The organism is Streptomyces sp. HmicA12 (genome assembly GCF_000373565.1).
Taxonomy (GTDB): Bacteria; Actinomycetota; Actinomycetes; order Streptomycetales; family Streptomycetaceae; genus Streptomyces.
The window spans coordinates 1-55,803 of sequence record NZ_KB891806.1 but is presented as its reverse complement, the minus strand read 5'-3'; the positions used below and the strand labels follow the sequence as shown (position 1 = coordinate 55,803).

Below are 55,803 nucleotides of genomic sequence, written 5' to 3'. Positions count from 1 at the left end.
GGCTGCCGCTCCACGAGCCCGCGCCCCTCCAGGCGGTCCACGATCCCCGTGATGTTCGACGGCTCGCACTTCAGGCGCTGGGCGATCTGCCGCATCGGCAGCGGCTCCAGCGTCAGCAGGCCGAGCACCCGCGCCTGCGCCCCGGTCAGCCCGTGCCGCGCGGCGGCCTCCTCGTACTCCTGGTGGTAACGCGCGACGACGGACCCGATCAGCTCGACGACTTCGAGCGTGAGGGGGTCCATACGGCGGGTACGCGGAGCATTCATGGGAACCAGCGTACCCATTTACTTGACATCCTGAAATATTCAGACGCATGGTTGTTTCAGGTACTGAAATACTTCCCGACGTGCGAAGGATCACCGCATGACCGCCGACACCCCCCAGATCCCCGCCACCGGCCGCGAGTGGGCCCTGCTCAGCCGCCCGGTCGGCTGGCCGAAGCCCGAGGACTTCGAGCTGCGTGAGGCCCCGGTGGTCGAGCCGGGCCCCGGCCAGGTCCTGGTCAAGAACCTGTACGTCTCGGTCGACCCGTACATGCGCGGCCGCATGTCGGCGGCGAAGTCGTACGTCGCCCCGTACGAGCTGGGCAAGGCCATGCAGGCCGGCGCCGTCGGCGTCGTCATCGCCTCGAACGACGAGGGTGTCGCGGCCGGCGACCACGTCCTGCACTTCTTCGGCTGGCGCGAGTACGCGACCTTCGACGCCAAGCAGGCCGTCAAGGTCGACCCGGACGCCGCACCCCTGTCCACGTACCTCGGCGTGCTCGGCATGACCGGCCTCACCGCCTACGCGGGCCTGCTGCGCACCCTCGCCTTCAAGGAGGGCGACAGCGTCTTCGTCTCCGGCGCGGCCGGTGCGGTCGGCGGCCAGGTCGGCCAGATCGCCAAGCTCAAGGGCGCCTCGCGGGTGATCGGCTCGGCCGGCTCCGACGAGAAGGTGAAGCTCCTGATCGAGGAGTACGGCTTCGACGCGGCCTTCAACTACAAGACGGGCGACGTCCACACCCTCCTGAAGGAGGCGGCCCCCGACGGCATCGACGTCTACTTCGACAACGTCGGCGGCGACCACCTGGAGGCCGCCATCGCCCGCCTGAACCGCGACGGCCGCATCGCCGTCTGCGGCGCGATCTCCGTCTACAACAACACCGAGCCGGCCCCCGGCCCGCGCAACCTCTCCCGCCTGATCCAGACCCGCGGCCGCATCGAGGGCTTCCTCGTCGGCGACCACTACGACCTGCAGCCGCAGTTCGTGCAGGAGGTCGGTGGCTGGGTCCGCTCCGGCGAGCTCAAGTACCGCGAGACCGTCGTCGAGGGCATCGAGAACAACCTGGAGGCGTTCCTCGGGGTCCTGCGCGGGGACAACACGGGCAAGATGGTCGTCAAGCTCTGACGTCCCGCGTTCTTGCCGGGTGGCCCTCGTCCTCTGTGACGGGGGCCACTTTCGTTCCCCCGCGCATTCGATACGCTGCTTCCATCTAACGGATGAAGTTTTCCGCATTCTGAAACCAGGGAGCCGGTCATGGCCATCACGCAGTCCGACGTCGTCTACACCGCCGTAGCCACCGCCGAGAACGGCCGCGACGGCCGTGTCGCCACCGACGACGGCAAGCTCGACGTCGTCGTCAACCCGCCCAAGGAGCAGGGCGGCTCGGGCGCGGGCACCAACCCGGAGCAGCTCTTCGCGGCCGGTTACAGCGCCTGCTTCCAGGGCGCGCTGGCCGTCGTCGCCCGCCAGGAGGGCGCCGACGTCGCCGGCTCGACCGTCACCGCGAAGGTCGGCATCGGCAAGAACGACGAGGGCTTCGGCCTCATCGTCGAGATCTCGGCGTCGATCCCGAACGTGGACCAGGCCACCGCCAAGGACCTGATCGAGAAGGCCCACCAGGTCTGCCCGTACTCCAAGGCGACCCGCGGCAACATCACGGTCACGCTCTCGGTCTGATCCTTATTCGTGCCTCGGCCCGTCCCGTAAGGTTTGCGCCATGCGTGATCTCGGGGCGGGCTTCGGCTATTTGATGAAGGGGCAGCGCTGGGTTGCCCAGCACGGCAAGCAGTACGGGTGGGGCCTGTTGCCGGGCCTGATCACCCTCGTCCTGTACGTCGCGGCGCTGGTCTGTCTGGCCGTGTGGGGCGGCGACTTCATCTCGTGGGCGACGCCGTTCGCCGACGACTGGACGTCCCCCTGGCAGGGCCTGTTCCGCGGCCTGCTGACCGTGGTCCTCTTCGCCCTGGCCCTGCTCCTCGCGGTCCTGACCTTCACCGCGGTCACGCTCCTGATCGGCCAGCCCTTCTACGAGTCCCTCTCCGAGGAGGTCGACCGGACGGAGGGCGACGGCGAGGTCCCCGAGTCGGGCCTCCCGCTCTGGCGCGAACTGTGGATCTCGGCCCGCGACAGCCTGCGCATCCTGGTCCGGGCGGGCGTGTGGGGCGTCCTTCTCTTCGCCCTCGGCTTCATCCCGTTCGTCGGCCAGACCGTCGTCCCGGTCATCGGCTTCTTCGTGACCGGCTTCTTCCTCACGGAGGAGCTGACGGCGGTGGCCCTCCAGCGGCGCGACGTCCAACTCCGCGACCGTCTGGCCCTGTTGAGGTCGAGGAAGGGCCTGGCGTGGGGCTTCGGCGCCCCGCTGGCGGTTTCGTTCCTGGTCCCGTTCGTGGCGGTGTTCCTGATGCCGGGAGCCGTGGCGGGGGCGACGCTGATGGTGCGGGAGCTGGAGGGGCCTTCGGGGGGAGCGGCGCCGGAAGCGCGGGCGGCGGCGGACGGCGCGCCCTCGGCGCCCGACCGCAATGAGGCGGGCGCGCCCCCGCACGGAGCCTCTTGGTGAAAGCGCTGAACCTCGGGGTCCTGTTCGCCATCGAACTGATCGCGCTCGGCGCCGTGGCCGGCTACGGCTTCACCCGCGACGTACCGACCCCGCTGTCCCTGCTCCTCGGCTTCGCCGGTCTCGCCGTGATGATCGCCGCCTGGGCCCTCTTCGGCTCCCCGAAGGCACCCCGCAAAGCCCGCGGAGCGAGCCGCGTCGCCTTCGAACTGGTCTGGTTCGGCGCGGGAGTCGCGGCCCTGGCCCTGTGCGGCGCGTACCTCTGGGCGGCCGCCTTCGCCGCTCTCTGCGTGGTGAGCAAGACGCTCGCGGTGGCCTGGGAGCAGTAACTAGCCTTCCCCGCCGAGCAGTTCCAGGAAGTCCCGGAACGCCCCCGGCATGTCCACCGACTCCGGGTCGAGCAGCCACTGGTACTGCAGCCCGTCCATCACCGCGACCAGCAAGGGCGCGGCCCGCTCCGGCGTGAGCCCGCCCGGCAGCCGCTCCCCGTACTCGGCGCGCAGCACCTGAGACATCGACTCCCGTACGCCCATGTAGCGCTCGGTGAAGAACTCCCGCGCCGGATGCCCCTCGGTCACCGACTCCCCGAGCAGCGCCGAGAAGGTCTGCACGATGCCGGGCCGCATCGCGTTGTACTCCACCAGCGAGCCCAGCAGATCGAGCCGCCACTGGCTGTCCGGCACCGCGTCCCACTGGTCCCGCTCCTCCAGGACGGCGACGAGCAGCGCCTCCTTCGTCGGGAAGTGGTGCAGCAGCCCCTGCTGGGTGAGGCCCACGCGCTCGGCGACGGCCGCGAGGCTCGCGCCCCGGTACCCCCGCTCGGCGATCACTTCCAGCGCGGCGCGCAGGATCTCCGCCCGCCGCTCCCCGCTCCGTGTGCTTCTGGTGCCGCTGCTCATGCGGTCACCGTACGACATGGTCAGGGCACCCCAGGGCGTCATTTATAACGCCAAGATAACGAAACCTACCGCTTTACAGGTAACGCGTGCAGGATGGAGGTGCTCAGACTTGATGAACCTCGACGAGGAGGTGCCGGCATGGCGCGCAAGGCGGATGGCGACGAGAGGGCCCAGGCCCGCGAGACGGCGGTCGAGGCCGCGCTCGGCAAGCTCGACCTGGACACCAAGGCCCGGCTGCTCGGAGGCCAGGACATGTGGTCGCTGCCGGAGATCCCCGAGATCGGCCTGAAGTCCCTGGTCATGTCGGACGGCCCGATCGGTGTGCGCGGCGTGCGCTGGACCGCCGACGACCCGTCGATCGCCCTGCCGTCGCCGACCGCGCTCGCCGCGACCTGGGACCCCGCGCTCGCCCGCCGGGCCGGCGCCCTGCTCGCCCAGGAGGCCCGCCGCAAGGGCGTCCACGTGCTGCTCGCCCCGACCGTGAACCTGCACCGCTCCCCGCTCGGCGGCCGCCACTTCGAGGCGTACAGCGAGGACCCCTGCCTGACCGGCGCCATCGGCACCGGCTACGTCCAGGGCGTGCAGTCCGGCGGCGTCGGCACCACGGTGAAGCACTTCGTCGCCAACGACGCCGAGACCGACCGCTTCACGGTCAACAACATCGTGTCCCAGCGGGCCCTGCGCGAGCTGTACCTGGCGCCCTTCGAGGCCATCGTCGAGAACGCCCACCCCTGGGGCATCATGACCGCCTACAACCAGGTCAACGGCGTGACGATGACCGAGCACCGCTACCTGGTGAACGAGGTCCTGCGCGGCGAATGGGGCTTCGACGGCATCAACGTCTCCGACTGGATGGCCGCCCGCTCGACCGTGGGCGACATCAAGGGCGGCATGGACATCGCGATGCCCGGCCCGCAGACCGTCTACGGCCCGGCCCTGGCGGCAGCCGTCCGCGCGGGCGAGGTCGAGGAGTCCGTGGTCGACGACGCCGTGCGCAACGTCCTGCGGCTCGCCGCCCGCGTGGGCGTCCTCGACGGCGCCGAACCCGTCGTCACCGACCCGCCCCAGGACATCGACGGAGAAGCCCTGGCCCGCGAGGTGGCCCGCCGCGCCTTCGTCCTCGTACGGAACTCGGGCGTACTGCCCCTGCGCCCGGACGCCGAGGTCGCCCTCGCCGGCGCCGCCGCCCGCGACGCCCGCGTCCTCGGCGGAGGCTCCGCCACCGTCTTCCCGGCGCGCATCGTCTCCCCGCTCGACGGCCTGAGCGCCGCGTTCTCGTCGCTGACCTACGCCGTCGGAGCCGACCCGAGCGACGAACTCGCCCCCGCCGACAAGGGATTCGAGCTCCGCGCGATCTGCCGCGACGCCGACGGGAACGTCATCGGCGAGGGCTCGCTCCCCAACGGCCAGGTCCAGTGGCTCGGCGACGACCTGCCCGAGGGCGCCACCCACGAGGCCCTGCACAGCATCGAGGTCAAGGGCACCTACACCCCGCGCGAGAGCGGCGACCACGCCTTCGGTACCCGGGGACTCGGCGCCTTCACGCTCACCGTCGACGGCACCGTCCTCTACGACGGCGTCCAGGCCATGGGCGACGAGGCCGACCCCTTCGAGGCGTTCTTCGGCGCCCCGCTGGAGCGCGGCAAGGTCACGCTCACCGAGGGCCGACCGGTCGAGGTCTCCCTCCTGCACCCGCTCGACAAGACCTTCGCGATGCCGCTCCCCGCCGTGATGTTCAGCCTCGTGCACCTCGGCCCGCGCCGCGACGCGGACGCACTGATCGCCGAGGCCGTCGAGGCCGCCCGCGGCGCCGAGGCAGCCGTCGTCGTGGTGGCGACGACCGAGCGCGTCGAGTCGGAGGGCTTCGACCGCACCGACCTGCGACTGCCCGGCCGCCAGGACGACCTGGTGCGCGCCGTCGCCGCCGTCAACCCGCACACGATCGTGGTCGTCAACTCCGGCTCCCCGGTGGAACTCCCGTGGCGCGACGACGTGGCGGCCGTACTGCTGAGCTGGTTCCCCGGGCAGGAGGGCGGCGACGCCCTCGCCGACGTCCTCACCGGCGCCGACGAACCCGGCGGCCGACTGCCCACCACCTGGGGCTCGCTCGCCGACGCCCCCGTCACCGGAGTCACCCCGGCCGACGGCGAACTCGCCTACACCGAAGGCGTGTTCATCGGCTACCGCGCCTGGGACAAGTCCGGCGCCACCCCCGCCTACCCCTTCGGCCACGGCCTCGGCTACACCGACTGGACGTACGAGTCGATCGAGGTCGACGGCACCACGGCGACGGTCCGCGTCCGCAACACGGGGGAACGCTCCGGCCGCGAGGTCGTCCAGCTCTACCTGGCGCCCACGGACTCCTCCGCGCCCGACGCGGCCCGCCCGGCGCGCTGGCTGGCCGGCTTCGCCGGAGTGAGCGCGGCCCCCGGCGAGACGGCCGAAGCGGTGATCGAACTCCCGCGCCGGGCCTTCGAGATCTGGGACGAGACCGCGAACTCCTGGGCGCACCAACCGGGTTCGTACGAGCTGACGGCCGGCCGCTCGCTCACCGACGGCCGCGTCAGCGAGACGATCGTCGCCTGACGATCCCCTCGAACCGGGGGCGGCGGCACCTGACCCCGCCGCCCCCACGGTCTTCTCCGGGCAGCTACGGCCGGGTGCCGAACCCGTACACCGTCTGCGACCGGTACACCTCACCGGGCCGCAGCACGGTGGACGGGAACTCCGGCCGGTTCGGCGAGTCCGGGAAGTGCTGCGTCTCCAGGGCGATCCCGTCACCGGGCGCGAACGGCAACGACGCGTCGAAGTGGTCCGACGTGTAGAGCTGCAGCCCCGGCTCCGTCGTGGCCACGCTCAACACCCGCCCGGACGCCGGGTCGTACAGCTCGGCGGCCTCCACGGCCGTCTCGCCGACGCCCTTGTCGAGCACGTAGTTGTGGTCGTAGCCGGGCCCGACCTTCCGGCTCTCCCGGAAGTCGAACGACGTCCCGGCCACCTCCCGCAGCTCCCCGGTCGGAATCAGGGTCTCGTCCACGAGGGTCACGCGCCCGGCGTCGATCCGCACCTCGTGCCCGCCCGCCGCGTTCCCGGACCCGGCGCCGCCCAGGTTCCAGTACGTGTGGTTGGTCAGGTTCACGATCGTCGGGGCGTCGGTGACCGCCTCGTACGAGATCCGCAGCGAGCCACCCGCCTCCAGGGCGTACGTCACCGCCACCTCGAGCCGGCCGGGGAACCCCTCCTCGCCGTCCGGCGAGACCCGGCTCAGCCGCACCCCGAACTCGCCGACGGCCTCGGCCGCCCACACCCGCTTGTCGAAACCGAGCTCACCGCCGTGCAGCGAGTTCGGGTCGTTGTTCCGCGCGAGACGGTAGGAGTCGCCGTCGAGCGTGAACGTGCCCTCGGCGATCCGGTTCGCGTACCGCCCGACCAACGCCCCCAGATAAGGCTCGGGATGGGCGAGATACCCGTCCAGGTCCGGGAATCCGAGCACGACGTCGGCGACGCCGCCCTCCCGGTCGGGCACCTCGACCGACTGCACGATGCCGCCGTACGTCAGGACGCGTACCCGCACCCCGTCCCGTTCGAGGACCCAGCGGTGGACGTCGATACGGTCGGTGCCGCCTGCTGTGTCGGGCAGGGTGCCGAAGAGTTCACTGCGCATGATCGAGACCCTACGCCCGCCCTCTCGGCCCTCAGCCGACAGGCTCCTTCGCGGTCACTCCGCGATACGCGATCTCCGCGAGCCGGGCCTGCCCGTTCTTGCTCGGATGGAACCAGTCCCAGTGGCTCAACTGGTCCGTCCCGAACCGGTACCCGAAGACGGCGCCCCCGTCGTACCGACACCGCTTGTCGTCGGCGCACACGTCCTTGAGCACCTTGTTGTACGCCTCCACCCGCTCCTGCACGGAGTCCCGCCGAGCGGTGGCCGCGGCGTCCACGTCATCGGGATCCGCCAGCATCGACGAGCAGATCCCCAGCTTCCACACCTGCTTGCCCAGCGGGTTCTCCCGCCCCTCGGACCACAGCCGCTTCAGGTCCGGGATGCTCATCACGTACACCTGCGCCTTGGGCGCCTCACGCCGCAACTGCCGCAGGGACTCCTCGAAGTCGGCCCGGAAGCCGTCGACGGACGTCATGGTCTCGGCGTTGCCCCGGCAGGCGTCGTTGGCCCCGATCATCACGGTCACCAGGCCCGGCCGCACGGCCCCCGCCTGCTCCATCTGCCGCGGCAGATCGGCCATCCGCGCCCCGGTCCGCGCGTGGTTCCAACTGTGCGTCTGCGCCCGGCTCTTGCCGAGCAGCCGCACAGCGAGACTGTCGACGCTCTTGTCGGACCCCGTCGCCCACGACACCTCGGGACAGTCGGACAGCACCGTGCACGCGTCGAACCCGCGCGTGATCGAGTCGCCCACCGCGGCAACCGACCGCGGACTCGTGTCCCACGTCGGAGTGGGCTTCGGCGACGGCTTCGCGGCGGACGTGGAGCCCGCGGGGCCGGGGGAGTTGTCACCGGAGGCGTCACACGCCGTGAGCCCCGCGACACCGAGCACGGCCGCCGTCACCGCGGCCACAGCGCCCCGAACGGCGGTTGACCGGTGGCTTCGCTTCCGCATCCCGTGGTCCCTCCATCGCCAACTGTCACCCGGCACCGATCAACCTGACGCCGTACGAGGGGTCTGGGTTGCGCCCCGCCGGGTGAAACGTCGGCGTTTGTGTGTCCCGGGACCGACAGTACGTCACACTCCTTGCACCGCTGCGCGATAGCCTCGCCCCGGGGTCCCCGGTCGACCCAGTGAGACCCCGCTGTACCGGTTCCGCTAAATTACAACACGTCAGATGTGTCCCTTTTTGTCTGGAGCTTCTCGGTCCGGGCGGAGGGAAGAAGGCTCGGCACGGGCGCGAGGCCGCTGGGGAAGGCGAACCTCGACCCACACTGGAGGTCCCGGTGACGACACGTGGAGTTCTGTACGTGCACTCCGCACCCCGCGCGCTGTGCCCGCACGTCGAATGGGCGGTCGCGGGCGTGATGGGCGCGCGCGTCAGCCTCGACTGGATCAGGCAGCCCGCTGCCCCGGGCACCTGGAGATCGGAATTCTCCTGGCGCGGCGAGGCGGGCACGGCCGCGAAACTCGCCTCCGCGCTGCGCGGCTGGCAGCTGCTGCGCTTCGAGGTGACGGCCGAACCCTGCGCGGCCGCCGAGGGCGAGCGCTACAGCGCCACGCCCGAACTCGGCATCTTCCACGCCGTCACCGGCATCCACGGCGACATCCTCGTCCCGGAGGACCGCCTGCGCGCCGCCCTGGCCCGCTCCCAGGCCGGCGAGGTCCACCTGGAATCAGAACTCGCCAAACTCCTCGGCAAGCCCTGGGACGACGAACTGGAGCCTTTCCGGTACGCGGGCGAGGGCGCTCCGGTCCGCTGGCTGCACCAGGTGGTGTGAGAGCCGCCCCGTAGGGGCGCGGGGAACTGCGCGATCAGCCACACGCGACCCGCACCCGCGAAACGGCACCACACCGCACCCGCCGAGGCGATACGAGAGTGGGCCCCACCCGGACATCCGGAGGGGGCCCACTTCCAGTTCAGCGGAGCGGCAGAGCGCGTCAGACCGTCCTGAAGGCCAGGACGACGTTGTGCCCACCGAACCCGAACGAGTCGTTCAGCGCGGCGATCCGGCCCTCGACGGGCAGCTTCCGGGCCTCACCACGGACGATGTCCGCGGCGGCCTCGGCCTCGGGGTCGAGGTTCTCCACGTTGATGGTCGGGGGAGCGACGCGGTGGTACAGCGCGAGCACCGACGCCACGGTCTCGACGCCACCGGCGCCACCGAGCAGGTGCCCGGTCATCGACTTGGTCGCGGAGACGGCGATGTGGTCGGTGTCGTCACCGAACACCTTGCGCAGCGCCTTCAGCTCGGCCACGTCACCGGCCGGCGTCGACGTCGCGTGCGCGTTCACGTGCACGACCTCGGCCGGGTCCAGGTCGGTGCTGTCCAGCAGGTTCTGCAGGGCGTGCGCGATCCCGCGGCCACCCGGCTCCGGCTGCACGATGTCGTGACTGTCGGCGGAGATGCCCTGGCCGACCGCCTCCGCGTAGACGCGGGCACCACGCGCGGCGGCGTGCTCGGCGGACTCCAGGACGATGACGCCGGCGCCCTCACCGAGGACGAAGCCGTCCCGTGCGGTGTCGTAGGGGCGGGATGCACCCTGCGGGTCGTCGTTGTTCTTGGACATCGCCATCATGTTGCCGAACGCGGCGATGGGCAGCGGGTGGATGGCCGCCTCGGTGCCACCGCAGACGACGACGTCGGCGCGGCCGGAGCGGATCATCTCGATGCCGTAGCCGATGGCCTCGGCGCCCGACGCGCAGGCGGAGACCGGCGTGTGCACACCGGCACGGGCGCCCACGAGAAGGCCCACGTTGGCCGACGGGCCGTTGGGCATCAGCATCGGAACGGTGTGCGGGGAGACGCGGCGGACGCCCTTCTCCTTCAGCACGTCGTACTGGTCGAGGAGCGTGGTCACGCCGCCGATGCCGGACGCGATGACGGCGCCCAGACGGTCGGGGTCGACACCGGCCTCCTCGTCGCCCGCCTTGCCGGCGAAACCGGCGTCGGCCCAGGCTTCCTTGGCGGCGATCAGCGCGAACTGAGCGGAGCGGTCCAGCTTGCGGGCCTGCGGGCGAGGAATGACCTCGCTCGGGTCCACGGCGGCCGGTGCCGCGATGCGGACCGCCTGCTCGGCGGCCCACTCCTGCTCGAGGGGCTTGACACCGGAACGTCCGGCGACCAGGCCCTCCCAGGTGGTTGTCGCGTCGCCACCCAGCGGTGAGGTTGCGCCGATACCGGTGACGACCACGGTGCGATTGGTCGGGCTCACAGGAATTCTTTCTCCAACGGATGCGAGGGATTCAGCGGCGCCACCGCCGGGTGGCGGAGCGACTGACCTTAAGGTCTGAGGCTTGTGGCTCAGGCCTGGTGGTCGAGGATGTACTTCGTGGCGTCGCCGACGGTCTTGAGGTTCTTGACGTCGTCGTCCGGGATCTTGACGTCGAAGCGCTCTTCGGCGGCGACGACGACCTCGACCATGGACAGCGAGTCGACGTCCAGGTCATCGGTGAAGGACTTGTCCAGCTGGACGTCCTCGGTGGGGATCCCGGCGATCTCGTTGACGATCTCGGCGAGACCGGCGACGATCTCTTCCTGAGTGGCGGCCATTGTGGCGCTCCTTCGGTGTGTTTCCAGAGGGTGTGGCGGTACCTGTCCGAACCAGGTGATCCGGACGGGATGCCTAGGGGAGGGTAACGACCGTGGCGGCGTACACGAGACCCGCCCCGAAGCCGATGACGAGCGCGGTGTCGCCGCTCTTCGCCTCACCGGTCGCCAGAAGCCGCTCCATCGCGAGCGGAATCGAGGCGGCCGAGGTGTTGCCGGTGGTGCGCACATCGCGGGCGACCGTGACGTGCTCCGGCAGTTTCAGAGTCTTCACCATCGAGTCGATGATCCGCTCGTTGGCCTGGTGGGGAATGAAGACATCCAGGTCGTCCGGGGTGATCCCGGCCGCGTCCAGCGCCTGCTGGGCGACCTTCGCCATCTCGAACACGGCCCAGCGGAACACCGCCTGGCCCTCCTGCGTGATCGCAGGGAACTTGACGTTGCCCTCGGAGTCCAAGGGCAGGTGCTCGACATCGCCGACGCGGTACTTGTCCCACGGCACGGTCTGCTTGATGGTGCCGGCCTTGTCGCCCTCGGAGCCCCACACGGTCGGGCCGATCGCGGGCTCCTGGGCCGGGCCGACGACCACGGCACCGGCGCCGTCACCGAACAGGAAGGCCGTCGCGCGGTCCTCCAGGTCGGTCAGGTCGGAGAGCCGCTCCACGCCGATGACGAGCACGTACTCGGCGCTGCCCTCGACGATCATGCCCTTGGCGAGCGTCAGGCCGTAGCCAAAGCCCGCGCAACCGGCGGAGATGTCGAACGCGGCGGCCTTCTGCGTCCCCAGCTTGTCCGCGATCTCCGTCGCGATGGCCGGCGTCTGCGCGAAGTGCGAGACGGTCGACACGACCACGGCACCGATCTGCTCGGCCGCGATGCCCGCGTCGGCAATGGCCTTGCCGGACGCCTCGATCGACATCATGGCCACGGTCTCTTCGTCGCCGGCCCAGTGCCGGGTGGAGATGCCGGAGCGCGAACGGATCCACTCGTCGGACGAGTCGATCTTCTCGAGGATCACCTCGTTCGGCACGACCCGGGTCGGCCGGTAACCGCCGACGCCGAGGATGCGCGCGTACGGGGCACCCTTACTGGGCTTGATCTTCGACATGCTGCTCGGATCTCCTTCTCAGGCCGTGTGCTCGGCGATCAGGGCGCGGGCTGCGTCGAGGTCGTCGGGGGTCTTCAGTGCGAGCGTCTTGACGCCGGGCAGGGCGCGCTTGGCGAGGCCGGTGAGGGTGCCGCCCGGGCACACCTCGATGAGCGCGGTGACGCCGAGCTCCTGGAACGTCTCCATGCACAGGTCCCAGCGGACCGGGTTCGCGACCTGGCCCACCAGTCGGGAGACGACCTCGGCGCCGGTCGCGACGGCCCTGCCGTCCTTGTTCGAGACGTACGTGACCGTGGGGTCGGCCGGGGCCAGCTCCTTGGCGGCCTCCTCCAGCTTCGCCACGGCGGGGGCCATGTGCGCGGTGTGGAAGGCACCGGCCACCTTCAGCGGCACCACGCGGCGCACACCCTCGGGCTTGTCGGCCTCGAGCGCGGCCAGCTCCTCGAGCGTGCCGGCGGCCACGATCTGGCCCGAGCCGTTCACGTTCGCCGGGGTCAGGCCCAGCTTCTCCAGGTGCGGCACGGTGATCTCGGGGTCGCCGCCGAGCAGCGCCGACATGCCGGTCTCGGTGATCGCGGCGGCCTCGGCCATGGCCAGCCCCCGCTTGCGCACGAGCGTCAGAGCGGCGGTGTCGTCGAGCACACCCGCGAAGGAGGCCGCGGTGATCTCACCGACGCTGTGCCCCGCGACAGCGCCCGGCGTGACGTCGCCGAGAGCGGAGGCGGAGAGGATCCCGGCCGCGACCAGCAGCGGCTGGGCGACGGAGGTGTCACGGATCGCGTCCGCGTCACCGTGCGTGCCGTAGTGGGCAAGGTCGAGTCCGATGGCGTCGGACCACGCGGCGACGCGGTCGGCGGCACCGGGGAGGTCGAGCCAGGGAGTCAGGAAGCCGGGCGTCTGGGCGCCTTGGCCGGGAGCGACGAGTACGAGCACTCTCACACTCTCTCTTGGGGACGGGTCGGGCCGCCCGTGGGGACAGGGACGAAGAACCGAAGGGGGAATTGTAGACCCCCGACAAAAGCCTACGACTGGGGATCTCCGTCGGCCAGGCGCCCCAGGATCAGCGCGATGCGCAGGGTGAAAGCCGAGCGGACATCAGATGGCGACCATCCGGTGACGTCGGTCACACGTCGGAGCCGGTAGCGGACGGTGTTCGGGTGTACGAAGAGCATCCGTGCCGCGCCTTCGAGGCTGCTCGCCTGCTCCAGATACACGCTGAGCGTCTCCAGAAGCGCCGAGCCCGCTTCCTCCAGTGGTCTGTAGATCTCCTCCACCAACTGCTCCCGCGCGGAAGGGTCGCTCGCGATCGCGCGCTCCGGAAGGAGATCGTCCGCCAGAACCGGACGGGGAGCGTCCTGCCAGGCCCCGCACGCCTTGAGGCCGGCGGCCGCGGCCTGCGCGGACCGGGTGGCGGCGAGCAGATCGGGCACGACGGGGCCCGCGACCACGGGCCCGGCCGCGAACGGGCCGATCAGCGACTTCGCCACGGCCAGCGGATTGTCGCTGCCACCCGCGATGACGACGAGCCGGTCACCGAGCACACCGGTCAGCACCTGGAGCTTGGCATGGCGCGAGGCCCGCCGGATCGCCTCGACGGTGAGTTCGCTGTCCCCGTCGGGAGCCGTGCCGAGCACGACGCACACGTGCTCGGGGGAGTTCCAGCCGAGGGCCGCGGCCCGGCTGACGGCGCCCTCGTCGGCCTCTCCGGACAGCACGGCATTGACGACCAGCGATTCGAGCCGCGCGTCCCAGGCGCCCCGCGCCTCCGCCGCCTGTGCGTACACCTGGGCGGTCGCGAAGGCGATCTCCCGCGCGTACACGAGCAGCGCCTCCCGCAACACGCTCTCGTCGCCCGGCGCCGCCACCTCGTCGATGGCGGACTCCATGACCTCGATCGTGGTCCGCACCATCTCCACGGTCTGGCGCAGCGTGATCGCCCGCGTCAGCTCCCGCGGCGCGGTGCCGAACACGTCCGTCGAGATCGCCTGCGGGGCGTCGGGGTGCCGGAACCACTCGGTGAACGCGGCGATACCCGCCTGCGCCACCAGACCGATCCACGACCGGTTCTCCGGCGGCATGGCCCGGTACCAGGGCAGCGTCTCGTCCATGCGCGTGATCGCCTGCGCCGCGAGCGCCCCGGATGACTTCTCCAGGCGCTTCAGGGTCGCCGAATGCGGGTGCGGGATCGCATGGACGCCCGGGTGGCGGTCCGCTGGTTCATTCGCTGAGGGCTGCGCTGATTCCGATTGGGGCACGGGGACAAGACTGCCTTATCGGGACGGCTCAGCGGAGTGGTGGGTCCGACCTGCCGGGGGTGGAAGGCCGGAAACCACGGCTACGGTGGAGCGCGTGATTGATGTACGTCGCTCCGGCGACCGCTATCCCGGTGGCGAGCCAGGCGCCGGGATCGAGTCCCGCCACGCGTTTTCCTTCGGCCCTCACTACGACCCGGACAATCTTCGATTCGGCGCGATCCTTGCCTGCAACGAGGAGCACCTCGTCCCGGGCGCGGGCTTCGACGAACACCCGCACAGTCACACCGAGATCATCACCTGGGTCGTCACCGGCGAGCTCACCCACCGGGACTCCGCCGGCCACACCTCCGTCGTGCGCCCCGGCGACGTCCAGCGCCTCAGCTCCGGCGGCGGGGTCCGTCACGTGGAACGCAACGACGGCACCGAGCCCCTCACCTTCATCCAGATGTGGCTGGCCCCCCGCGACCCCGGCGGAGACCCCGCGTACGAGGTGGTGCACGGCATCGCCGACTCGACCCCGTACGACGTCCCCGCGGCGGGCGCCATGCTCCACGTACGGCGCCTGGCGACGGGCGAACGGGCCGAGCTGCCGACCGCGCAGTACGTCTACCTGCACGTGGTGCGAGGTGAAGTGCGGCTCGGGGACGTGGAGTTGGCGCCGGGTGATGCCGCTCGGATCGCCGGGGAGACGGGCCTCGAGGTGCTGGCCGGCGCGGAGGCGCACCTGTTGATCTGGGAGATGAACGACTGACCCCGGGGCGCGCCGCCCTCGGCCTTCGGTCAGATCTCCGCTCGCACCGCGTCGGTGAACGGCGGCCACACTTCGGCCGCCCACGGCCCGAACGCCCGGTCCGTCAGCGCCACGCAGGCCGCCTCGGCATCCGGGTCCACCCACAGGAACGTCCCGGACTGGCCGAAGTGCCCGAACGTCCGCGGCGACGACGAACTCCCCGTCCAGTGCGGCGACTTGTGGTCCCGGATCTCGAACCCGAGCCCCCAGTCGTTCGGGTTCTGGTGCCCGTACCCCGGCAGTACGCCCTTCGTCCCCGGGTACTGCACGGTCATCGCCTCGGCCACCGTGCGCGGGTCGAGCAGCCGCGGCGCCTGCACCTCCGCGGCGAACCGCACCAGGTCGTCCACCGTCGACACCCCGTCCTTGGCGGGCGAGCCGTCCAGGGTGGTCGCGGTCATTCCCAGCGGCTCGAGCACGGCCTGCCGCAGGTACTCGGCGAACGGAATGTCCGTCGCCTTCGCGATGTGGTCCCCGAGCACCTCGAAGCCGGCGTTCGAGTACAGCCGGCGCGCTCCGGGTTCCGACGTCGTCCTGTGCTCGTCGAAGGCGAGCCCGCTGGTGTGAGCCAGCAGGTGCCGCACCGTCGACCCCTCGGGGCCGGCCGGTTCATCGAGCTCGACCGCCCCCTCCTCGTAGGCGACGAGTGCCGCATAGGCCGCCAACGGCTTGGTCACCGAGGCCAGCGGGAAACGGTGGGCCGTGGGTCCATGCGTCCCGAGCACCGTGCCGTCCGCACGGACGACGGCTGCGGCGGCGGTCGGGACCGGCCAGTTCTCGATCAAGGCGAGGCTCTGCATGCCTACGAGCCTAATTCCTCCGCACGAACGCCCGTGAGGCGTCCAGAGCCCGGCGCTGGGTCCGGTGCCGGTGCCGGTGCCGGTGCCGGTGGTGCGGGGCGGCAGAGCGTGGGCGCCTAGAGCGTCAGCCTCATCGAGGGCGCCGCGCTACGGTCGAAGCCGAGGGAGGCGTAGAGCGGCTCGCCGTCCGCCGTCGCGTGCAGATCGACCCGGCGGACGTCGCGCTCCTTGTACCAGGCGAGCAGTGCCTCCATGCAGGCACGTGAGTAGCCCTGCCGCCGGTGGCCCGGATCGGTGCACACGTTGAAGATGTGGCCCGAGGTGCCGGAAGGGTTTCCCGGGCTGCCCAGGCTGCGCTGGATCACTCCGGCCGCGCAGGCCGCGAGCCCGCCGGAGCCGCTCGGATCGTCGACCACGAACGCCGTCAACTCGCCCTCCTGGTCGGCGAGATGGGTCCGCAGCGATGAGAGCGCCGACTGCTGCCAGCTGACGTCGTCGCTCGGGTTCATCGAGTCGAGCATGATCTTGCGCAGGCGCACCAGTTCCTCGGCGTCCCCAAGGACCGCACGGCGTACAACAGTCATGATCGGCACCGTAGTGAGGGTGCCGTCGGGCTGTCGTCCGGATTTCCGCACGATCTGCTTGCCTGGAGTGCACTCCAAGGTTCTAGCGTGGAGCCCATGACGGTGATGGAGACCACGCCCGCACCCACCCAGGCCAAGGTCGACGCCTGTATCGCGGCCCCCGAAGTGCATCCGCGTCCCGACGGCCAGGACCGCTACACCATCAGCGAGGTCGCGGCCTTCACCGGACTGACCGCGCACACCCTGCGCTGGTACGAGCGGATCGGCCTGATGCCGGACATCGACCGTTCGCACACCGGCCAGCGTCGCTACAGCAACCACGACTTGGACTGGCTCGCCTTCGTCAACAAGCTCCGGCTCACCGGCATGCCGGTGGCCGACATGGTCCGCTACGCCGAGCTCGTGCGCCTGGGCGAGGAGACCTTCGACGAGCGCAGGGAACTCCTCGAATCGACCCGCCGCGACGTGCTGCATCGGATGGCCGAGCTCCAGGACACCCTGGCCGTGCTGGACCACAAGATCAATTTCTATGCGGGCGCCCGCACGGCGTCGGAGAGGGCGTGAAGCGCATGAGCAGCACGGACAGCGCGCAGCAGGCGGGTAAGCAGCAGCGCATTTCCACTGTTGAGTTGGGAAGCAACGGGCCCGTGGTGGGCGTGCAGGGCCTCGGCTGCATGGGAATGAGCTGGGCCTACGGTCCGACGGACGCCGACGAGGCCCGGGCCACCCTGGAGCGGGCCCTGGAACTCGGCGTCACCTTGTACGACACCGCCGACGCGTACGGTGCCGGTGAGAACGAGCGGTTCCTTGCTCCTTTCGTCAAGGCGCATCGTGACGAGATCGTCCTGGCTACCAAGTTCGCCATCGGAGTCGATCCGAGCGCCCCCTACAAGCGCGTCATCAACAACGACCCCGCCTACATCCGGACCTGCATCGACGCCAGCCTTCAGCGCCTGGGCGTCGACTCGGTCGACCTGTACTACATGCACCGCCGCGACCCGAAGGCGCCGATCGAGGAGACGGTCGGTGCCATGGCGGAGCTCGTCGCCGCCGGCAAGGTCAAGCACCTCGGCCTCAGTGAGGTCACCGCCGACGAACTGCGTGCCGCACAGGCCGTCCACCCGATCGCGGCCGTCCAGTCGGAGTGGTCCCTGTTCAGCCGCGACATCGAGCGGTCGGTGGTGCCCACCGCCGCCGAACTGGGCGTCGGGCTCGTGCCCTACTCCCCGCTCGGCCGAGGCTTTCTCACCGGCGCCTTCGTCAGTGCCGACAAGGAGTTGTCCGAGGACGACTTCCGCCGCCAGCAGCCCCGGTTCACGGGGGACAACGCCGCCGCCAACGCGGCCCTCCTCGAACCGGTCCGCCGGATCGCCGACGCACGAGGGGCCTCCCTCGGCCAGATCGCTCTGGCCTGGGCGCAGCACCGGGCCGAGGCGTTCGGCCTCGCCGTCGTTCCGATCCCCGGCACCCGCAAGCGCAGCCGTATCGAGGAGAACACCGCGGCGACCCACATCGCCCTCACCGAGGAAGAGCTGGCGCTGCTGGAGCCGATCGCCGCCCAGGTGTCCGGTGACCGCTACGCCGACATGGCCTTCACGTCGGCGGGCCGCGAGTAGCCGAGCATCCGATGCCCCGGTGACCGGCCACCGCCCCCGGACGGAGTCTGCGCCGTGTCCTCCCCGCCACGGCCGTCCGTCCGTGGCGGGGACGGCCTGCCCGGGCCCTCATGCCAGCCCCAGAGCGAACACGGCGAACCCTGCGGCGAGCACCCCGGCCAGTGCCCGACGGCCCCGACGTGCGCGCTTCCACGGTGATTCGAGGCCCCGTGCGTACCGGCCTATCAGGAGGAGCGACGTCGCGAACAGCGGCAGCCACACGAGCCGGGCCACCACCCAGCCGAGCGTGTCCGGTGCCGTGGTGAGCCCTGGTACCGCACCGGCGAAAGACGCGGGTATCGCCGCCGTGAGCATCGCTGTCTGATGCCAGCACAGGATCGTCATCGCCGACAGGTTGATGACCACGACCGGCGCCCACAGCGCGGGCCGGCGGAGCGCCCTGCCGATGCGGTCGCGGAGCAATATCGCGGCGCCGCTCTGCGCGGCCGCCAGGGCGAGAACGAGCAGCGACGGCGGATGCGAGTTCGTCCGCGCCTCGCCCGGCACCCCGACCATCGACGCCGGGTAGTGGAAGGCGAACAGCAACGCCGCGAACAGGGCCGACCCGCCGACCAGCAGCACCCAGGCCCCTCGCCGACCGAGCCTCTTCTCGCCCCAGCTGATGCCGAGTTGGTAGGCGAACATCCAGCCAGGCAGCAGATTCAGCAGACTCAGCCACGACGGCATGGTGGACTCAAAGGGTCCGTACCGCAGGAAGTCGACGACAGCGACCGAGGCGAGCAGCGGCGCAGCCGCCCACGCCCCGAGCCGCCGCGCGGCCCGTACGCACCAGGGCGTGAGCGCGGTGATCACCCCGTAGACGCCGACGAACCACAGTGGCTGTATCACCAGCGTGGATCCGGTGTGCAGGGTCGGCCAGGGCACCGCGAGAGCGTGGAGCACCGGAATCGCTGCAGCCCATATGGCCGTCACGCCCAGCACCGGGCGCCCAAGGCGGGCGAGTCTGCCCCGCAGCCATGCGGCGCTCGACGTACCGCGCTCCTGAGCCCGGCGGTAGGAAAGAACCGATGCGTATCCACCGACGAGAAAGAAGACGCCGAGCATCTGCAGCACCCAGCTCAGCGGCGCGAAGAAACCGAAGGCGGACAACGGGCTCGCGTTGTGGAGGGCGCCCTGCGAGTCCAGGGTGAAGCCGCCGAGGAGCCAGTGGCCGGTCGGCACGGCGAGCAGTGCCAGAGCCCTCAGCCCGTCCACCGCCCGGTCGCGGTGAGCCGGAGTCCTGGCGTCGATCGTGGCAACGGCCGAGGATGCGGAAGCCCGTAGGGAAGCGAGAGTCATGACGAAGCTCCGATCGCAATGTCGGTGAAGGCGCGCAGCGAGTCCGTGCCGGGCGCGAAATAGCCGGTGTGACCCTCGGCCAGCTCGGCCGGTACCCGACGGGCACCGAAGGCGGGGGCGGTGGGGTCGGCGCCGTGCCCCAGGCCGAACAACTCGACGTTCGGCACCTTGGCGATCCAGTCGCTGTCGTCCCGCGCTGCCCACACCCGCGCCCGGGTGTGCAGGTCGGCCACGCTGTCCGCGCGCAGACCGGGGGAGCCGAACACCACCAGATCGGCCGCGAGCAACCTAGACGAGGCGAGCCCGCACACCACCGACCCGTAGCTGTGGCAGAACACGGCCGGCTTCGGCGTGCCCGCCGCCGTGAGCCCCTGCACGAAGCGGGCCAGTCGGGGCGCTCCCGCCTCGGCCAGCCGCCCCGTGGCCGCATCGGGCCCCAGGCCCACCGGCGTGGTGTAGCCGGCCCACGCCACCACCGCCGTGCGCGCACCCGCCGCCCGGTACAGAGACTCGGCCATACCGGCGGGAGTCCCGTAGACATCCCTGGTCCGATCGAACGAATCCAGGTCGATGTCCGAGCCCGGAACGATCACCGAGACGTGTCGGGACCTGGCCAAGTCGCCGTACACCTCGGCGATTTGGCCCCGGCCGCGAGGGTCGAAGAGGAGTATGCGGCGTTCGGGCTCGAGCAGTTCGGAACAGCGCTCCACGCGAGTGCGGGCTGTCTCCCGCTCCAGCTCGGTGCGCGTCGCATCCTCCGCGACAGCGCGGGCACGCGCCCGCTCGATCCGCAGCGCGATCGCGTTCGCCTCGTATCGCAGAGCGATCGGCGCACCGTCCAGGTTGCCGACGACCGACGGATGTCGAACGGCAAGCTGGTGCTGCTCGGCCGCGCTCAACCTGCCGAAGAAGGAGGCGACTTGATCCGGGCGGTCCGTCGCCGGATCAGGAAGCCCGATGCCCAGCGAATCATCGGCGCGCCACGACGCGGTGCCCGGAGGCGGGCCGGTGAGCGGACGCTGCTCATGCCCCGACGCCCACCCCGCGGTACCTGCGATCACCGTCGTCGCGAGTGCTGCGGCGACCACGGTGCGCCGACCGCGTCGCTTCCAAGAGCCCAGGCCCATTACCCGTCTCCCCTCCGTCTGTTGGCTTGACGAAGGGAAGGTAAGGAGCCGGCCGGGGGCGGCACGTCACACCACGGAGCCAAGTCGGAGGTGATACCCGGGTATCAGTGACGGATACCGCAGTAGGGGGTCACGGTGACGCACGGTCGCTCAGCTGCCAGGACGGCCTGATACTTCGGGAGTTGGTCATGGTGCGGTGCGGGCCCGACCGGCCGCTCGTACAAAGAGGCGTACTACTTCGGGAGGGGAGTCACTGCCGACCGGGCGTGACGAGGCCCGACTCGTACGCGAAGATCACGGCTTGAGCCCGGTCGCGCAGCCCCAACTTGGCCAGCACGCGACCGATGTGAGTCTTCACGGTCTGCTCCGCCAGGACCAGCTTCTGCGCGATCTCCTGATTGGACAGGCCCCGAGCGATCAGCTCCAGGACCTCGAGTTCGCGCGGAGTCAGGCTCTTGAGCTGCGGCGAGCGGTCCTTGCGCGCCGGCCTGGTCTTCGCGAAGTCCTCGATGAGGCGCTTCGTGACGGTCGGCGCGAGCAGCGCCTCGCCCGCCGCGATCACCCGGACCGCGGCGATCAGATCGGTGGGCGGTGCGTCTTTCAGCAGGAAGCCGGAAGCGCCCGCCTGCAACGCGGCATAGACATAGTCGTCCACGTCGAATGTCGTGAGCATCAGGACCTTGGGCCGGTGCACCACACCGGGCGGAGGATCCAGCAGCTCCCGGGTCGCGGCAAGCCCGTCCATCTCCGGCATCCGCACATCCATGAGGACCACGTCGGGATGGGTAGAGCGGCTGACCTCGACCCCCTGCTTTCCGTCCGGGGCCTCGCCCACGACGTCGATGTCGCTCTGTGCAGCCAGCAGCGCGGCGAAACCGGCCCGCACCATGCTCTGGTCGTCGACGATGATCACGCGGATGGTCATGCGTGCCGAATTCCTTTACGCCGTGGGGGAGTCGGGCTCGGTCAGCGGGAGCCGGGCCGCGACGCGGAAACCTCCGTCGGGCAGCGGGCCCACGTCCAACGTGCCGCCGACCAACCGTACGCGCTCGCTCATCCCCACGAGCCCGTGTCCCGTACCACTGGACTCCAGTGGGGACACCGGCTCCCGGGCCGGGCCGTTGACCACGAGCACCAGAAGCGCGTCGTCCTCCAGCCCGATCGAGATCTCTGCCCGTGCACCGGGAGCATGCCGCACCACATTCGCCAGCGCCTCCTGCACGATGCGGTAGGCCGACAGGTCCACCGCCGGTGACACATCGGCCAGTTCACGGACCAGCGACAGCTCGGGATAGGACAGATCCGTGGGTACACCGCCCCGTATCGTCGCCTCCACCAGCTGCCGCAGCTGCGCGAGACCCGGCTGGGGGGTCAGGTCACCCTGCGCCTCCTCGCTGCGCAGGACCGCGAGCAGGCGTCGCATCTCGGTCAGTGACTCGCGGGCGCCCGCGGCGATGGACGCGAATTCGCCCCGCACCTCGCCCGTCAGGCCCGGCAGACGGTACGGAGCGGAGTCCGCCTGGACAGTGATCACCGACATGTGATGGGCGACGACATCGTGCAACTCACGGGCGATCCTCGCCCGTTCCTCGAGCAGCGTGCGGCGAGTCCGCTCGGCCTCGCTGATCGTCTCCTGCTCGACGAGTCTGCGCTGGGCCTCGCCGCGCTCACGCAGCAAGGCGCCCAGCAACAGCACTCCACCGCTCAGGACGATGAGCAGCACCCCGGTGTCCTGGCTCGTCTCGTCCCGGAAGAGACCGACGGCGATGCTGGCGACGACGGTGACCAGCCAGATCCCGATGAGAGCGCGACGGCTCTCGCGCAGCGCCAGGGCGATGCACAGCACGAGATACCCCACGACCACTGTGGGAGTCCAGGGCGAAGGATGGTGTGCGTCCCCCTGGAACAGCGGGATCGTCCCCAGCACATCGGCGACGATCATGATGTACCAGGCGGTCAGAGGACGGGTGACCGCGAGGAGCAGCGGCGCCGCCTGGGCGACGCCGATCGCGCCCGCGAGGCCGCCGCTCACCCCGTAGTCGTTCGACAGCACCTGGGTGGTGACCGGGATCAGGACGATCGTGAAGCCGAGCGCGATCAGATACGGAAGCGCGCGCATCCAGCGCTTGGGCGCCTGAGAGAACAACGGCTCCGTCCGGCCGCCGCCCAGGGCGACCCCGAGCCCCGAACCAACCGACACCAGCCGGTCGCCCGTGTCGCGCAGGCGGCCGCGCATCCATCCGGGCGCACGCCGGGAACCCGTCGGCCCGGAGTCGTCGTCCGGGGAGCGGGGCGTCTGGTCGGGGGAGCTCGGTTCAGTGCTCATGGCCAGTTCAGCGTAGGCAACAGTCCTGGCTCATGACGTCATACCGTGGTGCTCACCGCGCTTAGTACTCAGGTATCACCAGCACGCGCAGTGCCTGGCTGTCACAGCTCCGCGAGCAGTTCGGCCTTCTTCGTAGAGAACTCCGAGTCCGTGACCAGCCCGGCTTGATGCAGTTCGCCGAGGTGCCGGATCCGGTCGGCGATGTCCGCCGGGTCGCGGCGCCCGGGCGACACCGCCCCGGCAGGCAGCTGCCCCGACGACGGCGCGGGGCTTGTCGTGCGGACGGCGGCCAGCACCGAGGCGGCGAACGGCAGCGACTCGTGCACCGGACCATAACCGAGTCCGAAGACGACCGCGGCCGGATCTTGGTCGGCCTGCCCGGGCTGTTCCCCGACCACGTCACGGTGCAGGAGCCGCAGATGTCCCTCGAACAGTTCGGGCGAGCGCCACTCGACGCCGCTCAGATCGCCGACCGGGAACGTCTTGTCCCCGGCCTTCCACTTGGCGGACGACGCTCCGGTCCAGAACCAGCGGAAGGAGACCGAGGAGCCGTCGAAGGAAGCCTTCCCGTCGTACGCCTTGAACTGGAGGGGGGCCTCGGGCGGCGCCACCAGATAGCCCTCGGTCCGCCGGTCCTCCTCGGCGACGAGCTGACCGCGCAATTCGTCCGCGTAGTACTCGGCGAGAGTCTCCCGGTCGGCGGGCAGTACGAGGCGGTAGGGGTCGCTGCTCTCCTTGAGCTGCCCGGCCGCGGCGTCCATCAGCGGATCCGCGCCCGGTCTCGGCACGGCGTGCAGCACCACAGTCCCGCGCTTCCCGGGAGTGAGGGTCACCGCCGCGATCGCTTCCAGCGGGATGTGGCGTTCGCCGAGCGCCTGAAGGAGCTTCGGCGTGCGGATCCCCCGTTCGAAGCGGATGCGCACGGAGTCGGTCTCGAACTCCCAGGCGGCATGAAATCCGGCCAGTACGTCACCCATGCGGCTCATCGTATGCGGCACGCGCGCCTCCGTCGCCTGTTGCGTCGGACCACTGTTTCGCCGTTCTCTACGCGCGTCAGGTGGAGCCGCTGCCGGAAAATCCCTCCCGGCAGTCCTGATCCGCGTCGGCGCACCGCACCGATCGGTACGAGCCAGTCCCGATCTTGGCGAAGTTGCTGAGACTCTCGGTGCCCGGTTCGAAGTAGCCCGTGTGCCCCTTGGCGGCGCCCGCTGAGACAACCCGCGAACCGAAGCCGGAGGAGACCGGGTCGGCACCATGACCGAGCCCACCCACCTCCATGTAGGGCACGTCCTGGATCCAGTCGTCCTTGTCGCGAGTGGCCCACACGCGCGCGTGTGTGTGCAGGCCCGCAGCGCTCTGGGCACGCATCCCGGGACTGCCGGCCACCGTGATGTCACTGACTCGCGACGGCAGGTCGCGCGCCGCGACACCACAGACGACGGAGCCGTAGCTGTGGCAGTACAGGGCGACGGGCGAGCTGCCGGGCAGACCGCGCAGCATGGCGTTGAGCCGGACCGAGCCGTCGTCCGCGCGCATCGCCGTGGCCGCGTCCACGCCTAGCCCCACGGGAGCCGTGTAGTCGGCCCACGCGATCACCGCGGCGTGCGTGTGCGGGCTCGCGGTGCGTTCCGCGGCGTACAGCGAGCGTGCCATGCCGACAGGAGCGGAGTACTTGCGGAAGGTGCGCTGGAAGGTCAGCACATTCGTGTCGACGCCCGGCACCACGACCGAGACGCGCTGCGCCGTGTCGAGATCACCGAACACCTCGGCCACCCGGCCGGTGCCCATGGGATCGAAAGCGAGGATCTTGCGATGGGGATCGTCGAGGAGCGCGAAACGCTGCATACGTTGCTTCGCGTCGGCGTGCCCGACGGAGGACAGCCGATTGTCGTGAGTGCGCTGCTGCTCGACTGCGCGAGCCTGCTCCAGAGCGATGCGATTCGCGCGATAGCGCAGCTCTACAGGCGCTCCGTTCATGTTGCCGACCGCGAGCGGATAGCGGTCGGCGAGCCGACTTCGCTGGTGCGGGGTCAACGAGGCGAAGAAGTGCCCGAGCCGGGTGGGGGAGCCGTCGGGGTCGGGCAGCACGTGTCCGTTTATCCGGCCGTGCTCCCATGCGGTGAGAGCGGTCTGGAGCGGCGAGGTGACGCCCCGCTGGTGACGCACCGCGGTCCAGCCGGTGGTCGCCAGCATGACGAACACGACGGCCAGCGCAAGCAGAGCGCGCCAGACGTTCAGTTGGGGGGATGAGTCGAAGGAAGTCACTGCGGGACACCCTAGGAGAAGCGCGCGAGGCTCCGTACCACGGGTGAGGCAGATCACGTTTTCCGAGGTGTATTTGGGTAAAAGCGGACGTAGTTGGGGTCAAATCATCACGCTGTGTAGGGAGGCGAAGCGCCCCACGCGCGCGGGAGTGCGACCGGCGTCACATCGCCGCGCTCGCACGCTCCTCAGGTGTGATCGCGACGCCACCGCTCACCGAGCGACGGGTTCAGATGATCGAGGTACGTCTCCGTGAGGGCCCGGATCGAGTCGACGCTGGCGTCCTCGCCCGCGCCCCACAGGCGTCCGGTCAGCCGCATCACGCCGCTGAACGCGGCCACGGCGACGCGCGGACGCAGATCGCCGTCCACGTCGACGCCCTCGCGTTCGGCGATGACGTGCGCGATCTCCTCCTCCAGTTCGATGGAGCGGCGCAGATGCACGGCCAGCAGGGAAGGCGTCGACTCGATCATTTGGTAGGTGCGCATGTGGAGTTCGACCGGAATGACCTCCTCCACGGAGCGGCTCAGTGCGTCCCACGTGCCGAGGACCGTGTGGCGCAGGGCCTCGAACGGGCTCTCCTCCGCGGGCCGTTCACGCAGGGCGGAGACGAAACGGCCCTCCACCATGTGCTGCACCGCGAAGGCGGCCTCCTCCTTGTTCGCGAAGTACCGGAAGAAGGTGCGCTGTGAGACCTCGCAGGCCTCGACGATCTCGTCGACCGTCGTCCGGTCGAACCCTTGAGTCGTGAAGAGCTCGAGTGCCGAGCGCAGCAAAGCGTTTCGTGTGCGTTGCTTCTTGAGTTCACGCAGGTTCAATTGGGCGGCCATGGTCCTCTTTCTAGCCGTTTGTGCAGCTCAGCATAGTGTGAGCGAGGTGACAGTTACCGACTTGTGAAATGCTTTGTCAACTGTCAGGAGCTGTCACTAGCCTCGAACGTATGACTAGTCAGATCACTGTCGACAAGGCGGACCGGGTCCCGGAGCCCGAGCCTGCCCCGGCATCGGCCAAGGGGTTCCGCGGCCACCCTTGGTTGACCCTCTTCTCTGTCGCGATCGGCGTGATGATGGTTGCCCTCGACGGCACCATCGTCGCCATCGCCAACCCGGCCATTCAGAAGGACCTCGGCGCGAGCTTCGCCGACGTCCAGTGGATCACCAACGGCTACTTCCTCGCCCTCGCGGTCACACTGATCACCGCGGGCAAGCTCGGCGACCGGTTCGGCCACCGGCAGACCTTCCTCATAGGCGTGGTCGGCTTCGCCGCCGCCTCGGGGGCCATCGGCCTGTCCGACAGCATCGCCCTCGTCATCACTTTCCGTGTGTTCCAGGGGCTGTTCGGTGCGCTGCTGATGCCGGCGGCGCTCGGCCTGCTGCGTGCCACGTTCCCCGCCGAGAAGCTGAACATGGCCATCGGTATCTGGGGCATGGTGATCGGCGCGTCGACCGCGGGCGGTCCCATCCTCGGTGGCCTGCTCGTCCAGCACGTCAGCTGGCAGTCCGTCTTCTTCATCAACGTGCCCGTCGGCGTCGTCGCCCTCGTGCTCGGGCTCGTCATCCTTCTCGACCACCGCGCCGCGAACGCGCCGCGCTCCTTCGACATCCTCGGCATCGCGCTGCTGTCCGGCGCGATGTTCTGCCTCGTCTGGGCCCTCATCAAGGCGCCGGCGTGGGGCTGGGGCGACGGCATGACGTGGACGTTCATCGGCGTGGCGGTGCTGTGCTTCGCGCTCTTCGCGCTCTGGGAGACCCGGGTCTCCGAACCGCTCATCCCGCTGGCGCTCTTCCGCTCCGTGCCGCTGTCGGCCGGTGTGATCCTGATGGTCCTCATGGCCATCGCGTTCATGGGCGGTCTGTTCTTCGTCACCTTCTACCTGCAGAACGTGCACGGCATGAGCCCGGTCGACAGCGGGCTTCACCTGCTGCCGCTGACCGGCATGATGATCGTCGCCTCCCCGCTGGCGGGCGCGATGATCACGAAGGTCGGTCCGCGCATTCCGCTCGCCGGCGGTATGGCGTGCACCGCCATCGCGATGTACGGGATGTCCACGCTCGAGTCGGGCACCGGCAGCGGCATCATGTCCGTCTGGTTCGGTCTGCTCGGCCTCGGCCTCGCGCCGGTGATGGTGGGCGCCACCGAGGTCATCGTGGGCAACGCCCCGATGGAGCTGTCCGGCGTCGCCGGCGGACTCCAGCAGGCCGCGATGCAGATCGGCGGCAGCCTCGGCACCGCCGTGCTCGGCGCCGTGATGGCGTCGAAGGTGGACAACGACCTGGCCGGCAACTGGGCCGACGCCGGTCTTCCGCCGCTCACCTCCGCTCAGTCGGCCCAGGCGTCGGAGGCCGTCCAGGTGGGAGTCGCCCCGGTTCCGCCGCAGACGCCGGCTGCCATCGCGGGGAAGATCACGGACGTCGCCCACGACACGTTCATCTCCGGCATGAGCCTGGCCTGCCTGGTCGCCGCGGGTGTCGCGGTCGTCGCCGTCCTCGTCGCGATGCTGACCAAGCGGGGCGAGAACGCGGAGGCGGCAGCGGGCGCCGCGCACATCTGACGCCCTTCGCCGTGCACGAGGTGGTGAAACCGCCTGTGTGGGGGAAGCCCTCGGGAACTTTCCGGGGGCTTTCGCTTATCCGGGTGACGTCCCTCGACAGCCCTTCCCGGAACCGGATCTTCCGGGCCAGAGTGTGAGGCAAGCGATCAGTCGCGAACGCAACTGGTCGATACGACACGGGGGTTGAAGCACATGCGCACGTCCATGATCACCAAGATGGCCACCGCCGCGTTCGCCGTGGTGGCACTCACGCCCGGCCTTGCCGCCGGAGCCGCGCCGCCGACGCTGGGCGACTGCGCGGCCGGAGAGCTCTGTCTTTGGACCAAGACGGGGTTCAAGGGGTCCCGCCACACCTATGAACTGGCCGGGACCGACATCGAGAGCTGCGTCGCGCTGCCGGAGGGGAGCAGCGCGGCGTCCCTCGCCAATCGCACAGGCCGCCCCGTCACCACGTATCAGTCCGCTGAGTGTGCGGAGACCGGGGAGTTCCAGACGTATCCCGGCAGTGGCACGTGGGAGCCCGAATCTCCCTATCGTGCGCGGGCGTTCAAGATCTGGGAGAGATAGCGGAGCGCCGGGTGCGGTAGACGCTCACAAGCGGGGTACCCGAATCATTGCCCGAGTCCGGACGACCTCAGGGAGTGATGATGGCGGGCTTCGGACACACCACGCGCAAACACCCTCGTTCACGTGGCCGCGCATGGTCACGGAGCGGGCCGGACCGCGCGTCGCTCGGAATCATCGGCCTCATCTGCGCGATCGCCGGGTTCTTCATCCTGCAGATCGTGCTCGGACCGGTCGCCGTCGTCTGCGGCTGGCTGGCCATGGGCCGTCGTTGGACCGGCACCCAGTCGATGCCGGCCCTGGTCGCGGTCGTGCTCGGTGCGATCGACACTCTGCTCGCGATTGTCTGGCTGGCCTCAGCGGCCGGCCCCAGCGCGGGAGGAATGTTCTGAGCGCGAGAGTGTGACCGTTCCGAGCGGTCAATTCCAGGCGGCCCCGGGCGAGTTCCCGGGGCCGCCCACCGAAGCGGCCGCACCGCGGTCGGGCGGCGTCACGTATGTCTGCCCCGCGCTCTCACCCGCGTCTGTCCCCATACGTGGGGACATCGCGACCGGCGCGCCCGAGATCTCTCCCGCCGACGAGCGCTTCTGACTACCGCGAAAACCACGGGCTGCCCGATGCGTGCGACTGTCTGAATGCCCCGCCGGCTGCCGCGGAGGCATGGGGGGCCCAGTCATCCAGGCGTCCCAGGAGCCGCTGCCTGTTCGGGGACTTCCGGCTGACCAGGAGTCACGAGCGGTCTCGGTGACCCCGGTTGTGTGGACGCCCTTGGCTGTTCGGAATCCTCTGGTCGCCCAGGTACCTTCAGCCGCCCGGAAATTTTCGGTTGTCCGGACGCCTCCGGCGGTGCAGATACCGCTGGGGTGCTGAGTACGTCAGAGCGACCACGCGCGTCTGATCGGCCGGCTGGCTCCGATGGGCCAGGGGCGTCCGACCGGCCGACTGGTTCCGATGGACCATGCGCGTCCGACTGACCGTGTACCCCCGACTGACCGGGCACCCCCGGCAGTCGGGACACCCCAGATGCCTCGGGCCCCGGTCCGGCTCCTGGCCCCGGTCCGGCTCCTGGCCCCGGTCCGGCTCCTGGCCCCTGTCCGGGTCCGGATCCGACCCCGGACTCAGGCCATGGCCCGAGCGGCCCGGGCTCCGACCCGGGCCGGCCCGACAGCACTGCCACCTGGGCCCGGAGCGCCCGTACCTCGTGTGTGAGCGCCTCGATGGCCTCCGTCTGACGGCGTTCTTCCGCGTCGTCCTTCTCGAACCGGGAGATGAACCATGCCGCGATATTGGCGGTGACCACACCGAGCAGCGCGATGCCAGACAGCATCAGACCCACCGCGAGCACCCGGCCCATGCCGGTCGTGGGTGCGTGATCGCCGTAGCCGACCGTCGTCATGGTGGTGAACGACCACCACACGGCGTCGCCCAGCGTCTTGATGTTGCCGTTCGGGGAGTCCCGCTCCACGGAGAGGACCGCCAGTGAGCCGAACATCAACAGGCCCACCACGGCCCCGGCGACATACGTCGTGAGCTTTACCTGCTCGGCCATCCGGGCCCGGCGGCCGACCAGGAGCAGTGTCGACACCACACGCAGCAGCCGCAGAGGCTGCGCCAGGGGGAGCACCACGGCAAGGAGGTCGAGGGGGTGCGAACGTACGAAGTGTTTACGGTCCTGCGCGAGGAAGAGACGGACGATGTAGTCGAGGGCGAACGCGCCCCACACCACCCACTCCACGACCGCACACGTGTCGTTGACCGCGCGCGAGGCGTCCGGTCGGACGATGGGCACCGCGTAGGCGACGGCGAAAGCCAGGGCCAGGGCGAACAGCGGGCGATGCGTGTGCTGTTCCCATCGGGTCTGTGCCGGTTGCTCCTTCATGCGCGCATCGTAGGAAATGCCGGAGGGCGGCGGGACCAGGAATCCCACCGCCCTCGGACAGGGCGTCCGCCCAGCGAGCCGTTACGCGTCGCCTCCGGCCGAGCCGGGGTCGGCGGCCGTGACGTCGAGCAGCTGGTAGCGGTCGATCGCCTGCTTGAGGACCGAGCGGTCGACCTTGCCCTCACGGGCGAGCTCCGTGAGCACCCCGACCACGATCGACTGCGCGTCGATGTGGAAGAAGCGGCGCGCGGCGCCCCGGGTGTCGGCGAAGCCGAAGCCGTCCGCGCCGAGCGACTGGTAGGTGCCCGGAACCCAGCGGGAGATCTGGTCGGGGACGGACCGCATCCAGTCGGACACCGCGACGAACGGACCTTCCGCGCCGGACAGCTTCTGCGTCACGTAGGGCGTGCGCTGCTCCTCCTCGGGGTGCAGCAGGTTGTGGCGCTCTACTTCCACTGCCTCGCGGCGCAGTTCGTTCCACGAGGTCGCGGACCACACGTCGGCGCGTACGTTCCACTCCTGCGCGAGGATCTGCTGGGCTTCCAGGGCCCACGGGACACCGACGCCGGACGCCATGATCTGGGCCGGGATGGTGCCCGAGGTTCCGGTGCTGATGCGGTGGATGCCCTTGAGGATGCCCTCGACGTCGACGTCGGCCGGCTCCGCGGGGTGCTGGATCGGCTCGTTGTAGACGGTGAGGTAGTAGAAGATGTCCTCGCTGTCCGGGCCGTACATCCGGCGCAGACCGTCCTTGACGATGTGCGCGATCTCGTAGGCGTACGCCGGGTCGTAGGCGACACAGCCGGGGTTGGTCGAGGCCAGCAACTGGGAGTGGCCGTCGGCGTGTTGGAGACCTTCACCGGTCAGCGTCGTACGGCCGGCGGTCGCGCCGAGTACGAAGCCGCGCGACATCTGGTCGGCCATCTGCCAGAACTGGTCGCCGGTGCGCTGGAAACCGAACATCGAGTAGAAGACGTAGACCGGGATCAGCGGTTCGCCGTGCGTCGCGTAGGCCGAGCCCGCCGCGATCAGCGAGGCGGTGCAGCCCGCCTCGGAGATGCCGTCGTGCAGCATCTGTCCGGTGGGCGACTCCTTGTAGGCGAGCAGGAGTTCACGGTCGACGGACTCGTACTGCTGGCCGAGCGGGTTGTAGATCTTCGCGCTCGGGAAGAAGGAGTCCATGCCGAAGGTGCGGTACTCGTCGGGGGCGATCAGCACGAAGCGCTTGCCGATCTCCTTGTCCCGCATGAGGTCCTTGAGCAGCCGGACGAACGCCATCGTCGTGGCGATCGACTGCTGACCCGAGCCCTTCTTCACGCTCGCGTACGTCTTGTCTTCCGGGAGCTGGAGCGGCTTCGAGCGCACGACTCGGGTCGGGACATAACCGCCCAGCGCCTTGCGGCGGTCGTGCATGTACTGGATCTCTTCGGAGTCGCGGCCCGGGTGGTAGTACGGCGGGGCGCCACCCTCCAGCTGCGCGTCGGTGATCGGGATGTGCAGCCGGTCGCGGAAGCCCTTCAGGTCGTCGACCGTGAGCTTCTTCATCTGGTGCGTGGCGTTGCGGCCCTCGAAGTTCGGGCCGAGGGTCCAGCCCTTGACCGTCTGCGCCAGGATCACCGTCGGCTGACCCTTGTGCTCCTTGGCCGCCTGGAAGGCCGCGAAGATCTTCTTGTGGTCGTGGCCGCCGCGACCCAGGTGGAGGATCTGGTCGTCGGTCATGTTCTCGACCATGGAGCGCAGGCGGTGGTCGCCGCCGAAGAAGTGGTCGCGGATGTACGAGCCGGGCTCGGTCGCGTACGTCTGGAACTGGCCGTCGGGGGTGGTGTTCAGCTTGTTGACCAGGACGCCGTCGCGGTCCTGGGCGAGCAGCGGGTCCCAACTGCGGTCCCAGACAAGCTTGATGACGTTCCAGCCGGCGCCGCGGAACTGGGACTCGAGCTCCTGGATGATCTTGCCGTTGCCACGCACCGGGCCGTCGAGGCGCTGCAGGTTGCAGTTGACGACGAAGGTCAGGTTGTCGAGGCCCTCGCGGGCGGCGATGGAGAGCTGGCCGAGCGACTCAGGCTCGTCCATCTCGCCGTCGCCGAGGAAGGCCCACACCTGCGACTTGGAGGTGTCGGCGATGCCGCGGGCCTCCATGTAGCGGTTCATCCGGGCCTGGAAGATCGCGCCGAGCGGGCCGAGGCCCATGGAGACCGTGGGGAACTCCCAGAAGTCCGGCATGAGGCGCGGGTGCGGGTACGAGGACAGACCGTTGGGCGCCTTCGACTTCTCCTGACGGAAGGAGTCGAGCTGGGCCTCGGTGAGCCGGTCCAAGAGGTACGCGCGGGCGTAGATGCCGGGCGAGGCGTGGCCCTGGAAGAAGATCTGGTCGCCGCCGTCGCCCTCGTCCTTGCCGCGGAAGAAGTGGTTGAAGCCCACGTCGTAGAGCGAGGCCGAAGACGCGAACGTGGCGATGTGGCCGCCGACGCCGATACCGGGGCGCTGGGCGCGGGACACCATCACCGCGGCGTTCCAGCGCGTCGCGTTGAGGACCTTGCGCTCGATCTCCTCGTTGCCGGGGAAGAACGGTTCGTCCTTGGTGGCGATCGTGTTGATGTAGTCCGTGCTGCGCATCTCGGGCACGGCCACGCGCTTCTCGCGGGCGCGCTCGATCAACCGGAGCATCAGATAGCGGGCTCGCTCGCGGCCGCGCTCGTCGACCGCCGCGTCAAGGGAGTCGAGCCACTCCTGAGTCTCTTCGGGATCGAAGTCCGGGACCTGGCTGGGGAGACCGCCAATGATGATCGGGTTGCGATCGGATCCGGAAGCCACGCTGTTCCCTCACTGTCGGTGATGCCGCTGGTTCACTGTCGGGTACGCCGCTGTCCATCGTGTACCGCGGAATCGGAATCGTCATCTCTACCGCGAGGTAATCCGGATTCCGCACGGCGACCCTCGATCGGGTTCGAACAAATCGCAACGATACGCCCGCGTCGTTCAGGTGTTCCGTGGGGCCGTTCGGCCCTGGTTACGCTCGGTGGTCGGGCAGTGCGGGCAAACCCGGCAGAACGCTGTGGCATACATCACTGACCTGGGGGGATCCTTGACTGGAGTTGCGGTGACACGGCCAGGAACGTCACCGTTTCGGCGGTCTCGGGGGCCGGGTACTTGCGCGATCCGTCGCGCACGTGTGGACTACGGCCAACGCTTCGCGTGCGCGCGAAGCCGCAGACAACTTCGTAAACATGATCAGGAGGCAATCCGTGAGCGCGACCGCGGACCACGCGGAGACGAACCTTGCCGTAAGGCTCGGGTTCCAGACCGACCAGGTGGTCCAGGAGATCGGCTACGACGACGACGTCGATCAGGAGCTCCGCGAGGTCATCGAAGAGACCATCGGCTCCAACCTCGTCGACGAGGACTACGACGACGTGGCTGACGCCGTGGTGCTCTGGTTCCGTGAGGACGACGGGGACCTTACTGATGCGTTGGTGGATGCCATCGCGTACATGGAAGAGGGCGGGTCCATCCTCCTGCTGACGCCGAAGACCGGGCGTGACGGGTACGTCGAGCCGAGCGAGATCGGCGAGGCCGCCACCACTGCCGGGCTTTCCGCGAGCAAGAGCGTCAGTGCGGGCAAGGACTGGACGGGCAGCCGTCTTGCCACGCCGAAGGCCGCAGCCAAGAAGCGGTAGGAGCTGTCCCGGCGGAACGGGAATCTCAGGGTGAGGCCCTCACGGGTGCGTCTCGGCGTGCCTGTGAGGGCCTCACGCGTTCGCCGGGCCCGGTCACGGGCCGAGGCGCGGGCCGGGCCGGTGACCGCCCCGGAGCGAGGCAGGCGGCGACAGAGCACTCAGGTGCGGGAACTAGGCTGAACTCACCCGAACAGCCCCATCGAAGGGAATCTTCACCATGGCGATCGAGGTCGGCACCAAGGCTCCGGAGTTCGAGCTCAAGAACCAGCACGGCGAGACCGTGAAGCTCTCGGACTTCCGCGGCGAGAAGAACGTGGTGCTGCTCTTCTACCCGTTCGCTTTCACCGGGGTGTGCACCGGTGAGCTGTGCGCCCTGCGCGACGAGCTGCCGAAGTTCGTCAACGACGACGTGCAGCTGCTCGCCGTGTCGAACGACTCCCCGTTCACGCTGCGGGTCTTCGCCGAGCAGGAGGGCCTCGAGTACCCGCTGCTGAGCGACTTCTGGCCGCACGGCGAGACCTCGCGCGCGTACGGCGTCTTCGACGAGGAGAAGGGCTGCGCGGTGCGCGGCACCTTCGTCATCGACAAGGAGGGCGTCGTCCGCTGGACCGTCGTCAACGGCCTGCCGGACGCTCGCGACCTGAACGAGTACGTCAAGGCCATCGACAGCCTCTAGGGCACCCTGTAGAGAGGCCCTCTACAGGACGACACCCGGTAGGAAGCCTCGCCGGTTGCGGGAACCCGTCACTAGGATCCAGACGTTGATCCGATGCCAGACGTACTTCGGGGCTCCCCGCCCCCAACACCACAGGGAGGACTCGTGGGAGTCAGCCTCAGCAAGGGCGGCAACGTATCGCTGAGCAAGGAGGCCCCTGGTCTCACGGCGGTCGTCGTGGGCCTGGGGTGGGATGTCCGTACCACCACCGGTACGGACTTCGACCTCGACGCCAGCGCGATCCTGACCAGCGCCGAAGGCAAGGTCCGCAACGACCAGGACTTCGTGTTCTTCAACAACCTGAAGAGCGCCGACGGCTCGGTCGAGCACACCGGTGACAACCTCACCGGTGAGGGCGAGGGCGACGACGAGCAGGTCAAGGTCAACCTCGCGGCCGTCCCGGCGGACGTCGACAAGATCGTGTTCCCGGTCTCGATCTACGACGCCGAGAACCGCCAGCAGTCCTTCGGTCAGGTGCGCAACGCGTTCATCCGCGTCGTGAACCAGACGGGCGGCACCGAGATCGCCCGTTACGACCTCTCCGAGGACGCCTCGACGGAGACCGCCATGGTCTTCGGCGAGCTGTACCGCAACGGGGCGGAGTGGAAGTTCCGCGCCGTCGGCCAGGGCTACGCCTCGGGTCTGCGCGGCATCGCGCAGGACTTCGGCGTCAACGTCTGAGCCGTAGCGCACCACCACGCTCATCTGTCCGGCGCCGCACTCCCGTAGTGCGGCGCCGGACGCGCAGGGCACCAGCAAAGCCAGCAATGCCTTACACCTCGGGGAGGACCACCAATATGGGCGTCACGCTCGCCAAGGGAGGCAATGTCTCCCTCTCCAAGGCCGCACCGAACCTCACGCAGGTCCTGGTCGGGCTCGGTTGGGACGCACGCTCCACCACCGGAGCCGACTTCGACCTGGACGCCAGTGCGCTGCTGTGCAGCGGCGGCCGGGTGATGGGCGACGAGTGGTTCATCTTCTACAACCAGCTCACGAGCCCCGACGGCTCCGTCGAGCACACCGGTGACAACCTCACGGGTGAGGGCGAGGGCGACGACGAGTCGATCATCGTGGACCTCTCCAAGGTGCCGGCCGACTGCGACAAGATCATCTTCCCCGTCTCGATCCACGACGCGGACAACAGAGGGCAGACTTTCGGCCAGGTCAGCAACGCGTTCATTCGCGTCGTCAATCAGGCCGACGGCCAGGAACTCGCCCGCTACGACCTCTCCGAGGACGCCTCCAGCGAGACCGCGATGATCTTCGGTGAGGTGTACCGCTACGGGGGCGAGTGGAAGTTCCGTGCGGTCGGTCAGGGGTACGCGTCCGGGCTCCGGGGCATCGCTCTAGACTTCGGAGTCAATGTTTCGTAAAGCCGTGCACGGAGCGGGGGAGCCCCGTACAACCAGCACGGGGAAACCCGTACACACGATGGGGTAGCCAGTGGTTCTGAAAACCTTCGGCTGGTCGTTCGCGATCACCGTGCTCGGCTTGATCGCGGCGGTGTTCTACGGCGGTTGGACCGCTTTCGGGGTCGTCGCGATCCTCGCGATCATGGAGATCTCGCTGTCGTTCGACAACGCGGTGGTCAACGCCGGAATCCTGAAGAAGATGAGTGCCTTCTGGCAGAAGATCTTCCTCACGGTCGGTGTGCTGATCGCCGTCTTCGGAATGCGACTGGTCTTCCCTGTCGTCATCGTCGCGATCAGCGCCAAGATGGGTCCGGTCGAGGCCGTCGACCTCGCCTTCAATCAGCCGGACCGCTACCAGCAGCTGGTGACGGACGCGCACCCGTCCATCGCCGCCTTCGGCGGCATGTTCCTGATGATGATCTTCCTCGACTTCATCTTCGAGGAGCGGGACATCCAGTGGCTGCGCTGGATCGAGCGGCCGCTCGCCAAGCTCGGCAAGGTCGACATGCTGTCGGTCTGCATCGCGCTGATCATCCTCCTCGTCGCCTCCATGACCGTCGCGGTCAACGCCCACCAGCACGGCGGCGCGCACGTCGACAAGCAGGCCACCGTGCTGCTCGCCGGTGTCGCGGGTCTGATCACCTACCTCATCGTCGGCGGCCTCTCGAGCTTCTTCGAGAACCGGATCGAGGAAGAGGAAGAGCGCGAACACGAGGCCGAGGAAGAAGCCAAGCGCACCGGCAAGCAGAAGCCGGCCGTGGTCCTGGCCGGCCAGGCCGCGTTCTTCATGTTCCTCTACCTTGAGGTCCTGGACGCGTCGTTCTCCTTCGACGGTGTGATCGGCGCCTTCGCCATCACCAACGACATCGTGATGATGGCCCTCGGCCTCGGCATCGGTGCCATGTACGTCCGTTCGCTCACCGTCTACCTGGTCCGCCAGGGCACCCTCGACGACTACGTGTACCTGGAGCACGGCGCGCACTACGCGATCGGCGCGCTCGCCGTGATCCTCCTGGTCACCATCCAGTACGAGATCAACGAGATCATCACCGGTCTCGTGGGCGTCGTCCTGATCGCCTGGTCGTTCTTCTCCTCGGTCCGGCGCAACAAGCGCCTCGCCGCAGAAGAGGGCGGATCCGGGAGCCCGGACAAGGCCGAGGTGGCGTCCGGAGTCTGAGCCACCGAGGACCCGAGGTTTGACCCCGGGCCCTTTCCTGGAACCCTGTCAGCGGGGCGGTCGTACGAGGACGAGTCCTCACCGGCCGCCCCGTCGGCATGTACGGGCGGGGACGAGTACGGGTACGTGATCGGCGGGTAGATGATCAACGTACGCGGACGCAGCGGCACTTGGGGGCGGTATGTCCTTCTGGGACAGGCTATGGCGGGGCAACTCCGCGCAGTTCGAGTTCGATTCGGGCAGCGCGGCGACCAACAGCATCGAACTCACCAAGCGGCACCCGGCCGTCTCGCTCTCCAAGCAGGGCGCGGACACCGGCAACCTGCGGGTCAATCTCTCCTGGCGGATGCGGACCTCGGACATCGGCGGGCCGGAGAAGAACAGCCTGCTGCGCCATCCGTTCAGCGTGTTCAAGCCCGATGTCGTGCAGGCGCACACCCAGTCGATGGTCAACGTTGACCTGGACCTCGGCTGCCTGTACGAGCTGCAGAGCGGCGAGAAGGGTGTCGTACAGCCGCTGGGCGGCTTCTTCGGGGAACTGAACGCTCCGCCGTACGTGAAGCTCAGCGGTGACGACCGGTTCGGTTCGGCGTCCGGCGAGACCATCTACGTCAATCTCGACCACCGCGAATCCATCAAGCGGCTGCTGGTGTTCGTCTACATCTACGACCAGACGCCGGCCTTCGACCGCACCCACGCGGTGGTGACCCTGTATCCGAGCAACGGGCCGCGGGTCGAGATCAGCCTCGACGAGCGGCAGCCGCAGGCCCGGTCCTGCGCCGTCGTCTCCATCGAGAACGTCAAGGGCGATCTGGTGGTGCGGCGCGAGGTGAAGTTCGTGTACGGGTTCCAGGCGGAGCTGGACCGGTTGTACGGGTGGGGGCTGCAGTGGGGGCGGGGCTACAAGTCCGTCAGCGGTCGCTGAGTCTGCCGCCCCCCCCGGGCTCACCGCCCGATGAACTGCGGCCCCTGCGGCGGGAGCCGGAACATCGGGTCGGGGTACACCGTCGCCGCCACCGGCTGCGGGTAGCCGTACGCGGGCTGGTGCTGCGGGGCTGGCTGGGTCGTGGGCTGCGGCGGGTACCCGTACGCCGGAGGCTGCTGCGGCGGCGGCAGCGGGAAGTCCGAAGGGGCGGCGGGGACCGGCACCGGTGCGGTGGCCGGCGTGGGCGTCGGGGCCGCCGGAGCGGACGCGGCGGTCTCGTCGACCGAGATGCCGAAGTCGGTGGCGAGGCCGATCAGGCCGTTCGAGTAGCCCTCGCTGACCGCGCGCAGCCGCCAGCCGTCCCCGCGGCGGTACAGCTCGCCGCAGATCAGCGCGGTCTCGGCGCCGGTCTCCGGCTTGATGTCGAAGTGCGCGAGCGGTTCGGCGCCGTCGGCCGCGGCGTCGTAGACGAACATCCGCAGCGACGGTACGTGCTTGAACTCGATGTCCTCCGCGGAGGCCACGAGCAGGATCCGGCCGATCTCGGGGCCGAGGCCCGCCAGATCCGCCTGGACGGTGTCGGTCAGGCCGTCGGCCACCCGCTTCTTGCCGAGCCGCCAGACCTTGCCCGAGGGGTGCCGGGGCTGGTTGTAGAAGACGAAGTCCTCGTCGGAGCGGACCCGCTCGTCCGCGCCGAGCAGCAGTGCGGAGGCGTCCACGTCCGGCACGCCCTGCCCCGGGGTCCAGCGGAGCACGGCGCGCACCGCCGTGGCGTCGAGCGGGACGTTCGCCCCCTTGAGCATCGCGTGCGTCATGCCGTTCATCCTGCCCTCCTGACACCGGCCAGGACAACGCGGGGTGCCAAGATCCACTGCCGGGTCGAGGCCCGCCGAAGTCCGGAACACACCCTTCGACATATGGGGGTTACCAGAATTTCATTGCGGGTGGGAACCCTTGACATGGCTTTGTACGTACTATTACCGGCCACCTGTTCGCGCGTCGCGTCGGGCGGCAAGGCGGTACGGAGCCGCGACGGGGCTACGACAGCGTCACATCGGGGGAGTCTTATGCGTCATTTCGGGCACATTGCCCCTGAGGTGCGGGAGCGGTTGTTCCATCGGGAGCCGCAGGCGTTCACCGCGGACTCCGCGCCTCGCATGCTCGCGGCGGCGCTCGGCGCCACGCTCTACAGCCCGGCCACCCGTCCGCACCTCGCGGACGACGTGCTCAAGCAGGCCGGGCGCGGAGTCGTCTCCATGGTGCTGTGCCTGGAGGACTCGATCGACGACGCGGACGTCCGGGACGCGGAGGACAATCTGGTCCGGCAGTTCGCCGCACTCGCGTCGCGCTCCGGGGCCGAGGCCGGGGTCGCCGGGGCCGAGCCGCCGCTGCTGTTCGTCCGCGTCCGCACGCCCGAGCAGATCACCGATCTCGCCCGCCGCCTGGGCTCCGCGGTGGGGCTGCTGTCCGGATTTGTACTGCCGAAGTTCACCGAGGAGCGGGGGGTTCCGTTCCTTGAGGCCCTGACCGCCGCCGAGACGGCCACCGGACGGCGACTTTTCGCCATGCCGGTTCTCGAGTCGCCGGAGCTGTTGCACCTGGAGACGCGCACCGAGACCCTCGCCGGGATCTCCCGCACCGTCGACAAGTACCGCGAGCGGGTCCTCGCGCTGCGGCTCGGCGTCACCGACTTCTGTTCGGCGTACGGACTGCGCAGACCGCCCGACATGACGGCGTACGACGTGCAGATCGTGGCCTCCGTCATCGCCGACGTGGTGAATCTGCTCGGCAGGGCGGACGGCACCGGCTTCACGGTGACCGGACCCGTCTGGGAGTACTTCCGCCATCAGGAGCGGATGTTCAAGCCGCAGCTGCGCCGCAGCCCCTTCCTGGAGGAGGGCGCGGGGTCGCTGCGCGAGGCGCTCATCGAGCACGACATGGACGGGCTGTTGCGCGAGATCGCGATGGACCGGGCCAACGGGCTGCTGGGCAAGACCTGCATCCACCCCTCGCACGTCCTGCCCGTGCACGCGCTGTCCGTCGTCAGCCACGAGGAGTACAGCGACGCCTGCGACATCCTGCGCCCCGAGCGGGGCGGCGGCGGAGTCCTCAGGTCGGCGTACACGAACAAGATGAACGAGGTGAAGCCGCACCGGGCCTGGGCCGAGCGGACGCTGCAGCGCGCGGAGGCGTTCGGCGTGGCCCGGGAGGACGTCGGCTTCGTGGAGCTGCTGACCGCGGGGCTGCCCGCATGACGACAGAGGCAAGGGATGCAGGGGACACGGGGCGGACGGTGGACGCGGTGCACGAGGTGAGCGCGGTGCACGAGGTGAACGCGGTGTGGTCGGGTGCGTGGGTCGCCGAGCGGCTCGGTGTCGGGCTGGCCGGTGACCCGGAGCTGACCGGGCTGCTCGGGCTCGCGCTGCGGCGCAACCCCAAGCGCGCGCATCTGCTGGTGTCGAACGTGCTGGGCAAGCACGTGCCGCAGCGCCCGTCGGTGGTCTGGCGCTCAGGGTACGAACTGGGCGTACGCGTCCGGGAGTTGCTCGGTGACGAGGCGGCGCGGCAGGCCGTCGTGCTCGGCTACGCGGAGACCGCGACGGGCCTCGGCCACTCGGTCGCCGACGGGCTGGCGCTCGCCCCGTACCTGCACTCCACGCGCCGCCCCGTCGACGGTGTGGCGCGCGCGGGCGGCTTCGAGGAGTCGCACTCGCACGCCACCTCGCACCTGCTGCTGCCGGAGGATCCGGAGCTGCTGGCCGGGGACGGCCCGCTGGTCCTCGTCGACGACGAGTTCTCGACCGGCAACACCGTGCTCAACACCGTCCGCGCCCTGCACGAGCTGCATGCGCGGGAGCGGTACGTGATCGTCGCGCTCGTCGACATGCGCTCGCCCGGGGACCAGGGGCGGCTGGAGGCGTTCGCGCGCGAGATCGGCGCCCGGGTGGACCTGATCGTGTCCGCGCGCGGCTCCGTGCACCTGCCGGACGGCGTCCTGGAGAAGGGACAGGCGCTGGTCGCCGAGCACGAGCGGGCCGCCGGGGCCGGGCTGCCGCAGCCGCGCCGCGAGCGCGGCGAGATCGTGCGGCCGGCCGGGCTCGACTGGCCCGACGGCCTGCCGGACGGCGGTCGGCACGGGTTCCGGCCCGAGCACCGCGCGCGGCTCGAGGCGGCGCTGCCGGGGATGGCCGAGCGGCTGGCTCCCCACGTGCGGGGCCGGGTACTCGTCCTGGGCAACGAGGAGTTGATGTACGCGCCGCTGCGCCTGGCCACCGCGCTGGAGGCGGTCGGCGCCGACGTCGCGTACTCCACCACGACCCGCTCACCCGTTCTCGCCGTCGACGACCCGGGGTACGCGATCCGCACCCGGCTCGTCTTCCCGGCGCACGACGACCCGGCCGACGGACCCGGCGAGCGGTACGCGTACAACGTGGCGGGCGGCGGCTTCGACACGGTCGTCGTCGTCCTCGACTCGGCCGGCGACACACCCGAACTGGCCGCGCCCGACGGGCTGTTGGCGCGGGTGGCCGAGCATGCCGCGCGGGTCGTGGTCGTGGTCGTTCCCTCGCACGTACCCGCACGGCAGGTACCTGCTGCACCAACCGCTGTTGAAAGGCCCCCGATGTCGTTGCCCGAGCCGCTGCGCGGACCCGCCTTCTCCTCGTACGCGCCCGACGAGGTCGGCTGGCTGCTCCAGGACCTGTCCGACGTACGGCTCGAAGCGCCCACCGAGGAGCGCGAGGAGGCCATCCAGAGCGGCGGCGCCCACTACGCGGAGTCGCTGCCGGTCGAGTACCAACCCAGCCCGCAGTACCAGGAGTTGTTCCACGCGGCGCTCGACGCGTCGGCCGGGCGGATCGCGCACGCGGTGGGTGTGGTGACGGAGACGGTACTCGCGGAGCGTGCGCCGCGCCGTCCCGTGCTCGTCTCGCTGGCGCGGGCCGGTACGCCGGTGGGGGTGCTGATGAGGCGCTGGGCGCTCGCCCGCCACGGCGTGGAGCTGCCGCACTACGCGGTGTCCATCGTGCGCGGCCGCGGCATCGACGCGAACGCGCTGCGCTGGCTGGCCGCGCACCACGACCCGGCCGATGTGGTGTTCGTCGACGGCTGGACGGGCAAGGGCGCGATCACGCGTGAACTCGCCGCCGCGATAAGAGAGTTCGAGGAGCAGGGCGGGGCGCGCGGGTTCGATCCGGAGATCGCCGTGCTCGCCGACCCCGGGTCGTGCGTGCGCACGTACGGGACGCGCGAGGACTTCCTCATCCCCTCGGCCTGCCTCAACTCGACTGTTTCCGGGCTGATTTCGCGGACCGTCCTGCGGGCCGACCTGGTCGGTCCCGACGACTTCCACGGGGGCAAGTTCTACCGGGAGCTGGCCGATTCGGATGTGTCCGGGCAGTTCCTCGACGTGGTGGAGGAGTGGTTCGGGGAGGTCGGCGACGCGGTCGACGTGGACGTCAAGGAGCTCCTCGGGGCCGATCGCACACCGACGTGGGAGGGCTGGGCCGCCGTCGAGCGGATCAGCGAGGAGTACGGGATCCACGACGTGAACCTCGTCAAGCCCGGCGTCGGCGAGACCACACGGGTGCTGCTGCGGCGCGTGCCGTGGAAGATCCTGGCGCGGGCGGACGCCGGGGCGGACCTGGACCATGTGCGGTTGCTGGCGGAGCAGCGCGGGGTGCCGGTCGAGGTGGTGGACGAACTGCCTTACAGCTGCGTGGGGTTGATCCATCCGCGGTTCACGCGAGGGGCCACCGGCGCGGACGGCAAGGCGGTGGCCGCGCAGTGACGACGGTGGTGGCGAGCGATCTCGACCGTACGCTCATCTACTCCGCGGGCGCGCTCGGGCTGACGATGCCCGACGCCGAGGCGCCGCGGCTGCTCTGCGTCGAGGTGTACGAGGGGAAGCCCCTGTCGTACGTCACGGAGGACGCGGCCGCGCTGCTCGCCGAGCTCGGGCGGCGCGCGGTGTTCGTGCCTACGACGACGCGGACGCGGGAGCAGTACGGGCGGGTGCGGTTGCCCGGGCCCGCGCCGAAGTACGCGATCTGCGCCAATGGAGGGCACCTGCTGGTCGACGGGGTGTCGGATCCCGAGTGGCGGCGGGACGTGGCCTCGCGGCTCGACGCGGAGTGTGCGCCGCTCGGGGAGGTGCGGGAGCGGATGGTCGCCGCCGCGGATCCGGAGTGGCTGTTGAAGGAGCGGGTCGCCGAGGATCTGTTCGCGTATCTCGTGGTCGACCGGGCGCGGTTGCCCGAGGGATGGGTCAAGGAGCTCGGGGAGTGGGCCGCGGGGGTCGGCTGGGGCGTTTCGCTGCAGGGGCGGAAGGTGTACGCCGTGCCGAAGCCGTTGACCAAGGGGGCGGCCGCGCGGGAGGTCGCGCGGCGGGTCGGGGCGGATGCGGTGCTCGGGGCCGGGGATTCGTTGCTGGACGCGGATCTGTTGCTGGCCGTTGATCGGGGGTGGCGGCCCGGGCATGGGGAGTTGGCCGATGTGGGGTGGGTCGCGGATGGGGTGACCGTGTTGGGGGAGCGGGGAGTTCTTGCGGGGGAGGCCGTGTTGCGGGGGTTTCTCGGGGCGGTGTGATGTGGGGCGCTGGGGTGGGCGGCGCCGGGGCGGGGGTCGGTTGGAGCGCTCGCCCCGCGCCGGGGTGCCGCCTTGCCCACCCTGCCGCCCTTGGCGGCAGATTGCCCAAGGCGGCGGCCGACGGCAGATTGCCCAAGGCGGGTGCGACGTCAGCCGCAGCAGCCTCCGCCGCAGCAGCCGCCTCCGCCTCCCGAAGGTGCGGGGGACGACGGGGACTTGGTGCCGGCCACGGCTACCGTCGACAGGAGTTTGACCGTGTCGGGGTGGCCCGCGGGGCAGGTGGCCGGGGACGAGGACTCGGCCATGGGGCGGGAGAGTTCGAACGTGTCGCCGCAGCTGCGGCAGCGGTATTCGTAGCGAGGCATGGCCCAAGATTACGGGTCGTCGCGGAGCGAGACGTCCAGGAGTTCCAGCATCGCCGTGTACGCCCCGTCCGCGTCCCGTTCGCGAATCCGGGCGGCGACCTCGCTGTGGCAGGGCAGCGGGTGGTGGTGCGGGCCCGCGTGCACGACGCAGACACGGGTGGTCAGCGCCGGGGCGATGACCCGGGGCAACTGGGCGTAGAAGCGGTTGCCGGACGCGGTGAGCAGGGCCGTGTGGAACGTGGCGTCGGCCTGCGCGGCACCTACCGGATCGGCGTGCTCGGCCCGCTCGGCGCAGGCCATCGCCGCCAAGGCCGAGTCGAGCACCGTCAGGTCGGCGGGCGAGCGGTGCTGCGCGGCCAGCGCGGCGGCCGGCGGCTCGACGGAGCGGCGCAACTCGTGCAGATCGCCGTAGAACGCCGGTGAGACCGGTGCCGCAGCGAGGGTCCAGCGCAGTACGTCGCTGTCGAGCAGGTTCCACGCGGAGCGCGGGCGCACCCGGCCCGTGCCGTCCAGCAGCCCTTTCGCCGCGAGCGCCCGCAGTGCCTCGCCGAGCACCGGCTCGGTCAGGGTCAAGTCCGCTGCCACACGCGGGAGTTCGAGCGTGGCGCCGGTCGCGTACCGGCCCTCGGTGATGGCGCGTGCCACGGCCTCCATCGCCGTGCCGTGCACGTCGGGCCCGGGATGGGGAACCGGCGGGGAGCTGGTCATGCGGAGCAATCTCGCACGGCACCCTGTGCGAGAGCAATCGCCCGCCAGGTCAATCGGACGGGAGAGGAACCGGCCGCCGTAACAGGCTGCGCGACAGCGGACGGCCGCGCGATCACCGGGCTCCGGGGTGGCGCGCCTTCCAGTACGGGTTGTCGTGCGGCAGGCCGCCGCTGACGCGCCCGTACATCCCGAAGAGCATCAGCAGCAGCCCGACGGCGAAGCTGAACAGGACGTTCTGGATGCGGAAGGCGAGGAAGTTGTAGCGGGTGTCGAGGAGCGCCAGGTTCACGAAGCCGCTGAGGATGAACAGCACACCCAGCGTCATGTTGAGCGTCGACGCGACGGACCCGCCGGCCAGCATGCCCGCGATGAGCAGGGCGCCGGCGCACAGGGACAGGAAACTGAGCGCGCCGTTGGTGCTCAGGCCCGCGACCGTGTCACCGCGCGTGTCGAAGAAGCCGACCTTGTCGATGAACCCGAGGATGCCGAAGACCAGCAGCACCAGGCCCATCAGCCCCGCGCCGACGCGGTACACCCTGCTGAGGCGGTGATCGACGGGCGCCTGCTCGTCGAGCGCGACGTGGTGCCAGGATCCCGGGTGGAGTACGTGCGTGGCCATGATCGCCTCGCCTCGCCTTCCGGCCCCCCTGTGCGTACGGAGGTTGCGTACAGACAGATGGCTGCGTACCTCCAGGATCGGCCCGACCCGCGCGCAGTGCCAACCGCGCACATCGCGCCGACCGAGCCGACCGAGCCGCCCGTGCCGCCCGTGCCGCCCGTGCCGCCCGTGCCGCCCGTGCCGCCCGTGCCGCCCGTACCGCCCGTACCGACCGAGCCGCCCGCGCCCACCGAGCCACCCGGGCCCACCGCGTCAGATGCCGCCGCCGCGGTCCTCGCGGATCTGCGCGACGACCCGGGACACCGTCCGCCGCACGGCCTCCGTCTCGGTGAGGAAGTGCCAGTAGTCGGGGTGGCGGCCCTCCAGGCCCTCGACCGCGCGGTCGAGCCGGGCCACCGAGTCGTCCAGCGGCCGGGCGTGCCGCGGCTCGGGCGTGGAGCGGCCGCTCATCGCCAGCCGCTGGGCGTCCCGGATCGCGAACCGGGTGCGGTCGATCTCCTGCTGGGGGTCCTTCGCCACCGCGTTGAGCCGCTGGAGGCGGTCGGCGGCGGCGGAGACCGACTCGTCCGTGCTGTTCAGCAGGGCGCGGACGGTCGAGAGCAGCGCCGTCGCGTCCGGCCAGCGCTGGGCCTCGCGGGCGGTGCGGGCCTCGGCGAGCTTGGTCTCGGCCTGCCGCACGTTCTCCACGGCCTGCTGGGGTACGCCTTGCAGGTCCTGCCAGCAGGCGGCCGCGAACCGGCGCCGCAGCTCGCTGAGGACCGGGTCGACCTGGCCCGCGCGGGTCTGCAGTGCCTGGGCGCGGGTGCGCAGCGAGACCAGGCGGTGGTCGATCTCCGCGGCCTTCTCCGGGAGGCGGTCGGCCTCCGCGCGGATCGCCTCCGCGTCCCGCGCGACACGCTCCGCGCGCTCCAGCGTCTCCGGCACGCCGTGCTGGCCCGCGCCCTGGTTCAGCCTGGTCAGCTCGGGGCCGAGGGCGGCGAGGCGGGCGGCCAGGTCGTCGGCCTTCAGGCCCGCCTGCCGCACACCGTCGAGGGCGGTCGTCGCGGCGAGCAGGGCCTGGCGGGCGCGCTCCACGGACGGGGCGAGGCGGGCCAGCTGGGTCTCCGCCTTGCCGAGCAGCGGGCCGAGGCCCTGCGCGAACCGGTCCAGGTCCTGCTTGGTGCGGGTCAACTGGTCCTTGGCCGCGGTCAGTTCGCCGCGCGCGCGGTTCGCCGCGCTCGCCTCCAGGTCGTCGCGGTCAAGGTCGTGGGCGTCGACCGCGGTGATGTACTGCGCGCTGACCTCGTCGATGCGGGTGCCGAGCTGCTGGAAGTCGGTGACGGCGCGGCGGGCGGCCGGGGAGTCGTCGACCGCGGTGATCGTCTCTATCGAGATGCGCAGGTCGCGCTGGGCGGTGTCCAGCTCGTAGAACGCGGCGGCCGCGGCGTCCTTGGCCTCCTGGGCCTGGACGCGCTGGGTCTCGGCCCGGCCGCCGAACCATCTCCGTGTGCCGCCCGGGTTGAACGCTCCGCCGAGTGCCGCCGTGAGGATCGGCAGGGGGAGGAGGGTGAGGGTGAGGAAGTCCCGCACGGGGCGCGGACGCGACGGGCGTGACGGCGTGTCTTCGGGGCGCCGGGCAGCGGTCGGGGACGACGGATGGTGGTGCGTGTCTGTCGTCGTCGCCGTCACTAACCTCTCCCGCACTGCCCGTGCCGTCATCAGCCCTGCCCGGTGTCCATTCTCCCACCGGTTAATGACGAACACACGGGCCGGTTAGTTCGCGGTTCGGAGTGTGACTTTTCCGTCCTGGGCGTGGGCCGTGACCTGGTGCGCACTGCGGGGGTCGGTGGGGACGGAGACGTCGACCGCGCCGTCGTCCGTGCCGGTGGTGACCTTGTACTGGGCCGTGCCGGGGAGGGTGAGCGTCAGGGCGCCGTCCTCGCTGCGGGCCGCGACCCGGTCCGGGGCCGTGCGCAGGGCGATGTCGGCCGAGCCGTCCTGGGTGTCGACCGAGACCCGCCGGGCGTCGACGCCGGAGGCGCGCAGTGAGGCGTCCTGGCCGCGCAGGCGCAGCGGGCCCGAGGTGTCCGTGACGCGGACCGAGCCGTCCCGGGTGGTGATGTCGAGGCCGCTCTCGAAGCCGCTCGCGCGGACGCTGCCGTCGCCGTTGTCGACCACCAGGGCCACCCCGCGCGGCACTTCGACGCGGTGGCGGGCCGAGCAGTCGGTCACGACGCCGCCGCAGTGCAGGCGGAGCGTGAGCCGGCCGGCGCCCGCGTCCCACGACCAGGTGGGCTTCGGGTCCGAGCCGATCACCGTGGACCCCTCGAACCAGCGGGTCACCTTCACCCGGTCGCTGTCGCCGTCCGCGGGGACGAGTTCGAGCGACGAGTCGTCCGAGTCCACCGTCAGCGTCCGGCCCTCCAGGGCGAAGGAACGGTGGTCGGGATGCTTGTCGTCGGAGGCGTCGGCCCCGCAGGCGGTCGCGGTCGCGGCGAGCACCACCACGGCGCCCGCCGCCGCCAGGGTGCGGATGGTGCGACGTGAGCGGACGGTCATGATGAACTCCCCCTGTGGCGGCCGGTGTTGCGGTGCCGGCCCGGTGGGCGGCACCCCATGAACGTAGGGCCGCGACCGGGGCCGTCACGATCCGGGCCGCCACCGGATCGTGGGTGGGGTTAACCCCCCGGGTCGGGCGTTTGCGGTGCAGGGGCATGGGCAAGGTAGGCTGTCGGCTCGTCCTGGTCACAGCGCCAGGGAGCCCGGGTGCGTAGCTCAGGGGTAGAGCGCCTGCCTTACAAGCAGGATGTCGGCGGTTCGAAACCGTCCGCGCCCACCATGACGAGGAAGACCCTCGGACGATCGTGACGATCACGATCCCGTCCGGGGGTCTTCGCCGTTCCCGGGCCCGTCGGTCGCGGACCCGTCGTCCACCATCGTGGCGTCGGCGTCGGCGTCGGCGTCGGCGTCGGCGTCGGCAACGGCATCGGCGTCGGCGTCGGCGGTGCCTGCGGTGTCGTAGTCGTGTACGTGCTTGAGGCGGGCCCGTGCCCGGACCGCGTCGGTGCCCGAGAGCTTCGACCAGTGGCGGTGGCACGTCACGAAGACGGCCAGTTCCAGCTCGCGCTGCCGGAGCTTTTCGACCTCGGCCTGTTCGTCCTCGGTCCACCCCGGTGACGCCGGGCGCTCCAGCCTGCGCCAGCCCTGGGTGTCGCTGATCCCGTCGAGCGGCGCGACCGACCAGGGGAGCCGCTTGAGCAGGGCTATCAGCTCGGCCCGCACCTGATGCAGCTCCTCCTGCCCTGCGAGGAGGTCGCTCGGGAAGCCGGAGGCGGAGTCTGAGTCATCGTTCGCTGCCACCCGGCAATGGTACGTCTGTTCGAATTACTGGGGCGAGCAACTTCGGGGAGTTCGTCGGACAGTTCACGCGAACGTGTGGCCGAGTCGCCGGACGGCGGCAGACTGGAGGCATGTGTCGCAGCATCAAGACCCTCCGCCCGCCCGTGCTCCCCGAAGAGGCCACCGAGGACGAGATCCGGGCCGCAGCTCTGCAGTACGTACGGAAGGTGTCCGGGTTCCGGGCGCCGGCCGCGCACAACCGCGAGGTGTTCGAGCGGGCCGTGGACGAGATCGCCCGGGCCACCGCCGAACTGCTCGACGGCCTGGAGGTGAGGGGATCCGCGAAGGCTCAGGCCTCGTAGGGGTTCGGGCCGCTGGAGGGCTCAGGCCTCTTGCGGGACCGGCCTGCGCATCACGAACGCCGCCACCGCGCCCGCGCCGATGAGGGCGAGCACCGAGACCGCCGTGGACAGCCAGCTCGCGCCGAGCCACTGCGCGCCGAAATAGCCGAGCGCCACGCTGTACGCGGCCCAGGCCACGCCCGCGATGGCCGACCAGGGCAGGAACTCGCGGACCCGGCGGTGCGCCGTGCCCGCCGCGAAGGAGACCACCGAGCGGCCCGCGGGCGCGAACCTGGCGATGATCACGAGGAGCCCGCCGCTGGAACGGGCGAGGGCTCCGCCGAGACGTTCCTGCGCGGTCGTCAGGCGCCGGGAGCGGGCGATGGCGCGGTCCAGGCGCTCCCCGCCGCGCCAGGCGATGCGGTAGGCGACGAGGTCGCCGACGACGGAGGCCGTCGCGGCGCAGAGCGTGAGGGCCAGCAGCTCCGGGGTGCTGCTCGGCAGCTGGCCGGTCGCGGCGCCCGCCGTACCGGCCGCGGCCGCGGTGGCCGCCGTGACCACGAGGAAGCCGCTGGGCAGGACGGGCAGGAAGACGTCGAAGAGCACGGACAGCGCCACGACCGCGTAGATCCATGGGCTGTCGGCCAGCGACCCCACACTCTCCAGCACTGCGCGCCAACTCTCTGTACGGAACCGTTCCGGGACCGTTCCCTCCACGCAGGAGCACACAGGAGCGGCGTCATGACAGCTTTACAGCGTACGCCTCGGGCGTGGCGGAAGTGACGAAAGGGACACAGATGTTCCCCATCTCACGTTCCTGCGCACTCCGTCTCCCGTTCACCCGACTGCCCCGTCCGGTGCGGTGCCCCGGGCTCGGTTCCCGTACGAACGAGCCAGGGTCCACAAGAGGAGCGGTGATGGTGGCAGGGATGGTGACCGGCGCTCTCGCGGCGGCCGTGCTCGCCGCGGGCGGCGGGAGCGCGAGCGCGGCGGATTGTTACTGGCTGCGGGTGGAGGGCAGGTTCGCGCCGCCGACCGCGTTCGTGCCGTCGTCGGCGGTCACGTACGACATGGGGCTGGTGCCCGCGGCGGCGTCGGTGAGGGTCGAGCAGCGCGGCGACGAGGCCGGGATGACCGTGACGCTGGAGGTCGCGGGGCTGGTGCCCGGCCGCGCGTACGGGGCGCACGTCCACGAGAAGCCGTGCGGCGCCGACCCGGAGGCCGCGGGCGGGCACTATCGGCATGTGAGGGACCCGGAGCGGGCGGACGCGGGGAACGAGGTGTGGCTGGACTTCACCGCCGATGCCTCGGGCGACGGCAGGGCGGCCGTGCGCAAGGCGTGGGGGCTGCGGGCCGGTGGGGCGGGGTCCGTCGTGCTGCATGACGTGCCGGGTGGGGCGGGGGCGCGGATCGCGTGCTTCACGGTGCCGTTCGCGGGGGCCGCCTGAGCCCTGGGCGGATTCGGGTACGCACGGCCGCGCCCGCCCTCCGTGGTGCTCGCGGAGGGCGGGCGCGGTCGTGTGCGGGTGGGTCAGGCGGTCACGGTCTCGCGGTTGGGGGACGCCTCGGTGGGCTGCTCACCGCGGCGGGCGAACAGCCGGTCGATGCCGAGGGCGCCGGAGCCGGTGAAGACGAGCAGCAGCATCGTCCAGCAGAACATCGCGGAGGCCTCGCCGCCGTTCTGCAGGGGCCACAGGGCCGAGGGCTGGTGGACCTTGAAGTACGCGTAGGCCATCGAGCCCGACGCGACGAGGGCCGCGAAGCGCGTGCCCAGGCCGAGCAGGACCAGGCCGCCGCCGACGAGCTGGATGACGGCCGCGTACCAGCCGGGCCAGGTGCCGACCTCGACGGTGCCGCCGCCGGCCGCGCCGCCGAGGACGCCGAAGAGCGAGGCGGCGCCGTGGCAGGCGAAGAGCAGGCCGACGACGATGCGGAACAGGCCGAGGACGTAGGGCTGGGCGCTGTGGAGACGTCCAGTCATGGTGGGGACTCCTTCGGACGGTTGTCGGTTATCGGTTCCCGGTTGAGGGACGGGGACGCAACCGGGTGCACCGATGTAGTCGGCGCCGTCGTTGCCGCCGTTGCCACCGATGTGGGAGTACCACAGATTAGGGGTGCCTAAATTGTGCTTGCAACTTCAACATTCGGCCATGGTCGACTTCGGGGAAGGGGTTCCGTTTCGACCGATTCGGCCGTACGCAGGGCCGCGCGGGCGACCGCGTCGGCGTCCGAGAGGGTGACCGAGTCGACCCCGGGCCGGGCCCCCGCCGCCGTCACCCAGTGCACGCCCTCGGTGGGCACGCCGAAGGCGAAACGCCCTGCGTGGGCGCGTCCTTGACGGTTCATCAGGTGATACGGGCGAGGGGTGACGTCGAGGCCTCCGGTCTCGTGCTCGTCGACCGTGTGCGGGCGGGCCTGGCCGGTCTTCAGGAGCCGGGCGATGAGCTCGTCGGCGGTGCGGCGGACGTCCGGTTCCGGTAGGCGGGCCTCGATGAGTGTGGTGGCCGTCACGGTCGAGCCCGGCACGTCGGGCGAGTGCGCGACGAAGTGGCCGTCCCGCGTGGCCACTTCGAGGCGCGGGCCGACGACGGTCAGTACCCCCGCCTCGATCAGGGCGGTCATCTCCTCGATGCGGCGGCGGGGCGGGCCGATGGAGAGGAACGCGTTGAGCGGGGTGTACCAGCGGTCGAGGTGGTCGCGGCGCGAGCCGCCGGACAGGCCGCCGTGGTCCACGACGAGCCGCAGTTCGTTGCGCAGGTCGCGCAGGACGTCGAGAGCGGCCTTCACGGGCCCGTCCACGTTGCCGAGCGCCGCGTGGGCGGCGTCCTCGCGCAGCCGGTCCAGGAGCCAGGCGTGCCAGTCGGCGGGGGAGGCGTACGTGTGTCCCGCGTGCGGGCGCGAGACGCGCTCCCAGGACCAGTGGAGCTCGTCCGGTATCCCGAACTCCCTTATGGCCGCGGCCTCTTGGGGGGAGTGGTGCGAAGCGGCCAGGAAGCGCTCGCGGAAGTCGGAGAGGCGCGGGGCGGGATGTCCGGTGGCCTTCAGCAGTGCCTCGTAGTAGACCGTCTCGACCTCCTTGGCGACCAGCGGCCATATGTCGGTGAGGAAGTCGGGGGCGTCGCCGGAGTCCGCTCGCTTGCGGAAGCGGGATATCGCCTCGGGTGTGAGGACCGCCGGCCGGTGCCGTCCGTAAGGGCCCTTGGCGTTGTCGCCGCGGGCCTGGTACGGGATGCCTCGGCGTGAACCGGCGTACAGGCGCGGCTCGTCGCCGGACGGCGTGTAGCGCAGGACGCCTTCGGGCGTGCGGGAGTAGCGGCCGCCCCGGGCCTCGGTGAACAGGGCCATGTGGTCGAAGAAGTTGAGGCCGAGGCCGCGCAGCAGGACCGGTTCGCCGGGGTGTACGGAGGTGAGGTCGAGGTCGGCGGGGTTGGCGGGCGGCACATGGCGCAGCCCGTGCCGCTGGGCGTACTCGGTGAGGTTCCGCTCGGCCGGGGTGCCCACGGTCGGCAGGTGGCCCTGGGTGAGGACGACCGCGTGCAGGCCGGTGAGCTCGGTGCCGTCGGCGAGGGTGAGGGTCTGGCGGCCGTCGGGGAGCGGGGCGTCGTCGAGGCGGACGGCGCGGGTGGCGTGGACGACGACCGTGACGCGGGACGGGGCGGCGGCGACCGTCTCGGCGAACACCCAGCGCAGGTAGCGGCCGTACCGGGCGCGGGTGGGGTAGTCGTCGGGGCCGAGGGGGCTCTGCCGGTCGTGGAGCGCGGCCCACTCGTACAGGCTCGGGCCCGGGCGGATCGGGCCCGAGCAGTCGACGCTCTCGTCCGTGAACAGGGTGACCTGAGAGGCGACCGTGTTCATCAGCAACTCCGGTGCCTGGTCCGTCCGCCACACGGCGCCGGCGCCCGGCGGTGCCGGGTCGATCACGTGGACGGTGAGGCGGGCGTGGGCCGGGAGCAGCTCTTCCGCGGAGGCGGTCAGCCGTTCCAGGACGCTGGTGCCGCGGGGGCCCGCGCCGACGATCGCGAGGCTGAACTCGGAGCCGGACTCGACGTTGGGGCAGAGCAAAACGGGACTCCCGGGGCATGTGGGGCTGCTGGAAGCGGATGGTCCGCCTCATCATGCCGCTTCGCTGCCGGGAGGGGAGGGGCGGAGTTCGGGTGTGGGGTGGATCACTGGGTGCCGGGGTGCCGAGGCCCATCAGGTCAGGGTGCGATCCGTTGCCCGGTGCAGGGTGCCGTCCGGGGCGGCCTGGTCCAGGGAGAGGCGCGCGGCGCGGCCGCGCAGGGCCAGGGTCATCAGCTGGTTGCCGAACCACGGGCCGCCCGACCTGCGCCAGGTGATGCGGGGCGCCACCGCGCGCGCGTGACGGGCGAAGCGGCGGCCGATGACGCGCCCCGTGCGGCTCCAGCCGAACCGGAAGCCCAGCCGTATCGACGCGGGGATGGAGTTGTGGACCGGCGAGCAGGTCAGTTGCAGGACGCGGGCGGTGGGGGCGTCCCGGGCGGCGGGCCAGCGCGGTTCGGCGATGTACGCGTGGTGGACGTCGCCGGAGAGCACGGAGATCGTCGCGGGTGCGGCCGGACCCGAACCGGCCTCGGCGATCAGGTCCGTGAGCGCGTCGAACGACGCGGGGAACGCCGCCCAGTGCTCCAGGTCCGCCCGCCGCCGCAGATCCTCGCCGAACCGCGCCCAGCGCGGCCCGCGTTCGCCGCGGCACAGCGCCGCGTTCCAGTTCTCGGCGTCGTGGATCAGGTGGGGGAGCAGCCAGGGCAGGGACGTGCCGATGAGGAGGTGGTCGTACGCGCCCGCCTCAGCCGCGCCGTCGTTCCGCCCCTCCAGGGCCTGGGCGCGGACCCACTCGGCCTCGTCCGGGTCGAGCATCGCCCGGTTCTGCTCGTCGAGGACGCGGGCCGCCCGGGTGTCCACCATCAGCAGCCGTACGCGGCCGAAGTCGCGCCGGTAGCTCCAGCGGACGGAGACGGGGTCCGCGTCGGCCCTGGCCGCGAACTCCCGCAGCGCGTCCGTGCCGTCGGGGGTGGCCCGCACCGCCTGGTAGACGGGGTCGTCGGCGAGCTCGGACGGGGCCAGGTTGCCTATGTGCTGGTGCACCCAGTACGACATCAGCGCGCTCAGCGCCCGCTCGCGCCACCAGGGCGTCGCCCGCATGTCGGCCAGCCAGGCGGCGCTGGTGTTCCAGTCGTCCACGACGTCGTGGTCGTCGAAGATCATGCAGCTGGGGACGGTGGACAGCAGCCAGCGGATCTCGGGGTCGAGCCAGGACTCGTAGTAGAGGTGGGTGTACTCCTGGAAGTCCGCGACCTGGGTGCCGGGCGGCTCGGTCAGGTCGCGGCGCCGGGCGAGCCACTTCTGGGTCGCCGGTGACGTCTCGTCCGCGTAGATCTGGTCGCCGAGGAGGACGAGGACGTCGGGACGTTCGGCGTCGGGGTCGGCGGCGAGGCGGGCCGCGAGGGTGTCCAGGGCGTCGGGGCCCACGGGGTCGTGCTCGTCGGCCGGGGGCGCCGCCCAGCGGCAGGAGCCGAAGGTGACGCGTACCTCGCTGTCGGGGGCCTCCGGTCCGTACGCCGGGGTGCGGATGGTGCTCGGCGGGAACGGGGAGTCCGGCTCGGGCCAGACCCGGCCGCCGTCGAGGACCACCTCGTACGGGGTCTCGGTGCCGGGGGTGAGGCCGGTGACCGGGACGAGCGCGTAGTGGTGGCCGTCGATCTGGAAGGTGTGCGCACTGCCCTGCGCGCCGTCCTTGCAGCGCACCTCGGCGACGCAGGGCCGGCTCGCCTCGACCCAGACGGTCGCGGCCCCCTCGTCCACGTACCTCAGCAGTGGGCCCAGGCGCAGCCTCGCCATGTGATGTCCTCCCCGTTCCGGTTCCGGTTCCCGTTCCTGTTCCCGCTCCCCCGACGTCCACGTACGGTACGGAACGCCGGAGGCGGGTGGGGTGGTTCCGGTGTGCTGTCTTTCGGGAATTCGGGGAGGACCGCGGTGGGCTCAGCAGCCGCTGAGGCCCGACTGGACCGCCGACTTCTCCGCCGAGTCGACCGAGAGGTCGTAGTAGTGCTTCACCTGGACCCACATCCGCAGGTACGTGCACTTGTACGCGGTGCGTGAGGGCATCCACTCGGCCGGGTCCTGGTCGCCCTTGGACTGGTTGACGTTGTCGGTGACCGCGATGAGCTGCGGGCGGGTGAGGTCGTTGGCGAGGGCCTGCCGCTTGGCCGTCGTCCAGCCGCTGGCTCCCGACTTCCACGCCTCGGAGAGCGGGATGACGTGGTCGATGTCGACGTCGGCGGCCGCGGTCCAGGTGGCGCCGTCGTACTCGGAGTACCAACTGCCGGACGTGGCAGCGCAGCTGGAGTTGGTGACCACGTTCTTGCCGTCGCGCTTGAGGACGGTCTCGCGGGTGTCGCAGGCGCCGGACTGGGTGATCCAGTGCGGGAACTTGTCGCGGCTGTAGCCGTCCGACGAGCCCTCGGCCTTCACCGTCAGCTCGGAGAGGTAGGTGCGGGCGGTGGACGCGGCGATGGGGGTCGGCGGGGACGCCTGGGCGGGGGTGGCGGTGACGGTGGTGAGCAGGGCGAGCGTGGCGGCGGTGGCCGCGGCCGCGGTGAGGGTCGCTCCGCGGGGTCGACGCGCGTAGAAATCGGGCGTGCGGCGAGAGGTGGGGCGCATGTGAACTCCCTTGGGGTGGGGGGTTGTTGGGCGTGCGGGCCGGTCGTGCCTGGGCACTGGCCATGGTGTGGGGGTGGGGTTTCCGGGAGGTGTGCGTTGGGTGACAGGGTCGCGTCAAGTGGGTGTGCGGGGCAAGGGGGCGGTGGGGG

At 70.5% G+C, this 55,803-nt stretch carries 53 protein-coding genes, 1 tRNA gene and 2 pseudogenes (1 of these 56 only partly in view); 24 read left to right on the top strand and 32 right to left on the bottom strand.

Annotated elements, in window-relative coordinates; translation table 11 throughout:
• On the bottom strand, window positions 1-284 hold the 5' portion of the coding sequence (locus B072_RS0115670; RefSeq protein ID WP_026245878.1) for a MarR family transcriptional regulator. The gene continues 184 nt to the left of window position 1, outside the view; the window shows 284 of its 468 coding nt (coding positions 1-284); the start codon lies at window positions 282-284; its stop codon lies off the left edge, out of view.
• A 79-nt stretch (window positions 285-363) separates the two neighbouring features.
• On the opposite strand from B072_RS0115670, the gene B072_RS0115665 reads away from it, so the two are divergent.
• The 4 genes from B072_RS0115665 (at window position 364) to B072_RS0115650 (ending at window position 3,147) form a co-directional block, all read left to right on the top strand.
• A complete protein-coding gene (locus B072_RS0115665) occupies window positions 364-1,389 on the top strand; it encodes an NADP-dependent oxidoreductase (protein ID WP_018530906.1) in 1,026 nt (341 codons plus the stop codon).
• 129 nt (window positions 1,390-1,518) lie between these two features.
• Window positions 1,519-1,941 carry an organic hydroperoxide resistance protein gene (locus B072_RS0115660; protein WP_018530905.1) on the top strand — a complete coding sequence of 141 codons (423 nt, stop codon included), beginning with the start codon at window positions 1,519-1,521 and terminating at the stop codon, window positions 1,939-1,941.
• A gap of 40 nt (window positions 1,942-1,981) precedes the next feature.
• Window positions 1,982-2,821: an EI24 domain-containing protein gene (locus B072_RS0115655; protein WP_018530904.1), complete on the top strand. Its 840-nt coding sequence runs from the start codon at window positions 1,982-1,984 to the stop codon at window positions 2,819-2,821.
• Window positions 2,818-3,147, top strand: a complete 330-nt coding sequence (locus B072_RS0115650) for a YrdB family protein (RefSeq protein WP_018530903.1) — start codon at window positions 2,818-2,820, stop codon at window positions 3,145-3,147. The genes B072_RS0115655 and B072_RS0115650 overlap by 4 nt, the downstream gene beginning before the upstream one ends.
• On the opposite strand, the gene B072_RS0115645 is transcribed toward B072_RS0115650, so the two are convergent.
• Window positions 3,148-3,735, bottom strand: a complete 588-nt coding sequence (locus B072_RS0115645) for a TetR/AcrR family transcriptional regulator (protein ID WP_018530902.1) — start codon at window positions 3,733-3,735, stop codon at window positions 3,148-3,150.
• 120 nt (window positions 3,736-3,855) lie between these two features.
• Between B072_RS0115645 and B072_RS0115640 the strand changes: the two genes are divergently transcribed.
• On the top strand, window positions 3,856-6,303 hold the full coding sequence (locus B072_RS0115640; RefSeq protein WP_018530901.1) for a beta-glucosidase: 2,448 nt from the start codon (window positions 3,856-3,858) through the stop codon (window positions 6,301-6,303).
• 64 nt (window positions 6,304-6,367) lie between these two features.
• Here B072_RS0115640 and B072_RS0115635 read toward each other — a convergent pair whose 3' ends face one another.
• A complete protein-coding gene (locus B072_RS0115635) occupies window positions 6,368-7,381 on the bottom strand; it encodes an aldose epimerase family protein (protein WP_018530900.1) in 1,014 nt (337 codons plus the stop codon).
• Window positions 7,382-7,412: 31 nt separating this feature from the next.
• A complete protein-coding gene (locus tag B072_RS0115630) occupies window positions 7,413-8,333 on the bottom strand; it encodes an SGNH/GDSL hydrolase family protein (protein ID WP_026245877.1) in 921 nt (306 codons plus the stop codon).
• A 332-nt stretch (window positions 8,334-8,665) separates the two neighbouring features.
• On the opposite strand from B072_RS0115630, the gene B072_RS0115625 reads away from it, so the two are divergent.
• Complete coding sequence (locus B072_RS0115625) at window positions 8,666-9,160, top strand: DUF3145 domain-containing protein (RefSeq protein ID WP_026245876.1); 495 nt, start codon at window positions 8,666-8,668, stop codon at window positions 9,158-9,160.
• 160 nt (window positions 9,161-9,320) lie between these two features.
• Here B072_RS0115625 and B072_RS0115620 read toward each other — a convergent pair whose 3' ends face one another.
• The 5 genes from B072_RS0115620 to fasR form a co-directional block, all read right to left on the bottom strand.
• Window positions 9,321-10,595 carry a beta-ketoacyl-[acyl-carrier-protein] synthase family protein gene (locus B072_RS0115620; RefSeq protein WP_018530897.1) on the bottom strand — a complete coding sequence of 425 codons (1,275 nt, stop codon included), beginning with the start codon at window positions 10,593-10,595 and terminating at the stop codon, window positions 9,321-9,323.
• A gap of 89 nt (window positions 10,596-10,684) precedes the next feature.
• A complete protein-coding gene (locus B072_RS0115615) occupies window positions 10,685-10,933 on the bottom strand; it encodes an acyl carrier protein (RefSeq protein WP_018530896.1) in 249 nt (82 codons plus the stop codon).
• Window positions 10,934-11,006: 73 nt separating this feature from the next.
• Entirely contained in the window at window positions 11,007-12,038 is a 1,032-nt protein-coding gene (locus B072_RS0115610; protein ID WP_018530895.1) for a ketoacyl-ACP synthase III, read from the bottom strand.
• A gap of 18 nt (window positions 12,039-12,056) precedes the next feature.
• A complete protein-coding gene (locus tag B072_RS0115605) occupies window positions 12,057-12,971 on the bottom strand; it encodes an ACP S-malonyltransferase (protein WP_018530894.1) in 915 nt (304 codons plus the stop codon).
• An 89-nt stretch (window positions 12,972-13,060) separates the two neighbouring features.
• Entirely contained in the window at window positions 13,061-14,224 is a 1,164-nt protein-coding gene (gene fasR / locus B072_RS0115600) for a fatty acid biosynthesis transcriptional regulator FasR (RefSeq protein WP_420707542.1), read from the bottom strand.
• 154 nt (window positions 14,225-14,378) lie between these two features.
• Here fasR and B072_RS0115595 point away from each other — a divergent pair, with 154 nt between their 5' ends.
• A complete protein-coding gene (locus B072_RS0115595; RefSeq protein ID WP_018530892.1) occupies window positions 14,379-15,044 on the top strand; it encodes a pirin family protein in 666 nt (221 codons plus the stop codon).
• Window positions 15,045-15,073: 29 nt separating this feature from the next.
• Here B072_RS0115595 and B072_RS0115590 read toward each other — a convergent pair whose 3' ends face one another.
• Entirely contained in the window at window positions 15,074-15,883 is an 810-nt protein-coding gene (locus tag B072_RS0115590; protein WP_018530891.1) for a serine hydrolase domain-containing protein, read from the bottom strand.
• 116 nt (window positions 15,884-15,999) lie between these two features.
• On the bottom strand, window positions 16,000-16,467 hold the full coding sequence (locus tag B072_RS0115585) for a GNAT family N-acetyltransferase (protein WP_026245873.1): 468 nt from the start codon (window positions 16,465-16,467) through the stop codon (window positions 16,000-16,002).
• A 96-nt stretch (window positions 16,468-16,563) separates the two neighbouring features.
• Between B072_RS0115585 and B072_RS0115580 the strand changes: the two genes are divergently transcribed.
• Together B072_RS0115580 and B072_RS0115575 are read left to right on the top strand one after the other, a co-directional pair.
• On the top strand, window positions 16,564-17,031 hold the full coding sequence (locus B072_RS0115580) for a MerR family transcriptional regulator (protein WP_018530889.1): 468 nt from the start codon (window positions 16,564-16,566) through the stop codon (window positions 17,029-17,031).
• 5 nt (window positions 17,032-17,036) lie between these two features.
• Window positions 17,037-18,083 (top strand): aldo/keto reductase, encoded by a 1,047-nt coding sequence (locus B072_RS0115575; RefSeq protein ID WP_051127197.1) that lies wholly within the window; start codon window positions 17,037-17,039, stop codon window positions 18,081-18,083.
• Window positions 18,084-18,191: 108 nt separating this feature from the next.
• Here the strand turns inward: B072_RS0115575 and B072_RS0115570 are convergent, their stop codons facing one another.
• From B072_RS0115570 to B072_RS0115540, 7 genes are all read right to left on the bottom strand, one after another.
• Complete coding sequence (locus B072_RS0115570) at window positions 18,192-19,421, bottom strand: acyltransferase family protein (RefSeq protein WP_026245871.1); 1,230 nt, start codon at window positions 19,419-19,421, stop codon at window positions 18,192-18,194.
• Window positions 19,418-20,548, bottom strand: coding sequence for an alpha/beta hydrolase (locus B072_RS0115565; RefSeq protein WP_018530886.1), 1,131 nt, complete (start codon window positions 20,546-20,548; stop codon window positions 19,418-19,420). Before B072_RS0115565 ends, B072_RS0115570 begins: the two co-directional genes overlap by 4 nt.
• 250 nt (window positions 20,549-20,798) lie before the next feature.
• On the bottom strand, window positions 20,799-21,473 hold the full coding sequence (locus B072_RS0115560) for a response regulator (protein WP_018530885.1): 675 nt from the start codon (window positions 21,471-21,473) through the stop codon (window positions 20,799-20,801).
• A gap of 15 nt (window positions 21,474-21,488) precedes the next feature.
• Window positions 21,489-22,874, bottom strand: coding sequence for a sensor histidine kinase (locus B072_RS0115555; protein WP_018530884.1), 1,386 nt, complete (start codon window positions 22,872-22,874; stop codon window positions 21,489-21,491).
• Between the two features lie 101 nt (window positions 22,875-22,975).
• Window positions 22,976-23,851, bottom strand: coding sequence for a DUF4429 domain-containing protein (locus tag B072_RS0115550; protein WP_018530883.1), 876 nt, complete (start codon window positions 23,849-23,851; stop codon window positions 22,976-22,978).
• 76 nt (window positions 23,852-23,927) lie between these two features.
• Window positions 23,928-25,139, bottom strand: coding sequence for an alpha/beta hydrolase (locus tag B072_RS0115545; protein ID WP_018530882.1), 1,212 nt, complete (start codon window positions 25,137-25,139; stop codon window positions 23,928-23,930).
• A gap of 185 nt (window positions 25,140-25,324) precedes the next feature.
• Window positions 25,325-25,966, bottom strand: a complete 642-nt coding sequence (locus B072_RS0115540; RefSeq protein ID WP_026245870.1) for a TetR/AcrR family transcriptional regulator — start codon at window positions 25,964-25,966, stop codon at window positions 25,325-25,327.
• 110 nt (window positions 25,967-26,076) lie between these two features.
• On the opposite strand from B072_RS0115540, the gene B072_RS0115535 reads away from it, so the two are divergent.
• The 3 genes from B072_RS0115535 (at window position 26,077) to B072_RS0115525 (ending at window position 28,643) form a co-directional block, all read left to right on the top strand.
• Window positions 26,077-27,687 (top strand): MFS transporter, encoded by a 1,611-nt coding sequence (locus tag B072_RS0115535; RefSeq protein ID WP_026245869.1) that lies wholly within the window; start codon window positions 26,077-26,079, stop codon window positions 27,685-27,687.
• Window positions 27,688-27,879: 192 nt separating this feature from the next.
• The gene (locus B072_RS0115530; RefSeq protein WP_018530879.1) at window positions 27,880-28,254 is read left to right on the top strand and encodes a peptidase inhibitor family I36 protein; all 375 of its coding nucleotides are present in this window, start codon (window positions 27,880-27,882) and stop codon (window positions 28,252-28,254) included.
• Between the two features lie 77 nt (window positions 28,255-28,331).
• Entirely contained in the window at window positions 28,332-28,643 is a 312-nt protein-coding gene (locus B072_RS0115525) for a hypothetical protein (protein WP_026245868.1), read from the top strand.
• Between the two features lie 767 nt (window positions 28,644-29,410).
• Here B072_RS0115525 and B072_RS46495 read toward each other — a convergent pair.
• A pseudogene (locus tag B072_RS46495) lies at window positions 29,411-30,130 on the bottom strand (potassium channel family protein); the annotation flags it as partial.
• An 81-nt stretch (window positions 30,131-30,211) separates the two neighbouring features.
• Window positions 30,212-32,944 carry a pyruvate dehydrogenase (acetyl-transferring), homodimeric type gene (gene aceE / locus B072_RS0115520; RefSeq protein WP_018530877.1) on the bottom strand — a complete coding sequence of 911 codons (2,733 nt, stop codon included), beginning with the start codon at window positions 32,942-32,944 and terminating at the stop codon, window positions 30,212-30,214.
• Between the two features lie 431 nt (window positions 32,945-33,375).
• Here aceE and B072_RS0115515 point away from each other — a divergent pair, with 431 nt between their 5' ends.
• From B072_RS0115515 to B072_RS0115490, 6 genes are all read left to right on the top strand, one after another.
• The gene (locus B072_RS0115515; RefSeq protein WP_018530876.1) at window positions 33,376-33,807 is read left to right on the top strand and encodes a DUF3052 domain-containing protein; all 432 of its coding nucleotides are present in this window, start codon (window positions 33,376-33,378) and stop codon (window positions 33,805-33,807) included.
• 217 nt (window positions 33,808-34,024) lie between these two features.
• Window positions 34,025-34,483: a peroxiredoxin gene (locus B072_RS0115510; protein ID WP_018530875.1), complete on the top strand. Its 459-nt coding sequence runs from the start codon at window positions 34,025-34,027 to the stop codon at window positions 34,481-34,483.
• A gap of 144 nt (window positions 34,484-34,627) precedes the next feature.
• Window positions 34,628-35,203: a TerD family protein gene (locus B072_RS0115505; RefSeq protein ID WP_018530874.1), complete on the top strand. Its 576-nt coding sequence runs from the start codon at window positions 34,628-34,630 to the stop codon at window positions 35,201-35,203.
• Between the two features lie 116 nt (window positions 35,204-35,319).
• A complete protein-coding gene (locus tag B072_RS0115500) occupies window positions 35,320-35,895 on the top strand; it encodes a TerD family protein (RefSeq protein ID WP_018530873.1) in 576 nt (191 codons plus the stop codon).
• A 70-nt stretch (window positions 35,896-35,965) separates the two neighbouring features.
• Window positions 35,966-37,111 (top strand): DUF475 domain-containing protein, encoded by a 1,146-nt coding sequence (locus B072_RS0115495; RefSeq protein ID WP_018530872.1) that lies wholly within the window; start codon window positions 35,966-35,968, stop codon window positions 37,109-37,111.
• 181 nt (window positions 37,112-37,292) lie between these two features.
• Window positions 37,293-38,036 carry a TerD family protein gene (locus tag B072_RS0115490; RefSeq protein ID WP_018530871.1) on the top strand — a complete coding sequence of 248 codons (744 nt, stop codon included), beginning with the start codon at window positions 37,293-37,295 and terminating at the stop codon, window positions 38,034-38,036.
• 20 nt (window positions 38,037-38,056) lie between these two features.
• On the opposite strand, the gene B072_RS0115485 is transcribed toward B072_RS0115490, so the two are convergent.
• Complete coding sequence (locus B072_RS0115485; protein ID WP_026245867.1) at window positions 38,057-38,851, bottom strand: TerD family protein; 795 nt, start codon at window positions 38,849-38,851, stop codon at window positions 38,057-38,059.
• A 252-nt stretch (window positions 38,852-39,103) separates the two neighbouring features.
• Between B072_RS0115485 and B072_RS0115480 the strand changes: the two genes are divergently transcribed.
• From B072_RS0115480 to B072_RS0115470, 3 genes are read left to right on the top strand one after another with little or no spacing between them, the layout of a single operon-like run.
• Window positions 39,104-40,291 (top strand): HpcH/HpaI aldolase/citrate lyase family protein, encoded by a 1,188-nt coding sequence (locus tag B072_RS0115480; RefSeq protein ID WP_026245866.1) that lies wholly within the window; start codon window positions 39,104-39,106, stop codon window positions 40,289-40,291.
• Window positions 40,288-42,825 carry a phosphoribosyltransferase gene (locus B072_RS0115475; RefSeq protein ID WP_078506439.1) on the top strand — a complete coding sequence of 846 codons (2,538 nt, stop codon included), beginning with the start codon at window positions 40,288-40,290 and terminating at the stop codon, window positions 42,823-42,825. Before B072_RS0115480 ends, B072_RS0115475 begins: the two co-directional genes overlap by 4 nt.
• A complete protein-coding gene (locus B072_RS0115470) occupies window positions 42,822-43,622 on the top strand; it encodes a hypothetical protein (protein ID WP_018530867.1) in 801 nt (266 codons plus the stop codon). Before B072_RS0115475 ends, B072_RS0115470 begins: the two co-directional genes overlap by 4 nt.
• Before the next feature lie 149 nt (window positions 43,623-43,771).
• On the opposite strand, the gene B072_RS46485 is transcribed toward B072_RS0115470, so the two are convergent.
• The 5 genes from B072_RS46485 to B072_RS0115445 form a co-directional block, all read right to left on the bottom strand.
• Complete coding sequence (locus B072_RS46485; RefSeq protein ID WP_026245864.1) at window positions 43,772-43,987, bottom strand: FmdB family zinc ribbon protein; 216 nt, start codon at window positions 43,985-43,987, stop codon at window positions 43,772-43,774.
• Window positions 43,988-43,996: 9 nt separating this feature from the next.
• Window positions 43,997-44,695, bottom strand: a complete 699-nt coding sequence (locus B072_RS0115460) for a FadR/GntR family transcriptional regulator (RefSeq protein WP_051127193.1) — start codon at window positions 44,693-44,695, stop codon at window positions 43,997-43,999.
• 112 nt (window positions 44,696-44,807) lie between these two features.
• Window positions 44,808-45,314, bottom strand: coding sequence for a DUF4383 domain-containing protein (locus B072_RS0115455; RefSeq protein WP_018530864.1), 507 nt, complete (start codon window positions 45,312-45,314; stop codon window positions 44,808-44,810).
• A 252-nt stretch (window positions 45,315-45,566) separates the two neighbouring features.
• Complete coding sequence (locus B072_RS0115450; RefSeq protein WP_237499926.1) at window positions 45,567-47,012, bottom strand: hypothetical protein; 1,446 nt, start codon at window positions 47,010-47,012, stop codon at window positions 45,567-45,569.
• A gap of 54 nt (window positions 47,013-47,066) precedes the next feature.
• The gene (locus B072_RS0115445; protein WP_018530862.1) at window positions 47,067-47,852 is read right to left on the bottom strand and encodes a DUF4097 family beta strand repeat-containing protein; all 786 of its coding nucleotides are present in this window, start codon (window positions 47,850-47,852) and stop codon (window positions 47,067-47,069) included.
• A 205-nt stretch (window positions 47,853-48,057) separates the two neighbouring features.
• Between B072_RS0115445 and B072_RS0115440 the strand changes: the two genes are divergently transcribed.
• A tRNA-Val gene (locus tag B072_RS0115440) sits at window positions 48,058-48,132 on the top strand.
• Window positions 48,133-48,314: 182 nt separating this feature from the next.
• On the opposite strand, the pseudogene B072_RS0115435 reads toward B072_RS0115440, so the two are convergent.
• A pseudogene (locus B072_RS0115435) lies at window positions 48,315-48,653 on the bottom strand (hypothetical protein); the annotation flags it as partial.
• A 110-nt stretch (window positions 48,654-48,763) separates the two neighbouring features.
• Between B072_RS0115435 and B072_RS0115430 the strand changes: the two are divergent.
• Window positions 48,764-48,994, top strand: coding sequence for a DUF2277 domain-containing protein (locus tag B072_RS0115430; protein ID WP_018530860.1), 231 nt, complete (start codon window positions 48,764-48,766; stop codon window positions 48,992-48,994).
• A gap of 21 nt (window positions 48,995-49,015) precedes the next feature.
• Here the strand turns inward: B072_RS0115430 and B072_RS0115425 are convergent, their stop codons facing one another.
• Window positions 49,016-49,642 (bottom strand): DedA family protein, encoded by a 627-nt coding sequence (locus B072_RS0115425; RefSeq protein ID WP_018530859.1) that lies wholly within the window; start codon window positions 49,640-49,642, stop codon window positions 49,016-49,018.
• 248 nt (window positions 49,643-49,890) lie between these two features.
• Between B072_RS0115425 and B072_RS0115420 the strand changes: the two genes are divergently transcribed.
• Window positions 49,891-50,421 carry a superoxide dismutase family protein gene (locus B072_RS0115420; protein WP_018530858.1) on the top strand — a complete coding sequence of 177 codons (531 nt, stop codon included), beginning with the start codon at window positions 49,891-49,893 and terminating at the stop codon, window positions 50,419-50,421.
• Between the two features lie 83 nt (window positions 50,422-50,504).
• On the opposite strand, the gene B072_RS0115415 is transcribed toward B072_RS0115420, so the two are convergent.
• The 4 genes from B072_RS0115415 to B072_RS0115400 all read right to left on the bottom strand — a co-directional run bounded on the left by B072_RS0115415 (window position 50,505) and on the right by B072_RS0115400 (window position 55,654).
• The gene (locus tag B072_RS0115415; RefSeq protein ID WP_018530857.1) at window positions 50,505-50,954 is read right to left on the bottom strand and encodes a DoxX family protein; all 450 of its coding nucleotides are present in this window, start codon (window positions 50,952-50,954) and stop codon (window positions 50,505-50,507) included.
• Window positions 50,955-51,091: 137 nt separating this feature from the next.
• Window positions 51,092-53,035, bottom strand: coding sequence for an FAD/NAD(P)-binding protein (locus tag B072_RS0115410; RefSeq protein ID WP_018530856.1), 1,944 nt, complete (start codon window positions 53,033-53,035; stop codon window positions 51,092-51,094).
• 132 nt (window positions 53,036-53,167) lie between these two features.
• Complete coding sequence (locus tag B072_RS0115405) at window positions 53,168-54,832, bottom strand: alkaline phosphatase D family protein (RefSeq protein ID WP_018530855.1); 1,665 nt, start codon at window positions 54,830-54,832, stop codon at window positions 53,168-53,170.
• A gap of 141 nt (window positions 54,833-54,973) precedes the next feature.
• Window positions 54,974-55,654, bottom strand: coding sequence for an HNH endonuclease family protein (locus tag B072_RS0115400; RefSeq protein ID WP_018530854.1), 681 nt, complete (start codon window positions 55,652-55,654; stop codon window positions 54,974-54,976).
• Between the last annotated feature and the right edge of the window lie 149 nt (window positions 55,655-55,803).

Bases quoted from the DNA above. Each gene is read 5' to 3' on its own strand.
- B072_RS0115665 (WP_018530906.1), top strand. From the start codon at position 364: ATGACCGCCGACACCCCCCAGATCCCCGCCACCGGCCGCGAGTGGGCC.
- B072_RS0115660 (WP_018530905.1), top strand. From the start codon at position 1,519: ATGGCCATCACGCAGTCCGACGTCGTCTACACCGCCGTAGCCACCGCC.
- B072_RS0115655 (WP_018530904.1), top strand. From the start codon at position 1,982: ATGCGTGATCTCGGGGCGGGCTTCGGCTATTTGATGAAGGGGCAGCGC.
- B072_RS0115645 (WP_018530902.1), bottom strand. From the start codon at position 3,735: ATGTCGTACGGTGACCGCATGAGCAGCGGCACCAGAAGCACACGGAGC.
- B072_RS0115640 (WP_018530901.1), top strand. From the start codon at position 3,856: ATGGCGCGCAAGGCGGATGGCGACGAGAGGGCCCAGGCCCGCGAGACG.
- B072_RS0115635 (WP_018530900.1), bottom strand. From the start codon at position 7,381: ATGCGCAGTGAACTCTTCGGCACCCTGCCCGACACAGCAGGCGGCACC.
- B072_RS0115630 (WP_026245877.1), bottom strand. From the start codon at position 8,333: ATGCGGAAGCGAAGCCACCGGTCAACCGCCGTTCGGGGCGCTGTGGCC.
- B072_RS0115615 (WP_018530896.1), bottom strand. From the start codon at position 10,933: ATGGCCGCCACTCAGGAAGAGATCGTCGCCGGTCTCGCCGAGATCGTC.
- B072_RS0115610 (WP_018530895.1), bottom strand. From the start codon at position 12,038: ATGTCGAAGATCAAGCCCAGTAAGGGTGCCCCGTACGCGCGCATCCTC.
- B072_RS0115590 (WP_018530891.1), bottom strand. From the start codon at position 15,883: ATGCAGAGCCTCGCCTTGATCGAGAACTGGCCGGTCCCGACCGCCGCC.
- B072_RS0115585 (WP_026245873.1), bottom strand. From the start codon at position 16,467: ATGACTGTTGTACGCCGTGCGGTCCTTGGGGACGCCGAGGAACTGGTG.
- B072_RS0115580 (WP_018530889.1), top strand. From the start codon at position 16,564: ATGACGGTGATGGAGACCACGCCCGCACCCACCCAGGCCAAGGTCGAC.
- B072_RS0115575 (WP_051127197.1), top strand. From the start codon at position 17,037: ATGAGCAGCACGGACAGCGCGCAGCAGGCGGGTAAGCAGCAGCGCATT.
- B072_RS0115570 (WP_026245871.1), bottom strand. From the start codon at position 19,421: ATGACTCTCGCTTCCCTACGGGCTTCCGCATCCTCGGCCGTTGCCACG.
- B072_RS0115565 (WP_018530886.1), bottom strand. From the start codon at position 20,548: ATGGGCCTGGGCTCTTGGAAGCGACGCGGTCGGCGCACCGTGGTCGCC.
- B072_RS0115560 (WP_018530885.1), bottom strand. From the start codon at position 21,473: ATGACCATCCGCGTGATCATCGTCGACGACCAGAGCATGGTGCGGGCC.
- B072_RS0115555 (WP_018530884.1), bottom strand. From the start codon at position 22,874: ATGAGCACTGAACCGAGCTCCCCCGACCAGACGCCCCGCTCCCCGGAC.
- B072_RS0115550 (WP_018530883.1), bottom strand. From the start codon at position 23,851: ATGGGTGACGTACTGGCCGGATTTCATGCCGCCTGGGAGTTCGAGACC.
- B072_RS0115540 (WP_026245870.1), bottom strand. From the start codon at position 25,966: ATGGCCGCCCAATTGAACCTGCGTGAACTCAAGAAGCAACGCACACGA.
- B072_RS0115535 (WP_026245869.1), top strand. From the start codon at position 26,077: ATGACTAGTCAGATCACTGTCGACAAGGCGGACCGGGTCCCGGAGCCC.
- B072_RS0115530 (WP_018530879.1), top strand. From the start codon at position 27,880: ATGCGCACGTCCATGATCACCAAGATGGCCACCGCCGCGTTCGCCGTG.
- B072_RS0115525 (WP_026245868.1), top strand. From the start codon at position 28,332: ATGATGGCGGGCTTCGGACACACCACGCGCAAACACCCTCGTTCACGT.
- B072_RS0115510 (WP_018530875.1), top strand. From the start codon at position 34,025: ATGGCGATCGAGGTCGGCACCAAGGCTCCGGAGTTCGAGCTCAAGAAC.
- B072_RS0115500 (WP_018530873.1), top strand. From the start codon at position 35,320: ATGGGCGTCACGCTCGCCAAGGGAGGCAATGTCTCCCTCTCCAAGGCC.
- B072_RS0115490 (WP_018530871.1), top strand. From the start codon at position 37,293: ATGTCCTTCTGGGACAGGCTATGGCGGGGCAACTCCGCGCAGTTCGAG.
- B072_RS0115485 (WP_026245867.1), bottom strand. From the start codon at position 38,851: ATGACGCACGCGATGCTCAAGGGGGCGAACGTCCCGCTCGACGCCACG.
- B072_RS0115480 (WP_026245866.1), top strand. From the start codon at position 39,104: ATGCGTCATTTCGGGCACATTGCCCCTGAGGTGCGGGAGCGGTTGTTC.
- B072_RS0115475 (WP_078506439.1), top strand. From the start codon at position 40,288: ATGACGACAGAGGCAAGGGATGCAGGGGACACGGGGCGGACGGTGGAC.
- B072_RS46485 (WP_026245864.1), bottom strand. From the start codon at position 43,987: ATGCCTCGCTACGAATACCGCTGCCGCAGCTGCGGCGACACGTTCGAA.
- B072_RS0115460 (WP_051127193.1), bottom strand. From the start codon at position 44,695: ATGACCAGCTCCCCGCCGGTTCCCCATCCCGGGCCCGACGTGCACGGC.
- B072_RS0115455 (WP_018530864.1), bottom strand. From the start codon at position 45,314: ATGGCCACGCACGTACTCCACCCGGGATCCTGGCACCACGTCGCGCTC.
- B072_RS0115450 (WP_237499926.1), bottom strand. From the start codon at position 47,012: ATGACGGCACGGGCAGTGCGGGAGAGGTTAGTGACGGCGACGACGACA.
- B072_RS0115445 (WP_018530862.1), bottom strand. From the start codon at position 47,852: ATGACCGTCCGCTCACGTCGCACCATCCGCACCCTGGCGGCGGCGGGC.
- B072_RS0115430 (WP_018530860.1), top strand. From the start codon at position 48,764: ATGTGTCGCAGCATCAAGACCCTCCGCCCGCCCGTGCTCCCCGAAGAG.
- B072_RS0115420 (WP_018530858.1), top strand. From the start codon at position 49,891: ATGGTGGCAGGGATGGTGACCGGCGCTCTCGCGGCGGCCGTGCTCGCC.
- B072_RS0115415 (WP_018530857.1), bottom strand. From the start codon at position 50,954: ATGACTGGACGTCTCCACAGCGCCCAGCCCTACGTCCTCGGCCTGTTC.
- B072_RS0115405 (WP_018530855.1), bottom strand. From the start codon at position 54,832: ATGGCGAGGCTGCGCCTGGGCCCACTGCTGAGGTACGTGGACGAGGGG.
- B072_RS0115400 (WP_018530854.1), bottom strand. From the start codon at position 55,654: ATGCGCCCCACCTCTCGCCGCACGCCCGATTTCTACGCGCGTCGACCC.